This is a genomic window from Actinoplanes sp. NPDC049265 (assembly GCF_043197135.1).
Lineage (GTDB): Bacteria > Actinomycetota > Actinomycetes > Mycobacteriales > Micromonosporaceae > Actinoplanes.
Genome location: NZ_JBICSP010000030.1, coordinates 1 through 57,671, shown reverse-complemented (window position 1 = coordinate 57,671; position 57,671 = coordinate 1). Strand labels below are relative to the sequence as shown.

Here is a 57,671-nt window from a genome sequence, read left to right as displayed (position 1 = left end):
CGGTACCTCGCGGACTCCGGCCTGGTCCAGCTGACTGGCGTCCAGGCGCTGGTCCGCCTGGCCCTCGACGTGCGGCGCGCGGATCTGCGGGCGGGCGCCGACTCGGCCCTGTACGTGTCCGGCTACGAGGGCTCGCCGCTGGGCGGCTACGACCTCGAGCTGGCCAAGCACGCGGCCCTGCTCGACCAGCACGACATCATCTTCCGGCCCGCCGTGAACGAGGAACTCGCGGCGACCGCCGTCCAGGGCACCCAGCTGGCCTCCACGATGACCGACAAACGCGTCGAGGGCGTCACCGGCTTCTGGTACGGAAAATCGCCCGGCCTGGACCGGGCCTGTGACGCGCTGCGGCACGCCAACCTGTGCGGCACCCACCGCGCCGGTGGCGCTGTCGTGTTCGTGGGTGACGACCCGACCGCGAAGTCGTCCACCGTTCCCGGCGCCTCCGAGATGTTGCTGGCCGACCTGGGCGTTCCGACGCTGTACCCGGCGAATCCGCAGGAGGTGCTGGATTACGGCCTGCACGCGGTCGCGATGTCCCGGGCCAGCGGCCTGTGGACCGCGCTGAAGATCGTGACCGACGTGGCCGACGGTTCCGGCACCGTCCGGGTCGATCCCGACCGGCTCACCCGGGCGATGCCGAGCTTCGCGATCGGCGGCCGCGACTTCGAGCACACCGTCACCGCCAAGCTGGCCGGCCCCACCCTGAGCGCGCTGGAGGAGAGCCGGAACGGCCCCCGCCTCGAACTCGCCCGCCGCTACGCCCGGCTCAACGGGCTGAACACGGTCGCCGGAGCCACCGCCGGCGCCCGGGTCGGGATCGTGGCCGCCGGCAAGTCCTATGCGGATGTACGGCAGGCGCTGCTGATGCTCGGGCTCGAGGCCGACGACGACCTCGCGGCTCAGCGCATCCGGCTCCTCAAGCTGGGCGTCATCCACCCGCTGGACCCGGAGCTGATCGCCGCTTTCGCGGACGGGCTGGACGAGGTCATCGTCGTGGAGGAGAAGCGGCCGTTCCTGGAGACCGCGATCAAGGACCTGTTGTTCGGCCGCAACCCGGCACCCCAGGTGACCGGCAAGGTGTCGGCGGACGGCAGCCCGATGTTCCCGGCGCACGGCGACCTCGGCCCGGACCGGATCTTCGCGGCGCTGGCGACCCGGCTGCGGGCCCGCCTGGATCTGCCGATGGAGGGTCGCCCGGCGCCGGCTCGTCGGACCTTGCTGCCGCTGGCCGTCCGTACGCCGTACTTCTGCTCGGGCTGCCCGCACAACAGCTCGGTCCGCACCCCGGCCGGTTCGCTGGTCGGCGCCGGCATCGGCTGTCACGCCCTGGCCCTGCTGATGCCGCCGACCCTGGTCGGCGACGTCACCGGGCTGACCCAGATGGGCGGCGAGGGCGCACAGTGGCTCGGCATGTCGCCCTTCCTGAAACGCAAGCACCTGCTGCAGAACATCGGCGACGGCACCTTTCACCACTCCGGCAGCCTGGCCGTCCGGGCCGCCGTGGCCGGTGGCGTCGACATCACCTACAAGCTGCTGTACAACTCGGCCGTCGCCATGACCGGCGGCCAGCAGGCGGTCGGCCAGCTGACCGTGGCCGAACTCGCCCGCGCGATGACCGCGGAAGGCGTCAAGAAGATCATCGTCACGACCGAGGACCCCAGGTCGTACCGCCGCCGGGGCCTGCCCCGAGGGGTCGAGGTCTGGCACCGCGACCGGATCGTGGAGGCGCAGGAGCGGCTGGCCGGCATCGGCGGCGTGACGATGCTCATCCACGATCAGGAATGCGCGACCGAGTTGCGCCGCAAGCGCAAGCGCGGCCTCGCTCCCGACCCGGCCGAACGGGTGCTGATCAACGAGCGCGTCTGTGAGGGATGCGGCGACTGCGGTGAGAAGTCCAACTGCCTGTCCGTGCAACCCGTCGACACCGAGTTCGGCCGCAAGACGCGGATCGACCAGTCCTCGTGCAACAAGGACTACTCCTGCCTCAAGGGCGACTGCCCGTCGTTCGTCACCGTCCGCCCCGGCACGGTCCAGGCCGTCGCCCGGACCGCGGCCGAACTGGACGACACGTCCTTTCCGGCGCCTCCGGACGCGACCGGGCTGGACACCACCGGTCAGCACACCACCCGGATCCTCGGCATCGGCGGTTCCGGCGTCGTCACCGTCTCTCAGATTCTCGGTGTCGCCGCCGCCCGGGCCGGTCTGCACGTGCGGTCGCTCGACCAGACCGGCCTCGCTCAGAAAGGTGGGGCCGTCGTCTCGGACATCAAACTCAGCCGGACGCCGATGCGCGGCGCGAACAAGGCCGCCGCCGACGAGGTGGATCTCTACCTCGGAGCGGACCTGCTGGTCGCGGCCGACCCGGCCCATCTGACGGCGGCGGACCCCGGACGGACCGTCGCCGTCGTCTCGACCACCGCCGTGCCAACCGGCGGTATGGTCGTCGACGTCACCCGGCGGTTCCCCGACCGTACCGCCCTGATCGGTCTCATCCGCGAGCACACCAGCGCGGAACGCGCCCACTTCCTGGACGCCCGGGCCGCCTCGATCGCCCTGTTCGGCCAGGACCAGTTCGCCAACCTGATCCTGGTCGGAGCCGCCTACCAGGCCGGCGCCCTGCCGATACCGGCCGAGGCCATCGAACAGGCCATCGAACTCAACGGCGTCCAGGCCGGCCGGAACATCCAGGCCTTCCGGCGGGGACGGCAACTCGTGAGCGATCCACCGGCCTTCCACGCGGCCGCGGGATCGCCCGGCGAGATCGCGGGCGCGACGGCACCCGCGACGGCACCGATCACACCGGGGGTACGGGAGCTGCTGGACATCGTCGGCGCGGAACCCGGCTCCGAGCTGTCCCGGCTGGCCGGCATCCGCGTTCCCGACCTCGTCGCCTACCAGAACCTGCGCTACGCCAGAGGCTACGCCGAGTTCGTGGCCAAGGTGCGGCGGGTGGAAGCCGAGCGCGTGCCCGGATCCACAGCGGTCACCGAAGCCGTGGCGCGGCAGCTGTACAAGCTGATGGCCTACAAGGACGAGTACGAGGTCGCGAGGCTCTCGCTCGATCCGGCTCTGCGGGACGCGGTCACGGCCCGCTTCGGTACGACGGCCAAAGTCGTCTATCGCCTCCACCCGCCGATCCTGCGAACGCTCGGGATGCATCGCAAGATCAGCCTCGGTGCCTGGTTCCGGCCCGTGTTCGGGCTGCTCGTCGCCCTGCGACACACACGCGGCACGCCGTGGGACGTCTTCGGCCGGGCCAAGGTCCGCAAGATCGAACGAGGCCTGGTCGCCGAGTACCGCGACGTGATCGACGAATCGCTCGCGGCGCTGGGGCCCGGCACCGCCGACCTGGTCGCCGCGATCGCCGATCTGCCCGACCTCGTTCGAGGCTACGAGGAAGTGAAGCTGGGCAACGTGGCGAAGTACCACCGTGCCCTCGAACTGAGCCGGGTCGAGCTGGCCGGGTCGGCCCTAGATGCCTGACAGCACAAGGGATCCGGCCGCCACCCGCTTGTCCTCACCGCCTAGGATCCGATCATGACCGACGTGATCGTGTGCCACGGCGCCTGGCACCAGCCCGAGCATTTCCGCGCGCTGGCCGACCGGCTCAACCGCGACGGCCTGTCCGTCGCGATCCCCGACCTCGGTGGGCTGTCCCTGCCCGACAGCCACGACCTAGTCCAGTCCATGGTGGACTCTTCGGTTCGGCCGCCGTTGCTCGTCGCCCATTCCAACGGCGGCATCACCGCGGGGACCGTGCGTGGCGCGGCCTCGATGCTCTTCCTGGCCGGCTGGGTGCTCGACGTCGGCGAGTCACCGCAGGGCCTGATCGTCGACGTGCAGCGCCGGACCGGGCGGGCCGGTGCTCCGCTGGCCGTCACCGCCGACGCCGACGGCCGGGTCCGGCTCGACCCGGAGGCGGCCCGCGCCGGGCTTTACGCCGACTGCGACGAGGCTACCGCCACCCGGGCGATCGAGCTGCTACGCCCGGAGCCCCCGTCGATCTTCGCCGCCACTCCGGAGCAGGCCGCCTGGCGTGACACCCCGTCGCACTACCTGGCCGCCGGCCACGATCAAGCCATCGTTCCGGAACTCGTGGCGGCGTTCGCGGCACGCTGTTCCACGGCGGAGACGTGGCCGACCGGTCATTCGGCCTACCTGAGCCGCGCCGACGACGTGGCGGAGCTGATCGGCCGCCGGCGGGGCGTCTGACGGATCACGGCGTCTCGGGTGCTCAGTCTGAGCCGCGCCGACGACGTGGCGGAGCTGATCGGCCGCCGGCGGGGCGTCTGACGGATCACGGCGTCTCGGGTGCTCAGTCCTGACCGGCGGGCCGTGTGGGAACGGGGCCCCGGCCGGCGTACCCGATGAGGCCGCCGGCCAGCAGGACTCCCGCCACCAACCAGGAGACACCCGTCCCGCCGGGCTGGGTGGGCCAGGCCCACCAGGCGGCGACGCCGCCGGGATCGTGCGGCGCGCCGGCCAGGACCGCCAGGAGGTAGCCCATGGGCGGCGCCCAGGCGGCCTGGATCGGCAACACCGTGCCGGCCAGCAGCGCCAGCCCGAGAACGCCGAGACTGTTGCGTACCAACGCCGATCCGTTGGGCGCGCCCAGCGCGAGCACGCCGGCCGGCGCCAGAACGGCCGCGGACAGGACGGCGGCGATCGCCGCATGGGTGAGGCGCCAGCGCGGACGGAGCCGGGGGGTCGAACTTTCCAGGGCCGGGTCGGCGCCGGCCAGGGTCGGCAGCACCGACACCATCACGACCAGCGGGACCAGGGTCACGACCGGCACCCACCAATCGGTGAGGGGACCGTCGAGGCCGCCCCGGTGGACGGCCGCGCCGGCCGCGATCACGGTGGCCAGGACGGCCGCGGCCGGCCACACCCCGCGGGCGGTCAGGTAGCGGCGGAACCCGGTCATGAGCCGGCGAGCCGTTCGAAGGCCGTGGTGTCGCACAACCGGGCGGCGGCCAGGTAGTCCCGCAGCCAGCCGGCCGGGTCGCGTACCCCCGGCACGGACCGCCCGCTGACCAGCTCCCGAGCCGTGGTGTAGGCCCGGTCCCCGGCCGCCGACAGCTGGGGACACCAGGCCGACACCGCCCAGTCCTGGCTGGTCCGGGTCAGTTCGCCCGGGTCACGCAAGGCACCCGTGAACGGCTGCGTCCGCCCCTGGAGATTCGGGATGACGACCAGTTCGCCGGGCGCCACGGCCGGCCGTACGCCCGGCGGTGTGGTCGGGTCCTCCTCGATGAACGTGTAGCCGCGCACCGGCGCCAGCGCCGCACGGGTGACGGCGGTGACCTCGGGCAGCAGATTGGCGTGCACCCGGCGTACGCAGACCCTGGGGGTGTCCGTGCTGCACACGCGCTCGTTCGCACGGGGATCGCCCACGACCCACGCCGCGGTGTTGAACTTTCCCGTCCACCGCACGGGTAGCGCGAGCAGGGCGACGGCGGCCGCGATGGCCACCGTGGCGGGCAACGCCGCCCACCGGCGGCGGTCGGCCGCCCCGGCGGTCAGGGCGGTCACGGTGAGCGCCAGAAGCCAGCCGGCGCCGAGGGCGGCGACGCCCGGACGCAGCTGCCAGCCGTCGGCTCCGGGCAGGTTGCCGACCGGCGCCAGCTGCCCGGCCGCCGTGTGCAGGTAGGTGGGCAATCCGCCGACGAGGTAGCAGAGCAGGCCGATCGCCGGAGCAGTCCAGCGGTACGGGAACAGCCGGCCCGCCGCGACCCCGGCCGCGAGCCAGGCGAGGTAGCCGAGCGCCACCAGCAGCATCGACAAGGGCCACCGGCCACCGGAATAGGTGACGGCGCCGGCGACAGTGGCGAAGGTGGCCGCGACGACGATCAGCAGACCCGCGCCGACGGCCACCGACATTGCGCCGAAACTGGCGACGTCGCGCTGCCAGCGTGGCCGCGATACCGGTGCGACCAGCTCGTCGACTCGCAACCGGCGTTCCCGGCTGCCCGACCAGGCACCGGCCGCACCGGCCATCGGCCCGAGCAGCAACGCGACGGAATTCAACCAGGGCACCAGTCCGGGGCCGCTCACCGACCACTGCAGCCGGCTGCCCGGGCCGACCAGGCTCACCAGCACCAGCACGACGCCGGTGACCGCGATCCCGGCGGCCAGCAGCAGACCCGTGCCGCGCCGCAGTTCCAGCCCGACCGGCCCGGTCATCATCGCCACCGCCCGACCGGCGTGGTCGTGCCGTACAGGGCGGCGGTGTAGCCCCGTTCCAACGCGGAGGTTCCGTCGTCGCCGCCGGCGGCCCGGGCACCCAGACGTTCGAGGTCGTCCGGGACGCCCCGTCGCACAATGACGCCGTCACGCATGAGTATCACCTCGTCGCAGACCGAGGCGACGTCCTCGACGATGTGCGTACTGATCAGAACGGTGGTGTACGCGCCGAGCTCGCGCACCAGCCGCCGGAACGAGACGCGTTGCTCGGGATCGAGTCCGGCCGTCGGCTCGTCCAGCAGCAATACGTCGGGCTCGTTGACGAGTGCCTGAGCGAGCCCCGCGCGGCGCAGCATGCCGCCCGAGAGCGACTTCATCCGGGTGTCGGCGCGGTCGGTGAGGCCGACCCGCTCGATGGTCCGGGTCACCACCGCCGGGGTACGGCCGGCCGGCACCTCCTTGAGCCAGGCGAAATACTCGACGAACTCGCGCACGGTGAAACGCGGGTACGAGCCGAAGGTCTGGGGCAGATAGCCCAGGTGTCGCCGGATGTCCCGGCGTTGCCGGCCGTTTCCGGGATCGCGGCCGAGCAACCGGACACTGCCGCTGCCGGCCGGCAGCACGGTGGCGAGAACCCGCATCAGCGTGGTCTTCCCGGCACCGTTGGGTCCGAGCAGACCGTGGACGCCGGTGCCCAGGTCGAGACTCAGGTTGTCGAGCGCGGTCCGTATGCTTCGGCGACGTTCGAAGCGTACGGTCACCCCGGTCAGCGAAACCGTGGTCGTCATCGGGCACCTCCGAGCTGTTCGAATCGGTCGCGGAGCACGGCGATCGCGGCGACGGCGATCACCGTGACAACCGCCCACACCACCTGGGCCGTGCCGCTGAGCAGAGCGGGCGCCTCGGCGGCCAGGCGAAGTGCGGACACGACCGCGCCTCCGGTACGCACCAGCGCCGGCGCGAGCGCGGCCGCGCACCACAGCAACGCGACGGCGCGGGCCGCCCGTTGCACGCCGATGACCGCGCCGAGAGCCAGCGCCGACGCCGTCAACGCCACCGACGGCAGCAGCCAGGCATCGGACCAGCCCGCGTTCCCGCCGACCGCGGCGCGGACCAGGCTCAGCCCGGCGGCCACCGGGATCGCCACCGCGAGCAGTGCCAGCGAACGCCACAGGGTCAGCCGCAGTAGGGCGTCGGGCGCGGCCAGCACGGCCTCGCGGCACGGGTCGTCCTCGCTGACCGACACCAGGGCGACCCCGGCGACCGGGATGGCCGGGGCGAGCAGCCACACCAGGCCCCCCTGCGTGCCGCCACCCATGGTCAGCGCGTCGAGAAGAGCGACGACGGCGACCGTCACGGCCACCGCGGCCAGCGGCCCCGGGCGCAGCACCCACCGCAACCACCGCAGAGCGGCGCGCCGGTAGCCCGGCACCCGAGCCGGCAGTTCCTGGAGAAGACGCTCCCGTTGCTCGGTGAGCAGCGCGTCGTCGAACGGCCCGAGGTGCGCCGCGAGTTGCTGCCGGCACGAAGAACAGTCGATCAGATGCGCTTCCAGCGACCACGCCTCGGCGATGTCGGCCCGGCCTTGCGCGTAGGCGGCGAGCACCGGCGGTGCGGCGTGCCACGACGGCTCAGTTGTCATGTCAGTCCCTGCTTCAGCGCCGATCGGGCCCGGAACGCCCTTGCCTTGACGGTTCCTTCCGGAACACCGAGCAGCACGGACGCCTCCCGGGTGCTCAGCCCGTCCAGTACGGTGGCCCGCAACACCGCCCGCAACTCCGGTGACAGCCCGCGGATCGCCATCGCGAGCCGTTCGTCGAGCACACCGTCGAGCACCACGGACTCGGCCGACGGGGCGGTCTCGTCGGTGGTGGTGGCGGCGTTCCGGTCGGCCGCCGCGTCGCGTACGGCTCGCCGGCGATACGCGTCCACCAGCCGACGGGCCGTGATCGTCCACAGCCAGCCGGCCACCGCGCCGCGCCCGTCCCACTGCGCCGCCGCCTGCCACGCGGCGATGAAGCTCTCCTGCAACACGTCCCGGATCAGTTCCTCGTCGTTGCAACGGGCTCGCAGTCGCAGCAGCAACATCGGTGCGAGCCGCTCGTGCAGGATCCCCATCGCACCGCCGTCCCCACGGGCGACGCGACGCAGCAACGCTTCGTCGTCCGGCTCCGGCAAGGTCCTCACACCCTCACTGACGCGGCTGCGAAGCCGGTGGTTCGGGCCGCCCGGAACCCTTCTCCGATTGCGGCCGTGCGGTACACATCCGGCGGTACGAACGGTCTCTCCGGCCGGTCGAGGAGGCCGACCACGGCTACCTTTTCGCCGTACCGAATCGACCGGAGACGCGGCCCGGCCGCGGCGACCCGAGAAGGAGTGACGTGGCCTGCGACGAATCGGTGGTCCTGCGCGCGCGGGAGGCGGCGGCCGAACTGCGAAGGAACGCCGCCGCGACGGAAGAAGGCCTGCGGCCCGCGGCGCCGAGCCTGGCGGCGGTACGCGAAGCGGGCCTGTTGCGACTGACCGTGCCCCGGGACGCCGGCGGGTCCGGGGCCTCGGCGCTCACGACCCTGTGCGCGATAGTGGAACTCGGGCAGGGCTGCCCCTCGACCGCCTGGGTCGTCGCCCTGTCCACCGCCCAGAAGCTGATGCTGCCCGACCTGCTGTCCGGGGCGGCCACCGCGGAACTGTTCGCCGACCCGGACGCGATCGTCTGCGAGTCGGGGAACACCGGCGCCGTCCGAGGCGCGATGGTGCCCGGCGGCCTGCGGGTGAACGGTCACTGGCCGGTGGTGTCGGGCTGCGAGGACGCGTCGCTGGGGATCCTGCTGGTGCCGGTGCCGGAGAGCGCCGAAGGGGTCGTTGCCATCCTCGCCCGGATCAAGGATTTCACCGTCGAGCGCACCTGGCGGGTGGCCGGGATGGCCGGCAGCGGAAGTCACGCGCTTCTCGCCGATCAGGTGTTCGTACCCGCCGCCAACGTGGTGTCGTTCGCGCCGGTCGCCGGCAAACCCGAGCCCTCGCCGGCGGGCCTGCTGCACGAGATGCTCTACACCCTCGGCGCTTCGCTCGGAGCGACCCTGGCCGCCCGCGATCAGGTCGAGGCCCTGCTGAACAACGGCAAGGCACCCTTCGGTACGACGTACGAGCGCATTGTCGACTCACCGCTCGCCCGGCACTGGTTCACCGAGGCCACCCAGCTCGCCGACACCGCCCTGCAGCGCTGCCTGACCCTGGCCGCGACCCTGGACGCCGAGGGCCCGCGGGGCGCCTGGCCGGTGCGTGAGCGTTCCACGGCACGACTGAGCCTGATCACGGCGGCCCGCGAGTGCCGGCAGGCGATGGACCTCCTGCTGGACCTGCACGGCGCGAGCGCGTTCGCGCAGAGCAACCCGATCCAGCGACTCTGGCGCGACGTCTCGGTGGCCACCCGCCACGCCCAGTTCAGCCCCTACATCACCGCGGAGGACTACGGACGGGTCAGGTTCGACGCCGGAGCCCCCGCGATGCCGCTGCTCTGACCGCTCGCCCGGCCGAATCGATGGACCTTCAACAGCACTGTGTCCTCGACACGGCGCCTCTGTCCCCCAATCGCAGGGGTGGCTTCCGGTCTGAGGCGCACGCGATGATGCAGGACACCCAATCAGCGGAACCCGGGGGACAGGAAGTATGGATCGCGTCGACGAGGACCTATACACCTATCGTGCTTTACGAACGGATGTGCCCGCCCTCGGTGAGGTGATGCCGCCGGTGCTCGACCTCACCGCCGCGGCCGGGCAGTTGTGGGCAGCCACCGCTGACGACTACGACGAAGCCGCGCTGGCGGCTGTGCTCACGAGCCCGGATGTGTCGGCACTCTGGCGTTCCTGGCGTGTCGCCGCCGACACCGATGAGGCGAGTGGCGCCGCGTGGACTCGCGTCTACGTGCTGGAGGCGGCCGACCCGGAAGTGGCCGGCGCGACCTTGCGCGCGGCGCTGGCCGAGGCCGGGCCCGACAGCACCCTCATCCTCGGCATGGCGACCGGCGATCCGGTTTCCCCGGCTGCCCGAGCGGCGATCGGCTCCTCGGTGTTGGTGTGGGCGCTCGACGGCGGCGAGCCGATATCGGTGGCGCGGGTGTTCGACGGAGTCGACCCGGACACCGGGCCGTACTTCCAGGATCAACACCCGAAGCTGGACGGATACGAGCGAGACGCCGCGCTCAACTTTCTCGACAGCGGTCACATGCTGGTGACGACGCCGCAGCTGCAAATCGACGTCATGGACCCGCAACGCGGCGCTGTCGTGCCGATGAACTTCCGCACCGACGGTGTGTGGGTCTGGACCGACACCGTGGCCTACTACCTTCGCGAACACGGCCTCGCGCCCGACCAGGAACTACTCGCGCACGCCCGGGAGGCAAGCTTCGTGGCGGCCGAGGCGGACGCGGTCGGGCTGCACCGCGCGCTGGCGTGCCTGTTCCTGCCGAGCCACCTCGAACCGGTTGCGGCGGACGGCGTCGGGTAGCCGGCCACGACATACGACCGGCCTCGATCCGTTGGGGGACGCCGAGGCGGCCCAAGGGAGACCGTCCGTGTCTCCCCCTTCAGGGATCTCGCGAACGAGTCCGGTCGCGTGGAACTGTGCCGTTATGGCTGCGAGGAGCCAACGCGGTCGCACGGAATGTCGTTGATCGGGTGGTCTAGGTGCTCGGTCGGTAGCAGCAGCAGAAGGAGACGGCATGGCCGTGCTCGAGGACTGTCTTGAGTTTCTCAACGTGACCGGCCCGGGCCAGGTGCTGTTGCGGACCGGCTCGACCGCGGCGGCACTGGACACGCGCCTGACCGACCTGATCGGCAAAACGGTGACTTCCGGTGACGTCACGGTCTTCCTGGAGGTTGGCCAGAGCCCCGGCGCCGGGGTGAGCGAATATCTGCGCAACCTCGTCGACAAGGGCGTGGACGTGGTCGTCGCCCTGATCGACCCGGATACCGCAACGCTGATCACCGACCCGGGAAAGTTGCTGGATGCACAGAGACACCTGAAGGTGGATGTGCACGCGCCGCTCGACGCAGTCGGGTCGGGTGTGCTGCCGGAGGAGCGACTCCTCACGTTCGACACCAATGCTCTGCAGGCCCCGGCGGGCGCGTTACCGGAGGCGTACCGGCTCATGCCGCCGGGAAAGGCGGCGCAGCGGGCCGCCCTCAGCGATCTGGAAGTGTCCCCGGCGCCGGCCTCGGTCGAGCGGCTGCGGAACTGGCTGTCCGGCACTCGCCCGTCCCTCGACTCCTCGCAGGGTGACTTTTCCCTGGTGGCCGGCGCTCACTTCGCGCTCTTCGACACCATGCCCGGTGGCGAGTTCGGGGCACTTCTGGAGTCGCCGCGGCCCGTGTCGTTGCCCAGGCTCCAGGAACTTCTCCAGCACCCGCTCGCGCCGCTGGGCTCCGACGTGGTGTGGTCCGAGGTCGAGTCCGGACGTGCCAGCGCGGCATTGGTCAGCGGCTGGGCGGACGGCGACGCACGCCCGCGCGCCTTCCATCTCGTCCGCAATCCCGATGACGGACAGATGTACTGGTCGGATCCCCTGAACCATGGGGAGCTGTTACCCGCCAACCCGGACGGCGCCATCGACGAACACACCGCGATCCTCGAGCGGCAGAATTCCACGGCGCTGCTGGTCAACGAGCATGGCGCTCCATACCTGCCGGTCATCGAAGCGGCCGCCGACATCCCGTCGCTCGCGTCGGTACAGGCCCAGTCACCGGCGCAGTCGCTCCTGGTCGGTGCCTGGCCGCAGGTCGCTCGCAACACCATCCGCCAGCAGATCCTGGATGCCGTCAGCGACTACGGTGGACCGGTCATCGCCGTGGACGTGCGGCGTGGACGGCGGTCGCAGGGTTTTTCCATCTTGGACGGAACATTGAAGACCGCGCTGAACGAGTCGCTCAAGCGTTTCGTCGCGCCCCCGGTCGTGGTGGCGACCGAACACAACGACGACCTGATGTGGATGGTCAAGAACCAGTACGACGGCGTCGTCATCCTGCCCAGCACCGACCGGCTGGGCAGTCTCGCCGGTTGGGAGGTGCACGGCGAGGGCCAGCCGGAGAGCTACTCCATGCTTTCCACCGGCGCACTCGGCCGCGCCGGTGAACTGGCCTCCCGGGCGCTGACGGTGCCAGCACCACAGGTTGTCCGGGAATTCCTCGGGTCGTCCAGCTGGACCGACGCCGAGCGGTACTTTCAGGAGAACAAGGCTGAACTGCTGACGCCCGAGTCGCTGGCGGCCGTCCAAGCGCTGATCGATCAGGACCATGCGCGCGCCACGACGGCCGGCCCTGACGGCGTCATGCACAAAGACCACCCGTTCTTCGTACCGCACCGCGCTCTGAGGGCATTTGGCGCCGTACTGAACACGGCGTCCCGGGCGGTCAACGACCCCACCGCAGCGCCGATCGCTCCAACCGATCCCTCGCTTGTGGCCGAAGCGGTGCCGCACACGGCGCCGGCGGATGAATCGCTGCTGTTCGGATACCTGGCCAACCGGACCGTGCCGGGCTCGGCCGGTGCCGTTCAGGACGGCCTTCTCTGGTTGCGTCAGCTGATCCTGGCCATGCTTGATCAGGGCGTGACCGGGCTCCGGCCCGACACCGTTCTCGACGTGCTGGCCGGTAAGGGGGAACTGGAAGCGGAGCGCGCCGCCCGCAAGCCAGCCTCACCCGAGATCTATCGTGCGCACGCCTCGGTAGCCGAGGCGCTCTTGGGGACCATCGACCCGGTCCACTGGCCCCGCAGTGGCGCACCGCACGACCTGATCAAGGCCATCGACTGTCTGCCCGGCCTGGACCGGGTCGCCTGGCACTACCTAATCAAGCATGACGTGCCGCGGTTCGCTTCGGGGCCCGCCGAGAGTGACCTGAAGTTCCTCCTCGAGGAACTGGCCACCTGCCACTGAGAACCGGATTTCCGCACCACGACAACACCTGTAGGAGTACGCCTGATGGCTGGCAGCATTCCGGCGATCTGTCTCGAAGGCTGGACACCCGTCGCCTCGGGCCTGCACCTTGGCATCGACCCGACCGCCGAGGTGCCGACGTGGGTGCTCGACACGCCCCCCTTGCCCGGCCTTGTGCAGGTGCATCTCGGCGAGGGCGCGCTGGGTGCCCTCCGGGTCGGGGATGCTCTCGCCCGCGAGCACGCCACGACGATCGCCCGCATGGTGGAAGTGCTCGCCCCGAATCTGGCCGCGACCATTTCGCGCGCCGAGGTGAACGCGCGGACCGCCGCGCATCACATCCCGGTCCAGTTGCCCGGCCGTCGCGATCTGCTCGATCCGGCCGACCAGCGGGTGCTGCCGATCGACGACACCGGCCGGGTGGTCGATCCGGGGCTGGCGACGGGCGCGCGGGTGCTGCCGAACGACGACAAGCACCTCGCCGACGCCCCGGCCGCGGTGGACGAAACTGGCGTCGTCCTGGCTCACCCCCCGATGCCCGGGCAAGTACGCCATGCCGGTGACGCCACCTGGATCGGCCTGCCCGCCGCGGTCGTGAACGCTCGCCACAGCGCGGTGACCGAGGCCCGTCCCGCCGGCGCAACCAGCCGCCTGACCCACTTCACCGAACTGCTGATTCACCTCGATACGCTGCGACCCGGGGAGCAGGCCGTGGTGGAGATGATCGGCACGGCATCGGGCAAACCCCACACCTACCTGGTGGTCGCCGACCCCGACGGACTCTCCGTTCTGCGGCTCGCCGACGGAACAGCCACCGCCCAGCCGCTGCCCTACGCCTTCGACACGATGACCGTCACGATGCCGGGACCGCTCGGTCTCTCGGCGGCGAGCTTGACCGCGATGGCCGCTCAGTTGCCGCCGATCGACCTGGCCGACACGGCGGCCTGCGTCACAGGCATTCGCAATCTCGCCCGTGACCTGTACGGCAGTGTCCGCACCGGACAGGCCGTCGATGACCTGAATACGCTGCCCAGCACGCTGACCCGCTCCGCTGACCCGTTGCCCGACCCGTTCGCCGGGGTGGCCGACCGGCAGTGGGTAGCGTTCTCGTCCCTGTCGACCGTGACGGCCGCATTGCGCGGCGCACCGGTCGGCGTCCGCGGAGCAACGGTGTTCGCCCTGGTCGGACGACCCGGCGCGATCGGCCACGCGGTGGCGTTCCGCGACACCGCAGACGGCGTGCACTCCGTCGATTTCCGTGCAGGTGAGGTCGGTGCGGTCCGTCCCGCGGAACTCGTCGCCGATGATTTCGCGGACGCTCGCATGCTGCTGGTCGACGGTAACGGACAGGTGGCCGAGATCGCGGCCGAGCTGGAGTCGGACGCGACGGTGCGCGCGTTGCTTGATTCCGGCCTTGCCGGACCTGACGGCATCCGCTATGCCGGCCCGCAAGATCGCAAGGGCAAGGGGCCTGCGAGGCATGAGACGTCTGAGGGGAAATATTCCAAAAGGTCACGCGATTCAGAAAGCGGTCAACCTGAATCGACCAGCAAGCGTTCTACGCTTTCCGTCTCGGCGGTAATGCGGGAGATTCGAACAACTCTAACCGATCACGGACTCGACATGGGCAAGCTGACACATATGGGCCGTTCGACAGCTGAGGTAAACTATCGGTACGCCCATACCTATAAGTCGAGCAGCGACGATTATCTGATGCCTGTCGGTCAATCACTGCAGCATCTGTCGCTGGTTCTCTTTCATGCGGCGCGTGACTCGCGCGACGCATCGGCCGGGTCAGCAGAGCGCGATTTTGAAATGCAGTCGATGATTATCAACAGTCGTTTGGTAATCGCATCGAACGCCGACTCGATGACTCAACGCCTTTACAATAAGGTGGGAGCCGAAAGGCCAATATCTGACCTTCTTTCTGCGAATTACCACACGGGTTACAGAAATCAGGAAGACGTTGAGGCGCGGAGGCGCCTCAACGATGCGGTAAGCAAGTTGACTCAGTCGATGTCAGGCAATCTGCGTCCCGCGACGTCGGTCACCAACATTCTCGCCGCGCGCGGCCTGGTCGTGGTCGCCGACGCGTCAGATGCGGACAGGATGAACAAACTGTTGACGTCGCGGAGCTACGAAAACGCGGTCATCCTGCTCTATTACGGCAGTCGCGAGATTCACGCCGAACAAAAATTGATGATCGCAGTTCACAGCGCCGGACTGGTCTACGATTCGCTCAGAGGTGACTTCGCCATCCATGGACGAATGCGCCCCTGTCTCGCGTGCTACCTCGGCCTGGTTCACATGAACCGCACCCTCGGCGTGCACCATAACCACAACCCGGGAAACGCCTTCGACACCGCCTTTGAGTCCCTTCTGCGCCACCTCCCCTGGGTCGGCTCCGACCCGTCCGCCGACGGGACCGACTCGGCTGGAAGTGGACGCTGGCTGCTCCGCCGGCTGGGGGAGATGCTCGATGGCCACTCGACAAACGTCTCCGCGTGGTCGAACGACACGGCGCCTTATGACGCTGTCCAGGGGCCTGCGCCGCAGTACGGCCTGCAGAAGAAGGTCGGTCGGCAGGACAGGCGCAATTACACGACCCCGTCAACCAGCGGCGACGAAGAACGGATCCCGCAGACCTTCAAACCCACTGTGGCTGGCGGCCCCGGAACCGTACGGCAGGACCTGACAGGGGACGTGGACGTCGCGAGGCTGACGCAGGTGAGTCAGGAGTGGGTGGCTGTCGGTGATCGCACTCGGCAGCTGCCCGGCGAGTGGACTCGGCTCGTTGGGGTCATCTACCGACGCGTTCAGAGTTATCGGGCGATCGCCGAGCACACGGCCGGAATCTCCGAGGACACCGTCAGGAAGCATGTCCAGCAAGGCGCTCGGCTGCTCGACCAGGCCGAGGAGCGTGCTGTCGAGAAAATTGTCGTGAATCACCTGTGGGACCGGCTGAGGGAACTGGTGCCAGCTGGTAGATCTAGTGAAGCCGGTTCTCTGGAATCGGGAACCTGTCTAACTCTCATGAAGAATTGGGGCGTGACCGCGAATTCTGTCGCCGATTATTTAAGAATGCCGAAAAGTAGTTTCGAAAGAAAATACTGGAAAAAAATCATTCTAGGTCAGCGTTTCGTTCCAAACATGGTGAGGGAGGAGGTGGAGCGGGAGCGTGCAATGTTCGCCCAGATGCGTCAGGATCTCGTGGCGCCGCCGAACAGCTCAACTGCTCCATCGAGCACCATGTCCTTGCCCTATCGGCCCGTTTCGAGTGTCCCCGGGCCTGCGGCTCAACAGCAATTCGAGAGCCGTCTCACTGACTACTACGAGGTAGACGGCATCCAATGGCACCGTCAAAACGATGCGTACTACCACTGGACGACCGACAGCGATGGCCGAACTGTAGCGATGAGAGCCACCGGTCTCCAGGACGCCCGCATCCGACGGGTTCTGGACCAACAGCATGCGGGGCCCTCTTCGGCCGGCGCCTCCACCGGTTCGAACTCCTACTCCGGCTACTCGTACCCGCCGCCCTCGCAGAACGTTCCAAGCTTCGGCTACTCGTCTCAGCTGTCTTCTTCCGAATACGATCCAAGCTCCAACTATTCGCACTCGCCGCGCACCGAATACCGTCGAGGCCCCGAGCCCACGTATGCCGGAACTGACTACGCGACTGGGCCGGAGTCGACGCAGCCCACGACAGCTCCGGCGGCCGGGTATACCCGAGGCCGCGACTACTACGTCGGCGACGACTGGATCGTCCGAAACCCGGAATACAATGAGTGGGACCAGCACTACGTGCGTGACGGTGATCCGGAAACCGTCTTCAAGCCTATAGTGGGATCCCCGAACAAATACGAAATGTACCGGCACCGTCAATGGACAACCATCACCATTTCCAATGTAGATGGTCGGGTCGTCAGGCACGCCTCCGCCGGGTCCAGCGTCCTCGAGCCGCTGATCGGCGTGCCCAGCACCACGCCGCTGTCGTCCGGCGACGGGATTGTGTTCGGGGCGCCCGGCTCGTCGTTGGTCACTGATCTCGCGACGTTGCGACTGCCGAAGGGTAGCTTCAGCGTCCTTGGCGAGGGCTATCGCAATGACGTCGGCGACGCCGTTCGCGGTGGCATCCGGGAAAGCCTCACCCACTATGTCACCGCGGACACGATCAGCGAGCAGATCCCGCCCGGCACCGCCGCCGTGAACCTCGTCGCTTGCGAGATCGTCAGCACCGGCACCCTGCGGGAGCTCTTCCGGCGGCGACCCGAGTTGACGGTTGTCGGAGCGGACACCGAGGTCTTCGTCGTGCAGGGGGTCGAGGGGTCGAACGAGGCCGCGAAGGTCTTCGCGGCCGAGACCGTGTGGGTCGACGGCCGGCCTCATCTGATGCAGACACCCGCGAACCAGTTCCGGACCTACCGCCCCGGCATGTCGCCCGACATGGAGCCCGAGGCGCTCGGCCACCACCTTCCGGGCACCGGCGTGCCGACCAGGACGGAGATGGCCCAGGCGGTCGAGGCCTCACGGGCGTTTCACCAATCGCGGACCGACGTCGCGCGGCAGCTCGGCGCGCCGCCGTCACCGGTCGACCAGATCGTGCGGTCGCTCACGAGCCAGCGCCTCGACAGTCCGAGACCTGGCCTGACGCGGGCCCAGCCGCTCGCCGACGTCACCGTTTTCAACCGTGACCTGCGCGCGTTGCTGGAGCGGCAGATCGACCACGGCGAACACCTCCTGAGCTCCCTACAGAGCCTCAGCAAGCAGGGATACGTCCGGTCGGCCCTGGGTGACCGTCTGCACGTGGCGAAGCATCGCTACGAGTTGAGCCGCGCGATCGATCACCTGCGTGGCGCGCTCGCGGGCATCCCGGCACCGCGCACCGGTGCGCGGGCCGGCCTGATCGGGGACGGGCCGGCGGCGGAGGCTCCCGACGTGGCCATCGCGGAGGCGGTCGAGCACTATGCGCACGTCGCCGAGGAGACGGCGAAGCACATGCGTGGCCTGGTCACCGATGCCGCGGTGAAGTCCGCGGTACGGGGCGAGGAGAGCAAGACCAAGAAGGTCCTGGAGAAGACGATCGGCCTGTTCGAAGGCGCCCTCGGATGGACCGCCGGTGTCTTCCTGCCGACAGGTCTGTCAGCCGCGCCGGCGCTGGTCGGCTTCGCGGGCAAGAGTGCCGGCATGGCCGCCATGAAGGTCTTCGAGGACTACCAGGCGAAGGCCTTCCAGAAACAAAACAGCAGTACGCGGGCGATCTTGCTGGCCGACCTGAAACCCGACGCCATGGCGAGGTCCATTGTGGCCTCGTACCAGAAGGGCTTCGACCTTTTCGTAGCCGCAGCCGCTGTCGGGGGCGCGTACGTACCGGGCTGGCCGATGATCGCCTCGGGCCTCACCAAGATCTTCAAGGGCTTCTTCGATGAGCGCATCAAGCTGCTCGAGAAGCAGATCACCGAGATCAAGGCAAGCCAGCACGAGCGACCGATTCAGGAAAAGGACATCTTCCAGCGGCTGGGCGACCGGCTGTGGAACGACCTTCGTGCGGAGCTGAAGGCCAAGCTCACCGACCTCGGCGCCGCCCAGCAGATCGTGAACGCCGCGAAGGGTGAGCCCGAGCTGATCGGGCTGATCGGTATCGGCACGGACTTCGCGGTCAGGCTCGGCCTCGGCGCCGTCCTCACCCTCTTCCCGCCGAAGCCGACCACGAAGATCGACGGCAACGATCTCCGTAAGGTCATCTTGGACGTCATCAGCAATCGCAACCCGGCCGATACGCTCGCGCCGGCCACCACCACGCTCCCGGCGCCGGACGAGGACATTCCCGCTTCAGTCCCGCAGACTGATTCCCACGGGCGGCAGATCCTCGGCTACAACGCGTCGATGTCACGGCCGGACGCCCCGTTCGTCAAGGTGAACGTGCATGGCACCAACCTGTGGGGCACCCTTTCCGGAGCGATCTTCAAACCGCACGAGCCCGACCTGGGAGCGTTCGTGTCGATGGAGATCTGGAAGGACAGGGTGATCGGCCCCGATCATTACGTCGAAACGGCACGTGACCCCGAGACCGGCACCGTCGCCGAAGTTCAGCGCGTGGACGGCTCCTGGCACCAACCATGGCCGGACAAGTACCACTTCCTGTTCGTCCACCAGACGGACGGAACGTGGGAGTGGGCGCACGCGTTCTCACCCACCGGCCGCATGGAGACCGACGAATTCAACCTCAAGGCCGAGTTCGACCGCAACCCCGCATGGCTCAAGCACTTCAGCTTCGAGGCACCGGCCGCGATCGGTGTCAGTTTCCAGCCTCGCAAGTCCGAGCCGATTCTGGACTCGTGGACACTTCACCAATTCGTCGACAACGTCGCCTGGAAAGCCGCTGACCTGTCGCGTGTCCACGGGCCACACGTCCCACTGAAGATCCATGTCGAAGGTGGCGGCAACGGGCAGAACGCGCTGCAGGAGGGGATCGGCAAGCTCGGTGGCCTGCCCGAGCAGGCGGCAACCGTCGGCCTCGCGCGAGCCGACGCGGTCCGTACGCGTCTTGTCGACCTGCTGGACACCGCGCTCGACCGCCTGCGCTACCGGCACCCGAAGCAAGCCGGCCGACTGCCCACCGCGCAGGACATCGTGGCCGCGGCCTCGTCCCGCGGTTCACAGCTGACTGCCTCGAAGCTCCCCACCGGCTTGCTGCGACAATCCGCAGCTCTTGACGACGAGGCGCTGCATCGCCAGACCCGGGTATGGATCGAGGAACAGAATCTTGCCGCCCCGCCGTCCCCGGCGTCGGCGCAGAGCAGCCTCGGCTCGTCATTCCACGAGTCCGATCTGGACGTCAAACCCCAGTGGCTGGCCACCGCGCAGGACACCATGCCGCATCCGCAGAACGCCCCGGCGAACCTGATCGGCGACACCGGCTCGCTCACTGCCAAGGGCGCGCCACCGAGGGCACTGGTCAAACTCGCGGAGGAAAAGCCGGACCAGATCTTCTACTGGCTCAGTACCCAGTCCCGGCAGGCGCCTACCCCTAAGCAGATCACCGAGCTCAACGAAGTGCTCGAACAGTTCGGACAAGGAAAGTCCCAGGTATCGGTCTTCACCAAGGGTGTCGTCAGCGTCGAGTTGCTCGACGCCATCGCCCCCTACGGCGGGGCGCTGGCCAACTCGGCCCCGGCCGGGCTGGAGAACGCGTGGCACGTCCAGCCGGCCGATCGCACGGTGCCCCGTAGCCAGCGTCCCGGCCAGCCCACCGACAAGATCGACGGCGCCCTGGCGGACAGCATGGCCAAGCTGTACCGCGACCCGGGTATCACGCGCACCGACGAGCAGTTCGGCGCGTTCCTCTGGGGCGGCCTGAGCGTTCGCGAGCAGCACGAACGCCTCAAGTCGTCCCCCGCGACCTACCTCACCCAGGCCAACAAGCTCCTGGCCGACGAGATGGCCGAGCGGGTCAAGACCAGCCAGCGTGCTGGTATCGCCGGCCCGCTGCTGGCCTTCGGCGCCGACACCGACGTGGTACCGCGGTACCACGAATCGACGATGCTGGACCGCCCGAAAACCGTGATTTCCGGCGTCTTCGAATTGGCCGACTCGGGGGTCACCGGCGCTACTCCCATCACCGAGAAGTTCCAGACGCTGGTCGAAGCCGTCGGGCGGGGTGCGGGCGACGTCGGCCAGCGCAACCAGTTCGACTTCACCACCGCGCTGCTCAAGGCGATCGACCTGGCTCGCGCCGGCCAGTTCGCCGAGGTCGCAGCCTGGGTTGCCGAGAACAAGCCGCGCCTTGACGCGGAGATGAAGGGCGCCTGGGTCGACGCGCTCGGCGGCGTGATCAGGGATCTGCGATCCGTCAGCAAGGGGACTGAGGCACAGCAGCTCGAACCGGTTCTTGCCGCAGTGTACGCCTGTTGAGCACCGGGGAGAGGCTCGCCGGCCGCTGAGCGGACCGGCGAGCTTCTCGCAGCAGGTTCCGACGTCGAGGGCCTAGCTACTCGGTCATGGAGTCGAGCAGTTCCTGCAGGCCGTTCATCCGTTCCTGACCGAGGCGTTGCATCTGGGCGGCCACGTCCCGGAGCGCGTCCAGCACCGCATGCTCCACCTCGCCCTGGCCCTGGTCGAGGACTTCGGGATCGATCCGAACGGACTGGAAGGAACCTGCGGTGGTCACCGCGATGGCGACGGCGCCGCTCGCCGCAGTACCCACTATCTCGGTCTGCTCGGCGCGAGCCTGCATGACGTACGCGTAATCCTGCATTTCTCGTGCCTGGTCCATCATGGCGTCGAAATCCGATGAGCCCATGCCCTGCCACCTCTCGCGTGTTCGGACAAACTCGGCGCCGCGCGGTCGGCGGCCACCGGAAACGTGAAGGTCAGCAGTCCAGGATCAGGTGCGCGAGACCGAGCATGACGTCGGGCCCTCCCGCAGCGTCATGGGCGCGTTCGATGACCTGGTCGACCAGCAGCAGTTTGGACTCGACCGGCAGCGGGCTGAAGCTGTCGGAGGCGGTACGCGCCGCGATTGGCTCATCGAGGATGGCCTGACCCAGGACCAGCAACGCCTTCCGCACCAGGCCGTCCGCCGCCAGCTGGGGCAGGAGCCTCAGCACGGCATCGTCGGCCGACGGAATCAGGCGGATCAGCATGTCGTCCCGTCGGCGGGGATCCGCTTCCGCGGAGAAGGCGTGCCCCACGTCGACATGGCCGTGAGCTTCCAGCACCCGCGCCGCGTCGGCCGTCGCCAAGGGAACGGCGGCCGGCTCGGGTTCGGCGGCGACCATCGGGTGCGGCTCGCTCAACCATTCCACGTCGACCGGCCGCTCGTCGGTTTTGCGGAGCTTTTCGACGACACTGGACAGGTCCCGCGCGACCGGTTTGGGCAGGACGATCCCGGGCCGGCCGATGAGGAGACGAGGCGCCGCGCTGTCCGGGGTGCGCCGCGCCGACGGTCGTGCCGCGCCGGGCGGGAACACCCGGATCCCGGTCCACTCGTCCATCAGGATCCAGCCGTCGGACAGCGCGTAGACGTGCGGCCGGAGCTGTTTCAGCGGGAAGAACGGCAGTGGAGCAAGGCCCGGAGGGATGATGTGCCACTCGGTCGCCAGGTGGCTGGGGACGACCGAGCCGGCGGCGTTGACCGGCGTCGCCTCTTGCCACCCCCGGAGGTCGATGGGCGGTTCGTTCAAGGCGACCGTCACGCCGTGCTGCTTCGCCACTGCCCGCAGCACCCCCGGTCGCGCATCCGGGATGCTCACGATCGTGGCTACACGCTGCGATCGGGTGAGATTCCTGAGATAACCCGCAAGGTCCACGTCCCGCCCCAGGACGACGCGGACACGCCCCGGCATCGGCTGGCGAAGGCCCTCGGGATCCGGCCCGTCGTCGTATTGCTGCCCCCCGAGCAGGACCGCGCCGTCGACCTCGATCGCCCGTGTCGCTGGAGTGGCCTTGTCCAGCAGAGCGCGGCGAAGGTCCCCGGTTGACCAGCGCTCGACCTCCGGCGCCACCTGAACCTTCTCGGCGAGGCTGTGCAGCCTCGGCGGCCGATGCGCGCCGGCCGCCCAGGTGTCGGTCCCGCCGAACGCCCGGTCGTAGCTCATCAACCAGTCGAACGCGAAGGACACCGCCAGCTGCCGCGTCGCCGGCGCCGGCAGGTCGACCCGACCCCCGGTCGGGTCCTCGCGGAGGATGGCGCCGAACGCGGTGCCGGCCTTGGCCACCTCCGCGGCCAGGCGGGCCTCGTGCAGAAGCCGGGCCGAGACCGTCGACGGCAGCTTCTCCGCCACCGTACGCAACTCGGCGACAGCCTCATCGATCGCGGTGGGCGTGCGCCGACCGGCGTCCGCGTGCGCCTCGGCGGTGCGCGCGGCGGCCGTGAGTACGGCGTCGACGTCTTCGGTGATCTGGCGGGCCAGGTCGTCCGGGATCGCACGGTCCGAGCGGGCCAGCGCGGCCCGTACCGCGTCGTGGGTCTGGTGGAGGATCGCGCCGAAGCCGGGCAGGGCGGACTCGGGCGCCTCCTGAGGCGGTCCGAGTTCCACCTCCGGCGCCGGGGCCCGGCCGGAATCCTTGGCCGTCGCGAGGCGTGCCGCGTAGTCCCGCCGCAGCTCGCCGACCCGGGTCGCCCATCGATCCCGCTGGTACTGCTCGGTGTAACCGGCGACGTTGTTGCCCAGCCACGCGAACTGCCCGGTGGTCGTTCCGGCCGTCTCGCCGGCGTCGGGGAGGGCACGGCCGAGACCGCTCACGCCAGGTACCGGGTGGGCCGCGAAGAGCTCTCCGGTGGTCCGGATGCGTGTCGAGTGGGCCAGATCGACCGTGCCGGCGGCGATCGCCTTCCGCACCTCGTGGTCGAGCCGGTCGGCGGCCTGAGCGACGAGGCGTTGCAGTTCCACCGCATCGACGGCGGCCGGGAGTCGCGGCCCGTCCCTATAGGTGAGGTAGCCGTCCAGTTCGTCGTCCAGCGTCGCGGCCAGGCGGTCGGCCAGGGCCGGTCGCTGTGTCCGGGTGGAGTCGGTGAACTGGGTGGTCCAGTCGGCCATCCGGGACTTGGCCATGTGCACGGTCATCCAGGCGTCCACGGACCCGATGAGCTCCGTCAAGGGCTGCTCGTCGGGACGGCTGAACGGTTCGTCCACCGGGTAGCGGCGGTCGAATTCCGCCATCACCGTGGCCACGTACGCCTGACCGGCCTGGGTCATCGCGGCTGACCGCGTACCGAAACGGTTCTGCGCCTGATCGACCGCCTCGGTCGCCAGCATCTCGAGGCGGTCCGCCGCCGCCAGCCGCCGGCCGAAGGTGTCGTGGTACGAGCGCCACTGTTCCTCGGCGACCAGCGCGTCGATCTGGTCGAGACCGTTGGTGAACTGGCTCCAGTCACCGCCGTCGGCACTCCACCGCTGGGCGTACCGGAGGTCCACCTCTCGGATCAGCCGGTCCAGCACCTTCGCACCGGCCGGGGCGAGGAGGGACTGGTACTGCTCCGACGTCCGGACCGGGTCGCCCGGCGCCACCCGCAGGCCGCGCACCCGCTCGATCGCCGCGTCCACCTCGGTGCTCAGCTGCGACTTGAACACCTCGAGCCGCGTCGCCAGGCCGCCGGTCCCGTCGGTTTCGATCGGGTGCTCGTCCAACGACGCGACCACCTTGGGACCGATCGACGCCACATCGGCGGCGACGGGCAGGTCCGCTGCGGCCCGGGCCAGGCTGTGGCCGACCTTCTCGGCGAGGTCGTTCAGTTCGGCGGGACCCACGGCCGAGTGGTACGTGACCGAGCCATTCTCGATCCGGGGTACGGCCAGCCGGTGCTCGTGGTTCACCATGCCGATCTGGTAGGGCCTGAACTCCTTCTCGATGACATCGAACAGGGTCTGCCCAGTCGGGGGAAGGCCGGCCGCGTTCGTCAGCGTGACGTCGAGTTCCTCGTACATCCGCGTCTTCAGCCGTTGGACCGCGAGCCAGGAGTCGACGTTGCCGTACAACACGTCGAGGTGCCATTCCAGGTACGCGCGCGGCGCCCCCCGCTGCTCGTGCCGGCCGATCCAGTCGTCGACCGTACTTCGGAACGCGGCGCCCGCCTCGCCCAGCGCGGCCGGGTCGAGGCCGAGGCGTGCGGCGGCTTCGTCGATGACGGTCTGGGCGCGCTGCTGCTCCTGGGCCCGCAGATCGTCCAGCCTGGGCCGGACCGGCGATGCCAGCGGTTGTCCGTCGCCGCTGAGACCGCTCCGCGCGATACCGGGTATCGGGTCGTCGTCCAGCGACGTCCGGACGCCGGCCAGCACCGGTTCGACGACGTCGCGGACGTCCGGCCGGCCCCCGCCGAGGCGATTGCCGATCGAGTCGAGAAGGGCGTCGAGCTGGGCACCTCCGGCGGACGGCGACGGCTTCACGCCCTCCTGGAAGGTCAGGTGCGGCGAGAGCACCTGCCGGGCGGCTTCGCGGAACTCGTCCCGGATCGACGGCGGGAGGGCGTCGCCGGCCGTCTGTAGGCGTTCACCGAGGGCGTGGGCGGCGTACCAGTCGTTCGGTGACTCCACCATCCGGTCGTACCGCTCGCGCCACGTCGTGACCGCTTGGACGTCCAGGCCGGCGTTGTTCGGGTGCAGCCGTGCGAACGTCGCCGACACCGCCGCGGTGAGCGCTTCGCCGGCCGCCCCCGCCGCCCGCTGGGACCGGGCGTCGGCGGGCCACCGGTCCGCCATCGTCTGGACGAGGTCACCGAGCTCGTGCTCCAGCCTCGCCTCTTCCGACCAGCGCCGGACCAGCCCGTCGATCCTGACGTCGGCCGCCGCCAGGGTCTGCGACAGGTGCGTCTCCCAGGTACGCCGGTCGAAATCCCAGTCGCCGGCGTTCCGCCGGGAGAGATCGGTGACCAGATCCCGCTGAATCATGTTCGCGGCCATCTGGGCCATCTGGTCGACGGGTCCCCGCCGGGCGAGCGCCTCGGCCAGCTCCTCAGAGACGCGTTGTTCCATAGCGATCTTCTCGCCGAGGAAGCCGGCGTCCGCCCGGACCGGTACCGGATCCCTCTTCAGCAGGTCCTCGACGAGGCCCGCGCGGGCCTTGTCGAGCGACGCGTCGAGCCGAATGCCGGTCCGTTGGGCGACCACCCTCATCGCCGCGTTGGAGACGTCGTTGAGCACGTGTTCTTGCTCGACCAGGCCGAGGGACCGCGGCAACGGCCGGGGGCGGTCGGCCGAGAGCTGGCGTCGGAAGCCCGCGTCGAACTCCTCCGTCACGGCGTTCTTGAGCTTCCGGGCGCCGGCCGAGCCGCTCGTCTCGCCGAGGTGCGTGGCCACGGCGCGGTCGACCGCCGGGCCGGCCCGGTCCGCGAGCATCGCGATGGTCAGCCGTGATTCCAGCGAGTCGGCCAGGTCGCGGTAACGCTGCGCGTACTGCTGGGCCTGGGCGTAGCCGAGCCTCTCGCCGGCCGCCTCGGCCTGCCGGAACTCTTGCATCATCAGCTGCTTGACCTGGGTCACGGCCGGGCCGGCCAGCTCCCGCTGTTCCGGGCCGATCCCCATTCTCCGGAGCGCGGCCGCGGTGTCGGCGCCGAATCGGGCGTCGAGCGTGGTCCACAGTTCACGGCCGCGCTTGGCCGCCAGGTCGGTGCCGAACGTGTCGCCGTTGGCCTTCTCGTGGGCCAGCCAGCTGCTCCGCTCGCCCATCCGGTGGTGCCAGATCCGATCGTGGTCGGCCATCCGATCGGCACGGTACGTGGCGGCCAGCTGGTCGAAATGATCCGGGCGCACCGGGCCGGCCACCCGTCCGTCGGCCGCTTCCAGAGCGTGGAAGTCGGTGGCCGCCTTCCGCAACTCGATGATGTCGTCCAGTTCCTGGTCGAACCGCGCCGGTAGGTCGGTGCGGAACCGGTCGATCGTCTCGGCCCAGGCCGCGTCCCGCGCCGCCGGCGTGCCGGTGGGCCCGTCGGCGGAATGGTGGATCCGGTCGTGGGCACGGCGCAGGTCCAGGCCCAGCTGATCCCTGAGCCGTTCCAGGTCGGATTCCCGCAGCATCGAACCGTTGAGCTCGTCGTGCAACTCCAGCCGGAGGAACGCGTCGTCGATCTCGTCGTCGATCTGCGCGGCCCGGCCGGAACGGTCGAGCCGGCGGCCGAGATCGTCGTTCATGATCGTGTCGAGTCGCGCGCGGAGTTCCTCGGGTGTCATCAGGTGCGGCGGTGTGCTCGTCGCATGGACGCCCAGGTCGAGGCCGTCCCCGGCCAGATCATCGGGCGTGGCCCGGTGCGCCGTCGCGTCGACCTCAGCCACCAGGTCGTCGAGCATGGCGGCCCGCTCCGCCGGGGTCACGTTGTCGGTCAGCCCCTCGGCCAGGCGTTTCTGCGTACGTTCGGCGAGGACCCGGTCGAACTTCTCGACGACCAGACTGGCCAGTTCCAGCCGGTCGGCGAGGCCGGTCGGCCGAAGTTCGGGGTCGGCCCGGCGGAGAGCCTGGTACGCGGTGTCCACGGTGCGGTAGACCGAGTCGACGTTGGCGGCCGTCAGCGTCGCGTCGATGCGCTGGGCGAAGGTGTCGGTGGCCTCGGCGCGGCTTCGTCGTACATCGGCCGCCGAAGGTGTTTCGCGGGACAGCGGCAGCGATTTCTCGATGCCGTGGGCGCCGTCCGGGCCGAACAGGCTTTGGTGCTCCTTCCGCAGGCGGGCGGTCAGGATGTTCCGCACCGCGTCGCGGCTGGCCTCGTCCAGTTCCGACGATTCCCCCCGGCCGATGCCGCGGACGCTCGAGCTCGCCTGGGCCAGCAGATCGTCCGCCCAGGCGTGGTGATCGGCCAGGGTCGTCAGCCTGTCGTGGCCGAGCACGTCATCGAGGTGACCGCGGACTGTCGCTTCGAGGTCGGCGATCCGCCCGCCCGCGACCAGCTCGTCGACGCTCTTGACGACCATCGACTCGAACCGCTCCACGAAATCGGTGGCGATCGGCCGTGCGTGTTCCCCGAACAGATCTCGTCGTTCCCCGGCCGGCCCGCGGGTGATCAGGTCCTCGACGGTTGGCCGGGCGTCCCCCCAGAGGGAGTGCGCCTTCAGCCGCTGCTGAAGCAGATCCTTCATTCCGCCGTACGCGGAGCCGAAGGCGCCGACGTCGGCGTAGTCGTGCCAGCCCGCCCCCTCGCCACCGCCCAGATGCCGCTCGATGAGCCGGTCGACGTCGGCGAGGTACCGCGCCCGCGTGGCGTCCAGACCGGTCCGCTCGTTCGGCGACCCGAGGCCCGAGACCCGGTCGAAGTCCGCCCGCGCAGCCTCGCGCAACGAGACGGCCGTACGGTCGAAGTCGGCCGCGCTGTGGAATCTCGCCGCGTTCGTGGCCTTGGCCCGATCCCAGGCGGCCGCCGGCGAAAGGGCCGTGTCGCCGGCCGGTCGCGCCGCCGGAGCCAGCGTGTCCCACCCCTCGGCCCGGGCACCCAACCAGGTCACCCGCGTCGGGCCGGTCTCCAGATCCACCCGCTTGAGTTCGGCCAGAACCGCCGCGGGAACCTCGCCGTCCGGCCCACCGACGACCAGCGTGCTCTGCTCGTCGCGCAGGCCGCCGGCCCGGACCCGCATGGCGAAGTCGGACGGGACCACGGACGGACGGGCCCACCGGCCCCAGCCGAGGTCCTCCAGCACCCAGCTCTCGGGCAGGCGGTAGACGGTGCTCCGGCCGATCTCCTCGACACCCGCGGGAGCCGGTGTGCGTGTCCCGCCGCCCGGGCCGTAGTGCCATTCGACGGCACGGAACTGGAAATCGCGTACCCCGGAAGCATTGACCGGCACCACATGGCCCTGCGCGTCCAGCGCGTCCGGCCGCTTTCCCAGCGCCACCGTGGCGCCCGTCCGATCGGCCAGGGCGAGCCGTTCCGCTGCCCCCAGCAGCGGCGTGTGGAAGACCGCGTTGCGCTTGGCCACCGAGTCGAGGCCGCGGATCAACGCGTCGGCGTCCACACCCGGCCCGACGAAGACGCTGCCGTGGCCCGGCATCGCGTGCATTTTGCCGGCGGCCGCTGCGACGAGCGCGGAGTCGAGCGGGATCTGTTTGACATCGGCGTGCACGAACGTGCCGCCGGCGAGTTTGGTGGTCGCCAGGCCCATCGCGCCGGCCCGGTCACGGATGTGTTCGTGCAGCTCGGGCCGCGGGACCAGAGGGAGATCCAGCACCCGGGCCTCGCCGGCGATCCGGCTGATGACCGAGTCCGGTGTGCGGCGTCCCGGGGCGCCGTTCCCGGCGGCGTAGACCTCGTCGAAGGCCCGGAGCCGGTCCCGGGTGTAACTCGTCGCGAGATGCCCGGCCAGGTCGTCGGAGACGCGGGCCAGTGCCTCCGGATCCAGCTCGCGGAAAGCGCGCGTGGCGGCTGCGCCTTCCGCGGTGAGCCGCTGAAGATGGTCGGTACCGCCCGGTGGACCGTCGAGGGCGTACGGCGCGACCGGATCCTTGGGCTTCGGAGACGGTACGCCCGACGCGCCCGGCCGTGCCCGCGACGCGATATCCACGAAGAAGTCGTCCATGTTCAGCTGCATGGTGTTGCGCATCCGGATCCGGATGCGATCCCAGGCCGAGGTGCTCGCCAGCCGCGCCAGGTTGGCCCGCACCAGATCCGCCACGGTCACCTGCAACTCGTGCTCGATGTTCCTGCGGGCGACGGCGATGTCGGCCGCGGACACGCCACGCATCGCCGCCGCGTCCGCCGCACGGGAGATGTGCGGTTCGAGAAGTTGCATCTCGTAGTGCGCGACGTTGTTCGCGCGTACCTGCGCCCGAAGTTCGTCGTAGCGGGCGTTCCACTGGGTCTTCAGCCGTTTGAACTCGTCGGGCACGAGGCCGCGGCCGGCCGTGATCTTCGGTTCCCAGAACTCCTTGAACGCCCGCTCGGTGACGGTGTGGAAGTCCGCGAGCAGCGTCGCGGTCTCGGCCTTGGTCATGCCCCGCAGGCCGACGCCGACCCGTTCGGTGACGAGCTCCGAATTCATCGCCAGGTTGGTGCCGTTGCGTACCTCGGTGAGGAAGTCGGCCTGGATGTTCGGGCGTAGCCGTTCGACGTCCCCGGCGAGCCGGATACCGGTCCGGTACTTGGCCTCCAGCGGCTGCAGCTTGGCGCCGAAACGGGCGTCGAGGTCGGCGCCGGACGCATGGACGGGAACCGCGGGGGAGTCCGGCCGGGCGACCGGAGCCGCCGAGCCGCTCGACGCCCGCGCGCCCGGGTTCGCCGCGTCACCTGAGTCGACACCCGGCCGCGAGGAAATCGGATCGACCGGTTTCTCGTGCGGGTTCCCGCCCACCGCGCTGGAGACGGTTTCCCAGATGCCCCGCCGGTTCGCCGCCGCCTGGAAGTCCGAGAGGCCGGTCTGCAGCTTGACGAACTCCTTCTCCCGGCTCGCCGCCCAGTCCCGGGCCCGTACCTCGGCCTCACGGGCCTGGCCGGCCGCCTCCTTGGCCTGAGCCGCGTCCGCCTTTTCGGCGCGCGTCATCTTGTGCAGCTTCCCGGCATTGTCGCCGGCAACGCCCGCGTGGGCCCGGGCCGCCTGCTCGGCGGTCTCCGAAGTCTTGAACAGCTGGCGACCGGATTCCAGGCTGCGAGCCAGATCGGTGGGATTGACCTTCTGCAGCTTCCGGCCGTCGTGCGGCGCCTTGACCTCGTGGCCGGACGCTGCCGCGCTCGCGCCGCCGGCCGGATGGGCGGTGGGTACGCCGGCCGCCTCGCCGCGGAACGCCTGAATCTCCGCCCGGAAGTCCCGGATGGCCTGTCTCTGTGCGGCGTGGTCCACGGTGTTCAGGCCATGGACAATGTTGCCGATCCTCGACTCGGGTATGCCCGCCTCCCGCGCGATCCGGCCGGCGATGTCACTGAGCGCAGCCGGGATGTCGTCGCCCTTCACTGCGGCGTACTCCGCGCGAATGTCGGTGCGCAGCTTGTCGATATTGTGGCCGGCCGCGTCGGCCGCCGAGCCGGCCAGGGGACGGTCCACCACCCCGGCCTCGGCGGCGAAGAAGTCGCCGAACCGGCGCAGCAGCTGGGTGCCGGACGACTCGGCGACCTTCGCGACCGGGCCACCTCCCGGCCAGCCTTCCTTCATGGCGGCCCGCTGCAACTGATGCGCCAGATCGGTGGCGCCGGCCGCGGCCTCCTTGCGTGTCGGCGCGTACGGGTGACCGGCCTGCGCCGCGAGGTCCTCATGGCGCTGCTGGTGACCGGCGGCCACATCGTCCAGGTGGGTTCGGCCCTCGCCGCCTCTGGGTGTGGCCGGATGTGGGGCGGCGCCGTCCGGTGCGGTGCCGTGCGGCGCGGGCTCGGTGACGTGGGGAGTGGGGGCGGGGCTGCGCGGGGGTGGAGCCGACACCTCGGGCAGCCGCGGCGAGCCTCCCAAAGCAGTGGTGCCGGCGGCGGCATGGACGGATTCCCCGACGTCGCCGCGCGCGGACGGGTTGAACGGATCGCTGTGCAGAGTCCTCGCGCCGGTCGCGCTGCCCGGCGCCACCTCGCGCGGCGGGGGCGCGACGGTGTGCGCGTCCGGCCCGGTCACCACCCGATCCGCCGCCCGGGTGGCCGGATGCTCCGGCGGCGGTCGCAGATCGGCGACCGACGGCGGCCGGGCCCCACCGGCGATCGCGCTGTCCGGATGCGAGGTGAGGGGCGTCGGTGAGTCGCGAAGAGGCGAGCCTGTCCCGTGTGACGGGAGCACCGAGGAGTGCGGTGCGTCCGGTGCCGTGGGCATCCTGGGCATCGGCGGGGTGGGCGGATGATGGCTGACGCCGGCCGGGACGGTGCCGAGCGCCTCCGGCGTCCGGACGATCCTGGCTTCCGGCAGCGTGCCGCCACTCTTCATGAAGGACGGCAGATCAGGCTGCGACCCGGGGCCGGGGTGCGGGGCGGGGGACAGGGGTCGCGCGGGGCCGCCGGTGTTGAGGCGACCGGCGTCGAGGTTCGGCTCCGGGCGCGGTGCCCCGCCCGAGACTGGCGGCGTCGTGTGCGCCTCGGAGCCGCGCGCCGCGATCGGCGGCTCGGATCCGATGTGTGGTGCCGGCGTCACCGGGGTCGAACGCGCACCGGTCCCGACTGCGTGCTCGGACGAAGGCAGCGGATCGTTGGGCGAACGGACGGCTGGGCGGCCTGATAGAGCGGCCGGCCCGACATCGGTGACCGCTGCCGGCGGGCCCGGGTTGTCCAGTCTCGCCAGCGGGACACCACCGGTGGCCGCCGGACTGTGCAGAGTTCCCTGACCGCCCGAGCCCACTCGCGGATCCACGCCTTCGCCCACGTTCTGCCGGGAGATCGGCGGGGTCCGGGTGCTGGCCGCCGGCACCTCGGCACCCGTGCGGGCCCCGGTGTTGGTCAGGGGAACCGGCACGTCCCGGATCGGAGCGGCCGCGTTCAAGGAACCCGCGACGCTGTTCCGGACCTCGGGCCGGCCGACCGAGAGATCCCTGCCCGTCGGCCGGCCGGCCGACGTACCCGGAAGCGTGGCCGGATGGGTGCCGTTCGCCGCACCGGTCGGCGTCGGCGCCTTCGGTGCGGGGACGTTGTGGATCGCCGGGTTGGCGTCCGGGGCCTTCTTGAACAGGTTCGGGCGCATGGAGAAGAGGCCACCGAGAAGGGCGCCCAGCCCGACGTTCAAACCCTCGGCCGACTTGTTGAGTTCGAACGGCGACTTGCTGACACCCGTGGCGATGCCCTGCGCGGCCATGTCGATGGCGAACGCCTCGACGCCGTACACCACGGCCCCGACGGTGAAGTCGAGCGCGAGCTGGGCCGCCCGGGTGGCCACGACGCCGAGTCTGACCGCAACGCTGACGATCGTCTTGACGACGTTCAGCACCAGCGCGGGCAGCAAGGTGAAGTCCAGCGGCAGCAAGAGGACGGAGAAGAGGCCGACCAGCAGGTGAAAGAGAGCCTCCTTCTTTTCCTTGGCGATCTGCTTCTCGGTCTCGGTCGCCATGTACCGGAGCTGCTGGGCCCAGGAGCGCGCGCTGTCGGCCACCGAGGTGATGCGGAAGGCGACCGCGTTGATGGCCTTGTCGGCCGACGAGGACGCCGCACCGGTCCACCTCATACCGTGGTGGGCCGCGAACAGCCGTGAGCGCATCTGGTCGAGGCGAGCCGCCTGTTCATCCCACGCTTTCGCCTCCTCGCGCAGTTTCGCGGGGTCGGCGTGCGGATCTATGACGTTGTCGTTTTTTGCCAAGGGGACACCGTCCGCGTACGGGCCTCGCTACTTCGCGCTGGGCTTCGGGAGGGGCTGGCCGTTCGTGTCGGGGTCGCCCGGCGTCGTCACGTAATGCCAGTTCCCCTTCTCGTCCTTCCAAGTGGCGGCCCGAATATCGATCTTCCCGTTCGTCTGGTTGACCTCACCCGGTTTGCCGCCGTTGACCAGCGGGGTGGTCGCGATGGTGTGGTCGTTGTCGTTCTTGGGCACCGGGTCGCCCTCGTACAACAGAACCGTGTTGCCGTGCTGGTCCATGTACTGACCGATGACCTCACGGTTGTCGTATCGCACACCCGGGCCGTTGTTGTAGTCGATGGAGATCGGGCCCCCTTTGATGTCCTGCGGGGGGTGCGCTCCGGGGGACGGAGGAGCCGTGAGGTCGTTGAGAAATTCGTCGAAGACCTTGATCGAGTACGACTCGGCCGCGTCGTAGTACGAGACCGCCATCAGCGCCGCGCTGCGGACCTGGTGGAGGATGCCCGGATCGCCGTCCTTCTTGCCGAACAGGTGGTCCTGAACGGTCATGAGCTGATCCTTCAGCTTCTCGCCGCTCTCCGCGGCGGAGCCGATCCAGCCCAGCCGCAGATTGGCCCAGGTGCGGTTGATCTCGTTCCAGGCATCCACGATGCTGCTCTGGGCGACAGGCAGATACCGGTGGGCGTAGTCGTACATGAAGCCCGGCTGAATGTTGATGTCCATGCCGGCCTCGGTGCCGTTGTAGCTCACCGGGGAAGCCTTCGGGAAGTCGGCCATGGCTACTTCCTGTTCGATCGTGCGCGAAATCCGTCCAGTGACGACGCTAGAGCCGGCGGCTCGTTCCCGGCAGTTCCCTCTTCGCGGCGCTCGTCGTCCCAACGGGGACGTTGCGGCGGGCACGAACAAAAAGCACAGTCGGGTGATGTCCAAGAAATCGCAGCCGGACGACTACCTGGTCAACGCGGGCGACCCCGGCACCGGTTTGGTCGATCTCAACGTGAATTGGGAGAAGCCCCGGGACATCACCGGCAACGGCCGGCAGCTGACCACTTGGGTGGCGCCGCACGAGGATTCCCCCGGGCACTACAGCTACACGGATCAGCTCGGCCGGGTCACCATTGTCGACGCCGACGGTGACCCGTTCCCCGCGGCCCGCAACCCCAGCGACAACTCGGTGCCGCCGGACCCGCCGCCGCCGTCCGTGGGCAACTTCAAGGTCAACACCGGCACCATGTACGAATGTGAGAGCGCCGTCCTCGCCGAGGTCAAGCATCAGATCACCGAGTTCGAGGCCTTCAAGGACGCGCGTCTGGCCCGGGAACCATGGATCTTCTTCAAGGAGTCCGCCGACGCCAAGACCAAGAACGTCCCCATCAGCAAGAACCTGACCATCGTCTACTCGCAGAAGGACCCGCATCCGGATCAGACCGCAGAGGTCATGCAGAGCCAGAATGCCCTGCTCCAGACCGTCGGCGGTGTCATCCAGCTGGTCAGCCAATACATCTCCAAGGTCAACGACGCCGCTCAGACGTACGCCTCGGCCGACCGCAAATCCTGGATCGACTGACAGCGGTTCGATAACGACCCGCGTCAGGCCTCGCGCGTCCTCACCGCGCGCGAGGCCTGGCAATTGCCCAGCACCCCTGCGCCCCGGTCGCCTACTTCCTTTCGAGTATCAGGCGCAGACGCTATGCGACACAGCGTCCGGCAAGTGCGTGACCGCGCCGGGAAGGCGATCTTGGGCTCCGTGCGCCCTGCTGGCCAGAAAACTCCAGGATCGTGAACAGGGTGACCGGCGGGTCCGTCCTGAGGGCATGCAGATCGGCGTGTACAGCATCGGGGATCGCACACCGGATCCCCTGACCGGACGACGGCCCACCGCGCGGGAGCGTCTGAAGGCGATGGTGAGCACGGCCGTACACGCCGAGGCGGTGGGATTCGACGTCTTCGCCACGGGCGAACACCACAACGAGCCGTACGCGGTCTCCTCGCCGGTCACGCTGCTCGCGCACATCGCCGCCCGCACCGACCGGCTGCTGCTCAGCACCGCGACCACCCTGATCACCACCAATGACCCGGTGCGGATCGCCGAGGACTACGCCACGCTGCAGCACCTGGCCGACGGGCGGGTCGACCTGATGCTGGGCCGCGGCAACACCGGCCCGGTCTACGGCTGGTTCGGACAGGACATCCGCGACGGACTCCCGCTGGCGGCGGAACACTACGCCCTCCTGCACCAGCTGTGGCGTACGGAGAACATCGCCTGGAGCGGCACCTACCGAGGACCGTTGCGGGACTTCACCGCGGTGCCGCGACCACTGGACGGGGTTCCGCCGTTCATCTGGCACGCCTCGGTGACCAGCGCCGAGACGGCCGACCAGGCCGCCCGCTACGGCGACGGCTACTTCGCCAACCACATCTTCTGGCCGCCGCAGCACACCAAACAGATGGTCGAGCTGTACCGCGAGCGGTACGCCCACCACGGCCACGGCACCCCGGAGCAGGCCGTGGTCGGCATCGGCGGCCACGTCTTCGTCCGGCCGAAGTCACAGGACGCGGTCCGGGAGTTCCGGCCATACTTCGACGCGGCCCCCACCTACGGTCGCGGGCCCTCGCTGGAGGAGTACTGCGACTTGACGCCGCTGACGGTCGGCAGCCCGCAGCAGATCATCGACCGCGTCCTCGGCTTCCGTGACTATGTCGGTGACTATCAGCGGCAACTGTTCCTGATCGACCACGCCGGCCTGCCGCCGGGCACGGTGATCGAGCAGCTCGACCTCCTCGGTGCAGAGGTTCTGCCGGTGCTGCGCCGCGAATTCGCCGCGCTCAGGACCACCGGATCGCCCGAGGCTCCGGTCCATCCGGCGCTGACGACGGCACAACTCACCTGACCATCGCCCGTTCGACACATTTGAGGATTCCGTGCTCGTCTACACCGCGTCCACCGAGATCGACGCCACCACCGAGCAGGTGTGGGACGTACTCACCGACTTCTCCAGCTATCCGGCCTGGAGCGCGTTCATCACCGGCGTCGGCGACACTGTCGTCGTCGGCGAGCCGATTCAGATCACCCTCGTGACCCGAGGGGGCCGGAGTTCGACCTTCACCCCTCGGCTGATCGCCCTGGAGCGCGGCCGGCGGTTCGCCTGGTCGGGGCATCTGCTGCACCCCGCGATCTTCACCGGAGTCCACGAACTCGTTCTCGAGCCGGTCTCCGCCGATCGGACGCGTCTCATCCACCGCGAGACGCTCACCGGGCCCCTCCCATACCTGATGTACCCACTGTTGAAGATGAACTCGTCGTCCTACCGTGACTACAACGCCGCACTGAAGCAGCGAGTGGAGTCCTCGGACGAGCCGGCGAAGTCGTGAACCTCCGCTGTCAGACGATTTGCCGCGACGCCGGGGCGGATTCCGCGGCCGGCTCGGCCTCCTCGGTGACGTAGGTCTGCCAGCCGCCCCGGCCCTGCCGCTTCGCGGCGTACATCGCCAGGTCCGCTCGGTGGATGATCTCGTTCATGGCCAGTCGTCCGGAATCGGCGGAGTCGGTCATCGCGATGCCGATGCTGCACGAGATCGCCGTGTGCGCCGCGCCGACCGGCACCCGCTGCGCGGCGGCGATCCACAGGATCCGTTCCGCGACGCTGACGGCGTCCTCGACGGCGTCGACGTCCAGCAGTACCGCGAACTCGTCGCCGCCGAGCCGGGCGGCCATTTCGCCGGCGCGGATGTTGGCCCGCAGCAGAGCCCCGAAAGCGACCAGGACGGCGTCGCCGGCCTGATGACCGTACGTGTCGTTGGTCTGCTTGAAGTCGTTCAAATCGATCACCAGCAGGGCGACGCGACGGTTCGGCTCATCCGCCACCCGGTTGAGTTCCTCGTAGAAGCCCGCCCGATTGGGCAGGCCGGTCAGGTCGTCGTGCGCGGCCCGCCGCCGGGCCTGCAACTCCCGTTGAATGCGAGCGTTGGTGTGACGCACGATGCGGACGATGACGGTGACGGTGAGCAGCAGGGACAGCACCACCCGGCCCTGACCGGCGAGCGCGGTCCGCGGCGGCCACAGGGTCGTGTTGACCACCGGTAGCAGCATCAGGGCAGTCAGCCAGACTGTCCGGGCGGGGCCGAGCCGCCGCAACGCCACCGGCTGCGGCCGGGAGACCTGCCGGACGGTCGGGTGCAGCGACGCGACGGCCATGCCGAGGAAGCCGGCGAGCACCAGGGCGCTCAGCAGTTTCTCCACGAACGTGGAGGCCGACGTGCCGATCAGGGCGAAGAGCAGGTCACAGCCGAAGACCGCGGTCAGGGCCAGACCGAGGATCCAGAAGGCCGGGGTACGCCCACGGCCGGCCTGAATGAGTTGGGCGGAGGCGACAATCGCCACCACGTCGAGGGCCGACCCGACGACGTCGGTCAGCTGGGCGAAGCCGATGTCACCCGGTCGCCCCAGGGCCGGCTCGATGAACAGGGTCCACGCCATCAGCGCGGCGGCCAGCACCACCAGCAACGCGTCGACCCGGCCCGGATCGTCCCGGTCCAAGCGTCGTTGCCGCAGCAGCAGGGTGAGTGCCACCGCGAGGAGTACGTAGCCGCCGATCTCCGCGGCGTTGGCGATCGTTTCCAGCGGGCCGGCCGCGTCCCGGTCCGGGCGCGGAAGGATGACGGAGGCGCAGAAACACAGCTGTGACGCGACCAGGGCCAGCCACGGCCGCCGCTGCCCCGGCGGCTGATTCCACCGGATTCCCGTCGCCGTCGCCACGATCGAGGCGACGATGACCAGGAGAAAGACCACCGAGGCGCCATCACCGGCGACGGTGAACAGGGCGATCGCGACCAGACCGATGCCCATCACCAGCCAGCCCGGTCTGCTCGACCGCGTCGTGCCGGGAACCATGCCCATCTTCGCCCACTCCCCGCCTCTCTGCCACCAAGATCGGCGTCAGGCGACGGGATCTGAGACCTACGGCCGCGCGCTCAGGTCGTGCCGGGTCAGCCGGCGCCGGAGCGCAGATCGATCTGACACCGCCTGTTCATGCCCGGCGTGACGTTTGCCGACCACGAATTTAGTTGTGTCCGGGCACGAAATCTCAGACCCGGTTTGGTGCCGATACACCGGATTTCCGCGGCCACCGGAAAGAGATCATGGACTCCGTCCCGGTAGCGCCCGGCCGGGCGTCGGACGTCGCGATCCTCGACCGCTCGTGCCCCCTCGCCCGGCACGGCACCAACCGCGAGGACACCGGTCGCCGGCGCCCAGAGCCGCCCTCCCGGAGGTACCGCGTGGACAGCTTGCCGAAGGGCGGCGACTCGACATGACCCGCTGCATGATCCAGCCAACGACGACCGAAGGACGGAGCGCTCCACTGAACGACGAATTCTTCGACAGCGCTCTCGCCCTCGACGCGGCCGATCCACTGGCCGGTTATCGGGACCTGTTCATCGCCCCGTTCGACTTCACCGCTCTGTCCTGTCTGGACAGTGACGGGCCCGGCCGGCCGCTGGGTGCGACCGCACGCCTGATGGACGAGTTCATCCGCACCCAGTGGGACACCCGGCTCACCCGAGGCTGGAGCGACGGCTGGCGGGAGCGGACCACCATGCTGGCGGATCGGCTGGGAACGGTGGCCCTCGGCGCGGCCGCCGGCCAGGTGATGGTGACCGGCTCCACGGCGGCGACCCTCGCCGCGATGGCCCGCGCGGCCCTCGACGGACGGCCCGGCCGCCGCACGCTAGTCCTGGACCCCGACAGCTTCCCGGACGAACACGACGTCCTGGAAGAGATCGCCGATGAGCGCGATCTCTCGCTGGTCCGGATCGACACCCATCCCGTCCCGGGCACCGCGGCGGGGCAGCTCACCGCGGCGGTGAACGACGACACGGCCCTCATCCTGGTCAGCCACGTGGCGTACCACTGCGGCCGGTTGGCCGACATGCGGGAGATCACCCGGATCGCGCACGCCGCCGGCGCGCTGACGCTGTGGGACCTCAGTCAATCCGCCGGCGTGGTGCCGTTGAGCCTGGACGACTGGGGCGCCGACCTGGCCGTCGGCCGCACCACCGACCATCTGAACGGCGGCCCGGACGCGCCGGCCTTCGCCTACGTCCGCCACGACCTGAGGTCCCAGGTGCGGCAGCCGATCTGGAAGGCCTCCGAGGTGGAGCCGGTGCAGGCCACCCGCGCGCTGCTCAGCGGCACCTCGCCCGTCCTCGCGACCGTCGCGCTGCGGGCCAACCTGGACGTCCTGGAGTCGGCGGGCATCGCATCGTTGCGCGCGAAGTCCGAGCAGCTGACGGCCTTCGCGCTCGAGCTGACCGACCACTGGCTCACGCCGCTCGGTGTCGAGGTGCTGAGCCCGCGCGACCCGGGACAACGGGGCGGCCACATGACGCTGCGACGGCCGGATCTCGACGAGATCCTCGCCTCGTTCCGGGCCCCGGTGGTGGTCCCCGGCCATCGCCACCCCGACCAGATCCGGATCGGCCCGGCGCCGCTGAGCACGAGCTTCGTCGAGGTGTACCGGGGCCTCGCCGTGGTGCGCGCCCTCCTCGAAAAGCAGCCGTGACGATGGTTCCGGCCTCGGGCAGCGGTGAGCGACGACACGCACTGGAGGAAATGGACCGGGCCTACGCCGGGCACCCGGACACATACGACGACCCGGACACCGAGGCGGTCCGCCACCTGCATCACGTACACCGGCCGGTCCTGCTCAGCTACCTGACCCGGCTCACCAAGGGCGACGGCCAGTGGGCCGAGGACATCGTCCAGGAGACTTTCATCCGGGCCTGGAAGAACCCGCAGGCCCGTGATGCCAACGGCCGGTGGAGCCAGGCATGGCTCTTCACCGTGGGCCGCCGGATCACCATCGACCACATCCGGGCCGCGCAGGCGCGCCCGCGTGAGTACTTCGACGACCAGATCGATGCACACGCCGGCCGAGACGACGGCATCGAGCAGATGCTCGACGGTCAGGTGGTACGCACCGCCCTGAACGATCTGCCGGAGCGCCTCCGCCGGGTCCTGATCGAGCTCTACCTCCAGGATCGTTCGGTCGCCGAGACAGCCGAGATCCTCGACGTGCCCACCGGCACCGTCCGGTCGCGTTGCTTCTATGCGCTGCGGGCACTCCGCGAGTCGCTGGCCGAAAAGGGATTCCTCCCCGATCGCACGCCGCAGGACTGAGCCGGTCACCGTACGGCCGGCAACACCACCGCGAGTACGAAGTACCTCCGTCCGTGGAACATCCGGCCATCCTCGCCGGTCTCGGCGTGACACCCCGCCCGGGGGCTGCGACGGTGTCCACCGTGGGCCAAAATTCGTCAAGCACCTCCGGAAGGCGCCGGCCGATGCCGTCCTCCCGGCCCGCGCCGGTCGCCGGGAACGCCGCGGAGACCGAGGCGCTGCGCCGGTTGCAAAAGGTGCACGGACCGGTGCTGCACAACTTCCTGACCCGGCTCACCCGAGGTGACTCGGACTGGGCGGACGACATCCGGCAGGAGACTCTGGCGCGGGCCTGGCACAGCCCCGAGGCGCGTGACGCCGACGGGCGGTGGAACCGGGTCTGGCTCTTCACGATCGCCGGACAGATCCTTCTCGACCAGGTCCGGGAGGCCGGGACCGGCCCGGACGAAGGCTCCGGCCGGGCCCTCGGCCCGCGGGCACCGGCCGAGGACGACATCACCGAACTGATGGACGCGAGCTCGGTCCGTGCCGCGCTCGACCAGCTGCCCGAACGACTGCGGCTCAACCTGATCGAGGTCTACTTCCAGCAGCGGTCCGTGTCGGAGACGGCCGATCGGCTGGCCGTGGCGCCGAGCACCGTGCGAACTCGCACGTTCCACGGACTCACGTCGCTGCGGGACACCCTGATCGGGTGCGGGTTCACCTTTCCGGCCCGGACGACCGGGGACTGATCGGCCCGGCCCGGACGCTCGGCGCCTTCCATGAACGCCCCCGCTTCCGTATCCGTCCTGGGTACGAGGAGCTCACGGGGGTTATCCGTCGTGGGACACGGGGAACGCGACGAACCGAGGGTGATCTGAGTGGCTGACAACGGCGGTACCGAGCCGCATGTGGCGGAGTTACTCGGGCTCTACTATCTCGACCAGTTGAGCGCGGCCGAGGGCGCCCTCATCGAGGGACACCTGCCGGGCTGCGCGCAATGCCGGGAGTCGGCGGCCCAGGCCATCGAGACGATCGCCTCGCTCGCTCTGCTCTCCACGCGGGACCGGGCCGAATTGATCGACAATTTCGGGGCCTTGGACCGATCGGGACCGCCACCCGGCCCGTACGAGCGATTCTTCCCGGCCGAGCCGCCCCCGGCCGCTCCCGAACCGGCCGCCAGCACCGAGAACAACCCGGGGCCGGACCGCACAGGCAAGACCCGGCCGGAGCCCGCCGTTCCTCCCTCGGTCGCGACGGCCCAGCCGGCCACCATCACTCCGGTTGCCCCGCCTCGGCGCCTCGGCATACGCCTACGAGCACACCGCGACCGGTCCGGCGCCGGCAATCGGCACCGCGCCGCCCTGGTCCGGCTCAGCGGACTCCTGATCCTGGTCCTGGCGTTCGGTGGGTTCGCCACCGCCGCACTGCTGCACCTGCGGAAGAACAGCGCACCGGTCGCCATCCCGGTGACGACCGTCGCGGTCAACGCCGCCGACCGCTCGACCGGCGCGTCCCTGTCGGTCTTCCTCGCCCAGGGCGAGAACGGGGTCAGCGTCCGGGCCACCGTCGGCGGACTGAAGACAGGCGCCGGCTACCGGCTGGAGGCGGTGACCTCCGACGGGCGAACGCTGCCGGTGACGAGCTGGGTCAGCGACGGCAAGGTGCGGGACATCACCGCCGAGGTCCCGGTGCCGCTCTCCACACTGGTCTTCTTCACCGTCAGCCGGCCCGGGAACCACCCCGTCGTGTCGGCCTACCTGGGGTCGGCCACCACGCGCTGAGTGCTGCCGATTTCTCGTACGGCCCTCGTGAACGCTCGGCCGTCCGGTTCCGTCCTGTGGAGCGACACGCGAGTCGGCGTTTGCTCGCCGCCGCACAAGCTGGTCGGAGGAGACGGCGGAAATGAAGAGATCGATCTGGGCCGGCCGCCGGAAGGCCGTGATAACCGCGCTGGGGCTGGCCGCGCTCCTCACCCTGGCCGCGTCGACACGGCCGGACTCGGCGTCGGCCGTGCAGGCGCTGCCGGGAGCCGAGGTCTCCGCCGCGGACCTGGCGCTCCTCGTCGAGGCCGCGAAGTCCTGCCCCGCGCTCACCCCGGCCAAGCTGGCCGGCCAGGTCATGGCCGCGTCGCACTTCAGCACCGACCCGGTCAACGCGGTCAGCGCGGTCGGCGGCAGCGGAATGGCCGGTCTGACCCCGCAGGTCTGGCGCAAGTGGGCGCCCTGGGAGAACGCCCGTCAGACGGACAAGAAGGCGAGCGTGATCGCGCTGGCGCACAGCATGTGCGACCTCGACGGACAACTGCGCGCGACCAAGGTTCCCGGTGACCGGTGGCGGCTGGCGCTCGCGGCCTACCGCATGGGAATGGGCCAGGTCATCAAGGACGCGAACGTGCCGGCCGGCGCCCGCGAGTACGTCGACACCGTCGAACGCTACGCGTTGTGGTACGGCCTGCGACCGGAGTTCGGTGGCACCGGCGGCACCGCGGCGGCGGCCCCACCGACCGACCCGCCGGTCACCCAGGCACCGCTGACACCGGTGCCCGACCAGTATGTCGCCGCGGTGGTCGCCGCCGGGAAGTCCTGCCCGGAAATGCCCGCGCCGCGCATCGCCGCGCAGATCATGGCCACCTCCGGTTTCGATCCGCAGAAGCTCGGCGGGGCCGGTCAGCAGGGCATCGCCCAGTTCCTGCCTCAGGTGTGGGTGGCCTACGTGCCGCCGTCCGGCGCCAGCCCGTGGAACGCCGAGACCGCGGTGCGCGCCCTGGGCACGACGATGTGCGCGATGATCAAAGAACGGTCGAAGGCCGGCCTGAAGGACGCGTACCCCTTGGCCCTCGCCGCGTTCCAGCGCGGCGACTCCTCGATCGGCACCAAGGCCGACCTCACCGGTTCGGAGAGTCTGACGGCGCTGTCCGGGCTGGTCGACCGATACCAGACCGAATACGCCAAGGACGCCCGGCTCATCGGGAAGCCGACCACAACGAGGCGGGAGGCCATAGCGTCGTCGAAGGCGCCGAACCGGCCCGATGAGACACCCAAGGCCACCGAGACGGCCAAGGCGGGCACGCACTCGAAGCCGGCCCGCACCAACCAGCCACCGGTCAAGGCCACCGACAGCGACTCGGGACGGGTCTACGGCCCGTACTTCATCCACAATCACGGGACCGGGCAATGCGTCGACGTTCCCGGTACCGGCCCGGGGAAGGTCGACGGCGAGATGGACCAGAACCTCTGCGTCACGCACGCCGAGGACAACCAGGAATTCGCGTTGGTGCCGCGTTCCGCCGACTCGGCCGGCAACCGGTTGTACTGGATCCGCAACATCGACGACTCGCTCTGCCTCGATCCGAGCGGCGCCGGCGCGCCCCCGAATCTGTCCAAGCTCTTCGAGTCGAACTGCCTCGACGGCGACAACCAGGACTGGCGGCTGCAGAAGAGCCTGACCGCGGGAAAGATCCAGCACTATCGGATCATCAACGCGTCCTCGGGGCTGTGCCTCGACCTGCCGGGTTCGGCCAGCGCCCCGAACAACACCCAGCTGCAACTGTCCATCTGTCAGGGCAACGACGACAACGACTGGTCGCTGCTGGAGAAGTCGGAGTTCTAGTCACCGGTGGCGCGACCCCCGCCCGGGCCGCGCCACCGGACCAAAACCGGCGGACCGTGAACGGGCGCTCCGCCACCTCCGTCCTGTGGTCGAGAACTGCCCCTGGCAATGACAAAGGTGAGGGCGAATGTCCTGGATCACCCGGTCGGCACTGCGTGCGGGCCTGGCCCTGAGCGCGGTGGCGGCGATGGTCGGCCCGACCGCGACCGCGACGGCGGCCGGCGCCGCCGACGACCACTACTTCAAGTACTACGCGGTGACGTCGTCGTACAACGGCAGACCGGAGACGCTCGCCGAGATCGCCACCCGGTTCCTGGACGCGCCGGATCGTTCGTCGGAGATCTTCGAACTCAACAACGGCCGGCGCCAGGCCGACGGCGGCATCCTGACCGACCCGGCACGGCTCCGGGCCGGCTGGGTTCTGATCCTGCCGTGGGACGCGGTCGGCGCCGACGTGCGGTACGGCGAACTGCCGGGCAAGAAGCCCCGGCCCGGCTCGACGTCGCCGGGATCCGCCACCGGGTCACCATCCACGCCCTCACCGGCACGGGCCAAGAAGGCGGCGAAGGTGCCCGGCCAGGCCCCGAAACCGCTGAAGGCCGGATCGGACGGACGGTGCGCCACCGCCGCCGCATCGAGCGCCCGATCCAACTGGGCCACGTTGCGGCTGGCGGCCGACCAGGTCTGGCCCCACAGCCGGGGAAAGGGCCAGCTGGTGGCCATCATCGACTCCGGTGTGGACGGCAGCCTGCCCTCGCTCACCGGGCACATCGCCGAAGGCATGGACATCATCAGCGGCAGTGGCCGGGGCGATGTCGACTGCCTGGGCACCGGCACCGCGATGGCCGGTCTGGTCGCCGCACAGCCCGCCCGGAACAGTTCCATGAGCGGCGTCGCTCCGGACTCCATCGTGATGCCGATCCGCGTCGTCGGCACCGGCCCGAAGGCGGAAGCCGCGGATGGTGCCGCCGCCATCTCGGCCGCTGTCTCGGCCGGCGCGACAGTGATCGCCCTCGGCAGCTATGTCGACGTCAACGATTCCGGGGTGAGCGATGCGATCAACAAGGCCCTGACCCATGACGTAGTGGTCGTCTCCGGGTCCGAGACCGCCTCCGGCAAGGACCGGGCCGCGGCCGCGTTCGACCCGGGTTCGCTGCGGGTCGGTGGCATCGGGGTCGACGGCCGTATCGCCTCCAAGTACCGGTCCGGAGGGGTCGACGTGGTGGCCCCCGGCATCAACGTCGCCAGCGTCGGCATCACTGGCGCCGGTGACGTCTCCGCCAGCGGTACCCAGTACGCCGTCGCCCTGGTGGCGGGGGCGGCCGCTCTGGTCCGGACGGCCTATCCCGACCTCAGCGCCGGCGAGGTGGCGCACCGCATCGAGGCGACCGCGGACCCGATGGGCGACGGGCAGCCGGACGGGCAGTTCGGCTCGGGAATGATCAACCTGCCCAAGTCGGTGACCACCGTGCTGCCGGAGGAGGCGGACGCACCGCCGGCACGGAAGCAGACGATGGCGTCCCCGACCCGGCGGGGCGACACCTCGACCCTGCTGGTGATCACCGTCCTGGTCTCGGCGGCCGCGGCCGTGGCGCTCGCCATCCGGATCCGCCGGCTGCTCCGCGACCGCGGCGACGACCAGGACGCGGACGAGTCGTACGACCCGGACGAGCCGCCCAACGACGCACCGGCGGTACGGCGCGGGCCACTGCCCCCGGCGACGCTGCCCCCGGCACCTCAGCCCCGCCTCGCCGGCCCCGGGTCTGACCCGGGGGACGACGAGAAGGAGACCGAGGTGCTGCCGGGCCAGGAACCAGCGGCACCGGCCCGGACCACACTGATGCCGCCACGGGCCGGCGTCCCCGGTCCGGCGGACGACAAGGCGTCGGCCGGGGCGAGGTCCACCGGCGCTCCTTCGTCGCATGACTGAGCCCACCGCCGCACGCCACCGGGCGCAGCCGGCCACTCCACGCGTGGTGATGCCGCCGGCCGACGCGCGTACCGCCTCCGCCGCCCTGTCCCAGCGCCGCGAGTTCGTTCGGGCGTTCGTCGAGCACGCGGCCGAGGTGCCGGCGAGTGAGCGCCACACCGTGCGCTGGCCCACCCTGATAACTGTCACGGCCCTGGTGTCGGTGGGCGCCATCGTGGTCGGCGTCTTCTGGACCCTGATCCGTCCGCTGAAGCCGGGTGAGACGCGCGCGGGGGTGCCGTCCGGTGTCGTCGTGCCGACCGGACCGGTCAAGACCTGGACCGGAACCGCCGGATGGGACTGTGCCGCGGCTGCCGACCGGGGCTTCGACGTGCAGGGCCGCACCGCCCAGTGGCGCACCCTTCCGTCCGGGGCGTGGCGTCAGGACGGTTGCCACGGCACCTTCGCCACACTGCCGCTCCCCAGCTCGAAGAACGATCGGGCCTCGTTCACGGCGGTCTGGTGGTTCACGCCGGCCCAAGGCATGCGGACGTGCGAATTCAGCGTGTACGTGCCGGCCGCACGCCCGGACGTCGAGGCGGCGGAGCGGGCGAACTACTCGGTGCAGTCCGGTGGTGGCGGCGGCACCCCGTACGCGGACTTCACGGTGACGCACAGCGGACACGCCGGCCGGTGGGTGGCCGGTGGCTCCTTCCCGGTCCAGCAGGGCCAGATCGCGGTGAAGCTCGTCATCAAGGGCAACGAGGGCGGCCGCGGCTCGGTCGTGGTCCTCGGCCAGACGAGGGTGAACTGCGGTGACTGACCGCGGCGCCCGTACCGCCGCCCTCGGCGACGCCAGGGAATCGCCCGCGGCCGCCGGTCGGCTGGAGCGGGTGTCCACCCGGGCGTGGAGTCGGCACAAGACCATCGGTTCCGCGGTACGGGCGGCCAAGGCCGGCACCGTCATCTCGGTCGCGGCCGGCGTCTACCGCGAGCAACTCGTGGTCGACCGATCCGTCACCATCGTCGCCGAGGACACGTCCGGCACCGTGGAACTCGTCTGCCCGCAGGGCCCGGCGTTGTCCGTGCGCTCCGGCCACGCCGTCGTCCGAGGCCTGACCATCCGGGGGCCCAGGCCCGGCGCCGCCGCGGTCAGCGTCGGCGCCGGAGCCCTCACCCTCGAGGACGCGTTGATCACCGGCGGTTCCATCGAGGTCGGCGGTGGCTCGTCGGCCACCCTGCACCGGTGCGCCGTCGAGGACACCTCGGCGGCGGCGCTGGCCGCGGTCGACGGCGCCCGGGTGCAGGCCTACGACCTGCGGATCGAACGGGTCGACGGGGTCGGGGTCTTCGCCGACGGCGCCGCCCGGGTGGAGTTGACCCGCGCCACGATGAACGCCCTGCGGAGCGTCGGTGTGTCGGTCGCCGGCACCGCCACCGCGATCCTGGACAGTTGCGACGTCGGCCACGTCGGGTCGGCCGGGCTCGAGGTCACCGCGGGCGGCCAGGCCCGGGTGACGGAGAGCAGCTTCCACGACGTGGGCGGCGACGGCGTCCGCGTCACCGGCAGCGCCGCCTTCGGGTCCGGCTGGTGGCCGCCCTTGCGGCCGGGCCAGGCCCCCGCCGGCGGCGCTAGTGACCCGGGCGGCGCCGGCGGGGTGACGCTCGATCGGTGCCGGATCGACCGAACCGAGGAAGCGGGCCTGCTTCTCCACGGTCCGGCGCAGATGTCGGTCACCGGCACCACGGTGGACCGGGCCGGCACGGCCGGCGCGCTGGCCGGCGGGACCAGCCGCCTCGCCCTGGCCGACTCCCGGATCACCAACAGCACGCAGACCGCCGTCGCGATTCGCGACGACGCCGAACTGCGCTGCACCGGCGTCACCATCACCGATTCGGCGGCCAACGGGGTGTACGCGGCCGGCGGCCAGACCGTGCTGCGCGACTGTGAGATACGCCGGTCGGCCCTCACCGCGATGCACCTGCTCGGCACCGCCACCGTCACCGTGGTCGGCGGTGTGGTCGACGGAACACCGGAGGTCGGCATCCGCGCGGTCGGCCGGTCCCTGCTGCACATGCACGGAAGCGCCATCGAGGCGGCCGGGGTGCGGGGGGTCGACATCGGCGAGACCGCGGACGCGGTGCTCCGCCGGGTGACGATCACCGGCGGCAAGGTGGGGGTCCGGGTCGAGACCCCGCATCGGCCGCTGCTGGAGGACTGCCAGATCCAGGACGTCGCCCAGACCGGGGTGGAGATCGCGGCGGGCGGGGCGCCGACGGTCGTCCGGGTACGTGTCTCCGGATCGGGTGCGGCCGGGGTGTTCATCGACGAGGACGCCACGCCGATGCTGGAGGACTGCGAGATCACCGGCGTGGGTGGCAGCGGCCTGGCGGTGTGGGGCGGCGCCCGGCCGCTGATCCGCGGGCTCACGGTGACACGCTGCCAGAAGAACGGGCTCTACTTCGGGCCGGGAGCGGGCGGCAAGGTCGTCGACGCCGAAGTCGCGGAGACCGCCTATCCGGCCGTGTTCGTCGGCGCCGAGGCGGAGCCGGCGTTCGTGCGCTGCCACGTACGCGACACCGACGAGGACGTCACCGAGGCCGACGGCGCGCGTCCGACGTACGACGGATGCTGGAGCACCGACGTCGCGTCGGCCAAGCTTCCGGCGGCCGCGGACGATGTGGTGACAGTGCCCGGCCGCACCACGCCCAAGCCGGGGAAACCGGGCGAGGACACCGCGGCCGGCTCCCTCGACACACTGCTGGCCCAACTCGAAGCCCTGGTCGGTCTCACCCGCGTCAAGAAGGACGTCGGCACCATGGTCAAGCTGGTGCAGATGGTCAAGCGGCGCCGGGAGGCAGGCCTCTCACCGCCACCGCTGTCGCGACACCTGGTCTTCGCCGGCAACCCGGGAACCGGCAAGACCACTGTGGCCCGGCTCTACGGCCAGCTGCTGGCCGCCCTCGGCATGCTCGCCAACGGTCACCTGGTCGAGGTCGACCGGGGCACGCTGGTCGGTGAGTACGTCGGTCACACCGCCCCGAAGACCCAGGCGGCGTTCCGCCGGGCGATCGGTGGCGTGCTGTTCATCGACGAGGCGTACGCCCTGGTGCCCGAGGGCCAGGGTTCGGACTTCGGTCAGGAGGCCATCTCCACCCTGGTCAAACTGATGGAGGACCATCGCGACGAGGTGGTCGTCATCGTGGCCGGCTACCCCGAGCAGATGGAACATTTCATCGCGGCCAACCCGGGCCTGTCCTCGCGGTTCTCCCGCACCCTGACCTTCGACGACTACTCGGCCGCGGAACTCGTCGGGATCGTCGAGGTGCAGGCGGCCGAGCACCAGTACCGGGTTTCCGACGACGCCCGCGCCACCCTGATGCGGTACTTCGGCACGGTGAGCCGCGGCGACGGCTTCGGCAACGGCCGATTCGCCCGCAAGGTCTTCCAGCAGATGACCGAGCAACACGCCGGCCGGGTCACCGAACTCGACGATCCGAGCGACGACCAGCTCAGCACGCTGGAAGACGCCGACTTCACCAGCATCGATTTCGACATCCGTGGCTGAGGAGCAACGATGACCCGGCTGGCCTTCCACCGTCCGGCGCGATTCTTCCCGCCCCAACTGCCGAACGAGCCGGTGGTGCTGCCGACCCCGCCGGAGGCGCCCAAGGACAACCCGTCCAACAACGCCTGGACGCTGGTCATGCCGTTGCTCAGCAGCGTCGGCATGGCCGCGTACATGGTCACCTTCGGTCGTCCGGCGCTGATCATCATCGGCGTGTTGTTCTTCGCCACGTCCACCGGCGCCGTCATCGCCATGCGGATGAGCCAGAAGAGCACGGCCGGGAAGACGACCCGCCAGCAGCGGGCCCGGTACCGCGCCCACCTGAAGATCTCCCGGGACAGCGCGCGGATGGTGGCGACCAGCCAGCGTACGGTCGCCGCCCTGGCCAACCCCGAACCGGCCCGCCTGTGGTCGATCGCCACCACCCGCAAGCGGGTCTGGGAGAGACGCCAGGACGACCCGGACTTCCTGCGCGTACGGCTGGGATGCGGCGCGGTCCAGCTGGCCACCCCGATCCAGCTCGACGACCGGCTGGATCCGCTCACCGACTACGACTGGGAGTCGCTGGAGGCGGCCAACCAGCTGATCGAGCGCATGGGCCGGGTCGACCGGCAGCCGATGGTGATCGACGCCGGTCGCGGCGGCGTCATCAGCCTGGTCGGCGGGAAAGCCCGGATCGAGCCGCTGACGCGGGCCCTGCTGTGTCAGATCGCCGTCCTGCATGCTCCGGACGACGTCACCATCGCCGTGCAGAGCGCGGAGGTGGAGGACTGGCACTGGGCCAAGTGGCTCCCACACACCTTCGAGCCGAAGGTACGCGGCGAAGCCGGCACCGTCTCGCTCATCGCGCCGGACCCGGAGCTGCTCGGCCCCTTCCTGGCCCGCGAACTGGTCAGCCGGGCCGAACACCAGTCCCGCAGCCGGGCTCACACCACCGATCCGGCCGCGGCCCGGCTGAGACGTCTCGTCGTCGTGTTCACCGGCTTCGAACCGGTCTCCGAGTGGGGACGTTCCGACCTGATGCGCGCTCTGATCAACGCCGCCGGCCCGGGCTCCGGCATCACGCTGATCTTCGCGGGCGGGCAGGACGCGGACGAGCCGAGCCGGGTCGACCTGCGGATCCGGGTGGACCACCGGGGTGAACTGATCCACGAGGGGGACCCGTCGCTGGTCACCGCCCCCGCACTGGGTTGCACGCCGGACGCGGTGACACCCGAGTTCGCCGAGCTGATCGCGCGGGCGCTCACCCCGCTGCGGCTCAGCGACGAGCGCGAGCAGCTGCTGGCCCGGGTGACCTCGCTGACCGAGATGATCCTCGGGCCCGACCCGGCCAACGCCGACGTCACCGGCCGCTGGGTGACACCGGGCGATCCCCGCCTGCTGCGCACACCGATCGGCACCAACGGCGACGGTGAGGTCGTGGTGCTGGACGTCAAGGAATCGGCCCAGGGCGGATCCGGGCCGCACGGCCTGATCGTCGGGGCCACCGGGTCGGGCAAGAGCGAGCTGCTGCGTACGCTCGTCACCGGGCTGGCCCTGACCCACTCGCCGGAACTGCTCAGCTTCGTCCTCATCGACTTCAAGGGCGGCGCGGCGTTCGCACCGCTGAGCGGGCTTCCGCACGTGGCCGGGCTGATCACCAACCTCGTCGACGACACCGCCATGATCGACCGGGTGCTCGCCGCGCTGATGGGTGAGCAACAGCGCCGGCAGAAGGCGTTGCGGGACGCCGGCAACGTCGACACCATCCGGGAATACCAGGTCCGGCGAGCGGCCGGGGCCACCAACGAGCGGGGCGAACCACTCGAGCCCCTGCCGTACCTGATGATCATCGTCGACGAGTTCGGCGAGCTGCTGTCCGGCCGGCCCGACTTCGCCGAACTCTTCACCCAGATCGGTCGCGTCGGCCGAAGCCTCGGCATGCACCTGCTGATGGCCACGCAGCGGCTCGAGGAGGGCAAACTCCGGGGTCTGGACTCCCACCTGTCCTACCGGATCTGCCTACGCACGTTCAGCGCGTCGGAGAGCCGGTCGGTCATCGGCACCACCGACGCCTACAAGCTGCCGCCGATTCCCGGCTCGGCGTATCTGAAGGTGGACGAGTCGATCTATCAGCGACTGAGAGTCGCGCATGTGTCGGCCCGTCACATCAGCCCCGCGGAGCGCGACGCCGCGGCCGGCCGGATCGACTCCAGCGTTGTCGCGTTCGACGTACGCACCGCCTCGGAGCAGGTCGAACGGGAGCCGGACGAGGCCGAGGCGCGCTCCGGCAGCGGGCCGACAGAACTGCAGATCGTCGTCGACCGGCTCAGCTCGGTCACCGCCCCCGCCCATCAGGTGTGGCTGCCGCCGCTTCCCCCGGCGCTGGCCCTCGACCACCTGCTCGGTGTGCCCGCCGACCAGGACGGACGCGGCTTCTCGGCCCGGCACTGGCCGCACAGCGGCCGGCTCGCCGTCCCCCTCGGGCTGCTCGACCTGCCGCTCCGGCAGGAACAGGAGACCCTGGTCATGGACTTCGCCGGCGCACACGGTCACCTGGCCGCGGTGGGCGCGCCCCGGACCGGCCGGAGCACGCTGCTGCGCACCATCATGCTCGCCGCGATGCTCACCCACACCCCCGAGGAGATCCAGTTCTACTGCGTCGACTTCGGCGGCGGCACCCTGCACCCGTTCGCGAAGGCCCCGCACGTCGGCTCCGTCGCCGGCCGGAATGAATCCGAACTGGTCAGCCGCACCCTGGCGGAAATCCGCACCTTGATCACTGAGCGTGAGGAACTGCTGCGCGAACTCGGTCTCGACTCCATGGCCGACCTCCGGGACCGCCGCCGGGACGGCACCCTGCCGGACGGCATCCGATCGGCCGACGTCTTCCTGATGATCGACAACTGGGGAGCGCTGCGCACCGAGTACGAGAACGCCGATCCGGTGCTGGCCGAGATCGCCGCCCGCGGCCTCGGCGCGGGCGTGCACCTGGTGCTGACCAGCGGCCGGTGGAACGACATCCGGCCGGCCCTGCGCGACAGCATCGGCACCCGGATCGAGCTGCGGCTCAACGATCCGAGCGAATCCGAGATCAACCGCCGGATCGCCGCCGCAGTGCCGTCCAATGTGGCTGGTCGGGGCCTGAGCGCCCCCGGCGTCTTCTTCCAGTTCGTACTCCCACGGATCGACGGCCAGGACACCGCCGACGGCCTACGCGAGGCACAGCATCACGTGCTGGGGAAGATCACGGACGGCTGGACCGGTCGTGGCGCCCCGGCGATCCGGTTGCTGCCGCACACGATCCAGGTCCGCGAGCTCGCCGCCGACCAGGAAAGCACCGCCGTACCGATCGGCATCGCCGAATCCAACCTGGAAACCGTCTCGCTCGACCTCACCGGCGACAACCCGCACTTCCTCGTCTACGGCGACTCCGGATCGGGAAAGTCCACGCTGCTCCGCACCTACCTCGGCGGGCTCGTCGAGCGCACCTCGCCGTACGACATGCGGGTGATCCTCTTCGACTACCGGCACGCACTGCTCGACGTCGTGCCGGAAGAACACCTCGGCGCGTACGCCGGGGACGCCACCACCGCCCAGGTGTACGTCCAGCAGGTCTGCGAGAAACTCCAGGAACGGCTCCCCCCGCCCGGTGTCAGCCAGGCCCAGCTCCGCAGCCGCGACTGGTGGGAGGGCACCGAGCTCTACCTCGTCATCGACGACTACGACCTGGTCGGCGGCAGCGGGTCGTCGGTGCTGAACCCACTCGCCGCCTTCGTCCCGCAGGCGCGCGAGATCGGACTGCACATCATCCTGGCACGCCGCGTGGCCGGCGCCGCCCGGACCCTGAGCGACCCGCTCGCCACCCGAATCCGCGACATGGGTACGAGCGGAATCGTCCTCTCCGGCGATCACCGCGAAGGCGTCGTCCTCGGCGACGAACGCGCCGCGCAACGCCCGCCCGGCCGCGGAGTCCTGGTCGAACGCGGATCGCCCGGCCGCCTCATCCAGGTCGCCCAGCCCGACACCGCCGAGCCGGCCGCCTCGGCCTGACGAACCACCCACGCGAAAGGCGAACCTGATGGCCAACGAACAGAGCCGCATCACCGTCATCGGCGCCCACCGGCGCGTCGACGTCGCGGTCCCCTCCATCTCCCCGATCGGCGAGTACGCCCCCCGGCTGGCCGAGATCTGCGAGGAGTCCGGGCCGGACGCGATGCCGCCCGTCTGGTCCCTCGGGGTGGCCGGTGAGCCGGCCTTCCCGGCCGACGCCAGCCTGGCCGACCTCGGCGTCGTCGACGGGCAGGTGCTCTACCTGCGCGACATCGCCGTCGAACCCGGAGACGCACCCGTCGTCAAGGACATCGACGAGGTGGTGGCCGACGAATCCCTGCGCCGGCGGCGCGACCGGATGCACGCCGGCCCCGTCGTGCTGGCCTTCGGGCTGGCCTGGCTGATCGCCGCCGCGGTCGTCATCGGCTCGCGCTCCGCCGGGAGCGCCGCCTCGACCGCCGGTCTGGTGCTGGTCAGCCTGGCCATCCTGGCCACCGGATACGGGCTGCGGCACCGAAGCTCAGCGGTGCCGGCGGCCCTGGTGCACATCGTCGTCATCAGCTCCATCCCCTGCATGGCGGTGGCCGGCGTCCTGGTCGCCCAGGGATTCGGCGGTCCGGGTCTGCGGTGGGCGGGCGGGGTGGCCGGCGCGAACGTGGGCGGCCTGATGGCGCTGGCGGCAATGCCCGGAGTGGTCCTGATGGCGATCGAACTCCAGCTCGCCGTCGCGGCGGTCCTCGTACTCGTGATCATGGGTCTCGGCGCCGACCAGGTCGCGGCGTCCGCGCTCGTCGCAGCCGTCGCGATGGGTCTGATCGCCGTGAGCAGGCAGGTATCGGCCAGCCTCATGGCCTGGAGCAACCGCGTGCCGACCGGCCGGCGGGCCGCCGCCCTCGCCACCGGGGACCTGGTGATCCGCTCCGGCCGGCTGCTCGCCGTGGTGATCGCCGGGCCAACCGTGGCGCTGGCCGTCACCCTGCCCACCCTCGCCCTGTCGCCGCGCGCCTTCGCCGTCGCCACCGCCACCGTCATCACCATCGCGCTGCTGGCCCGGGCCCGGCTGGCCGCCTTCACCAGCGAACTGCTGACACAGGGCGGCGCCGGCCTGATCGGAACCTTCGCCCTGCTGGTCCACCTGGCCGAACTGGTGGACATCACCGGGGCGGCGGCCGAGGCCCTGCTGCTCGGCGCCAGCATCACGATCATCGGGCTCGGGGTGGCCATGAGCGTCCTGCTGCAAACGCCCGAGGAGCCGGAACCCGACGGAGTTCCCCGGCCCAAGAAGCCGCGCAAACGCAGCAAGGCGGAGGCGATCGGCGTCATCACGGCCGTCGCGACAGTTCCGCTCACGATGGGCGTGTTCGGAGTCTTCGGCCACCTGGTCTGGGTGGGGCGCACCCTGTTCTGACCGGTCACGCCCCCCACCGCAGACGCCGTTCAGGCCGCCGACCGGGTCCGCCGGGCCTTCCCCGACAGGTGACCCAACTCGATCGCCATCCGGGTCAGTTCGGCCTTGTTGCTGACCTTCAGCTTGGCGCGGATCCGTTTCGCGTACGTGTTGACCGTCGTCTGCGACAGCCCCATCCTGGTGGCGATCTGCCGATGGGTGAAACCCGAGGCGATCCAGCGCAACGTCTCGATCTCCCGCGGCGCCAGGCCGTTCTGATCCTCATCGCCACGGTCGGCCAGCTCCACCTGGAACTGGTCCACCGTCCGGGGACACAGATAGAGCCCGCCCCGCACGATCACCCGCATCGCCTCGAGAACTTCACGCTGCTCGGCGAACCGGCTGATGCAGCCGCGGGCCCCCGCCCGGATGGTCGTCAGCAGCGTCGGCGACCCTTCCCAGGCCGAACTGACCAGCGGCCGCCCCACCGTCGCCACCTTCGCGACGGTGTCGATCGCGGAATCGTTGATGTACGACAGGTTCAGCACGACCACGTCGTACGACGCACTCGGCGCCGGCAGTTCGTCGACAGAACCGACGGCGGCCACGACCCGCATTCCCGCGTCCTCGGCCGCCAGCTTCTCCACACCCGCACGGGAGATGGGCTGGTCCGCGACGATGGCGACTGTGAACACCGGCATCCTCCATATCTCTGCTCCCGCTGACGCGAAAGGACGGCGGCCTTAAGACGGGACAGGGACTCGCACTGTTCACGGGCGGCGGAGATTCCCCACGGATCGCATGGGACAGACCCCATCGGAGCATCCGGAGTCCCGAAGAGGGCCTTGCCGACACTCCCAGCGCCGCTCCTAGCCTCGAAGCGCAGCAGTCCCCAACACGAGACAGCCGGCGGGGAAGCGCACCGCGACGAGCCTGGAGACCGATGTGCCCACCGAGACTCTCCCCGACGGGTCGAAGGTCGAATACGACAGCGCCGGTAAGGTCACGCGACAGGTGACTCCGGACGGCACCGTGTTCGACCGCTTCGACGGCGACGGCCGACCGGCCCACGCGACAGTGCCCGCGTCGAACGGAAACGCGGCGACCGACGTCGACATCACCTATCAGGGTGGCCAGAGCACGTGGCATTACCCCGACATGACGGTCACCCGCGACGCGGACGGCAATACGGTGCGCGAAAATCTGAGCGACGGTACGGTCTTCGACCGTTTCACCGCCGACGGCCGGCCCACCCACGGCACGATGCCCGGCCAGAACGGCGCACCCCCGCAAGGCGTCACCATAACCTACGACAGCGGCGCGTCCACCTGGCGATACGACGACGGGACAGTCGTCAGCCGCAACGGGTCCGGCGACGTGGTGCGAGAACAAGCCGCGGACGGCGCGGTCTTCGACCAGTTCACCCCTGACGGTAAACCGACGCATGGCACGATGCCGGGTCAGAATGGTGCGCCGCCGCAGGGTGTCACGGTCACCTATGACAATGGCGCGTCGACGTGGCGGTATGACGACGGAACGGTTGTCAGCCGCAATGGGTCCGGCGACGTGGTGCGAGAACAAGCCGCGGACGGCGCGGTTTTCGATCAGTTCACCCCTGACGGTAAACCGACGCATGGCACGATGCCGGGTCAGAATGGTGCGTCGCCGCAGGGTGTCACGGTCACCTATGACAATGGCGCGTCGACGTGGCGGTATGACGACGGAACGGTTGTCAGCCGCAATGGGTCCGGCGACGTGGTGCGAGAACAAACCGCGGACGGCGCGGTTTTCGACCAGTTCACCGCTGACGGTAAACCGACGCATGGCACGATGCCGGGTCAGAATGGTGCGCCGCCGCAGGGTGTCACGGTCACCTATGACAATGGCGCGTCGACGTGGCGGTATGACGACGGAACGGTTGTCAGCCGCAATGGGTCCGGCGACGTGGTGCGAGAACAAGCCGCGGACGGCGCGGTCTTCGACCAGTTCACCCCTGACGGTAAACCGACCCACGGCACCATGCCCGGTCAGAACGGTGCGCCGCCGCAGGGTGTCACGGTCACCTACGACAATGGCGCGTCCACCTGGCGGTATGACGACGGGACGGTCGTCAGCCGTAACGCTCACGGGGATGTCACCCACGAGAAGACCGCTGATGGCGCCGAGTTCGATCAGTTCACCGCCGATGGTAAACCGACCCACGGCACCATGCCCGGTCAGAACGGTGCGCCCCCGCAAGGCGTCACCATCACCTACGACGGCGGCGCGTCGACATGGCGATACGACGACGGGACGGTCGTCAACCGTAACCCCAACGGCGACGTGGTGCGAGAACAAACCGCGGACGGCGCGGCCTTCGACCAGTTCACCCCTGACGGTAAACCGACCCACGGCACCATGCCCGGTCAGAACGGCGCGCCCCCGCAAGGTGTCACGGTCACCTACGACAACGGTGCGTCCACCTGGCGATACGACGACGGGACGGTCGTCGACCGCAACGAAGCGGGCGTCGTTGTGCGAGAACAAACCGCGGACGGCGCGGTCTTCGACCAGTTCACCGCCGACGGTAAACCGACCCACGGCACGATGCCGGGTCAGAACGGCGCGTCCCCGCAGGGTGTCACGGTCACCTACGACAATGGTGCGTCGACGTGGCGGTATGACGATGGGACGGTCGTCGACCGCAACGAAGCGGGCGTCGTTGTGCGAGAACAAACTGCGGACGGCGCGGTTTTCGATCAGTTCACCCCTGACGGTAAACCGACGCATGGCACGATGCCGGGTCAGAATGGTGCGTCGCCGCAGGGTGTCACGGTCACCTACGACAATGGTGCGTCGACGTGGCGGTATGACGATGGGACGGTCGTCGACCGTAACGCTCACGGGGATGTCACCCACGAGAAGACGGCTGATGGCGCCGAGTTTGATCAGTTCACCGCCGATGGTAAACCGACGCATGGCACGATGCCGGGTCAGAACGGTGCGCCGCCGCAGGGTGTCACCATCACCTACGACAATGGCGCTTCCACCTGGCGGTATGACGATGGGACGGTTGTCAGTCGCAACGGGTCCGGCGACGTGGTGCGAGAACAAACCGCGGACGGCGCGGTTTTCGACCAGTTCACCCCTGACGGTAAACCGACGCATGGCACGATGCCGGGTCAGAATGGTGCGTCGCCGCAGGGTGTCACGGTCACCTACGACAATGGTGCGTCGACGTGG

The 57,671-nt window shown here is 70.0% G+C and carries 30 protein-coding genes (1 of these 30 running past the window's edge); 20 read left to right on the top strand and 10 right to left on the bottom strand.

What is annotated here, in order from left to right:
• Both ACGFIO_RS41075 and ACGFIO_RS41070 read left to right on the top strand, forming a co-directional pair.
• On the top strand, positions 1 to 3,486 hold the 3' portion of the coding sequence (locus ACGFIO_RS41075; protein ID WP_392835875.1) for an indolepyruvate ferredoxin oxidoreductase family protein. The gene continues 54 nt to the left of window position 1, outside the view; only the last 3,486 of its 3,540 coding nucleotides appear in the window; its start codon lies beyond the left edge, outside the window; the stop codon is at positions 3,484 to 3,486.
• Positions 3,487 to 3,540: 54 nt separating this feature from the next.
• On the top strand, positions 3,541 to 4,215 hold the full coding sequence (locus ACGFIO_RS41070; protein ID WP_392835872.1) for an alpha/beta hydrolase: 675 nt from the start codon (positions 3,541 to 3,543) through the stop codon (positions 4,213 to 4,215).
• Between the two features lie 103 nt (positions 4,216 to 4,318).
• Here the strand turns inward: ACGFIO_RS41070 and ACGFIO_RS41065 are convergent, their stop codons facing one another.
• From ACGFIO_RS41065 to ACGFIO_RS41045, 5 genes are read right to left on the bottom strand one after another with little or no spacing between them, the layout of a single operon-like run.
• Positions 4,319 to 4,927, bottom strand: coding sequence for a hypothetical protein (locus ACGFIO_RS41065; protein ID WP_392835870.1), 609 nt, complete (start codon positions 4,925 to 4,927; stop codon positions 4,319 to 4,321).
• Positions 4,924 to 6,186 carry a hypothetical protein gene (locus tag ACGFIO_RS41060; RefSeq protein WP_392835868.1) on the bottom strand — a complete coding sequence of 421 codons (1,263 nt, stop codon included), beginning with the start codon at positions 6,184 to 6,186 and terminating at the stop codon, positions 4,924 to 4,926. Before ACGFIO_RS41060 ends, ACGFIO_RS41065 begins: the two co-directional genes overlap by 4 nt.
• The gene (locus ACGFIO_RS41055; RefSeq protein ID WP_392835865.1) at positions 6,186 to 6,974 is read right to left on the bottom strand and encodes an ABC transporter ATP-binding protein; all 789 of its coding nucleotides are present in this window, start codon (positions 6,972 to 6,974) and stop codon (positions 6,186 to 6,188) included. The genes ACGFIO_RS41060 and ACGFIO_RS41055 overlap by 1 nt, the downstream gene beginning before the upstream one ends.
• Positions 6,971 to 7,828, bottom strand: coding sequence for a hypothetical protein (locus ACGFIO_RS41050; protein ID WP_392835864.1), 858 nt, complete (start codon positions 7,826 to 7,828; stop codon positions 6,971 to 6,973). Before ACGFIO_RS41050 ends, ACGFIO_RS41055 begins: the two co-directional genes overlap by 4 nt.
• Positions 7,825 to 8,373 (bottom strand): RNA polymerase sigma factor, encoded by a 549-nt coding sequence (locus tag ACGFIO_RS41045; RefSeq protein ID WP_392835861.1) that lies wholly within the window; start codon positions 8,371 to 8,373, stop codon positions 7,825 to 7,827. Before ACGFIO_RS41045 ends, ACGFIO_RS41050 begins: the two co-directional genes overlap by 4 nt.
• A 194-nt stretch (positions 8,374 to 8,567) precedes the next feature.
• Here ACGFIO_RS41045 and ACGFIO_RS41040 point away from each other — a divergent pair, with 194 nt between their 5' ends.
• The 4 genes from ACGFIO_RS41040 (at position 8,568) to ACGFIO_RS41025 (ending at position 21,031) form a co-directional block, all read left to right on the top strand.
• Complete coding sequence (locus ACGFIO_RS41040) at positions 8,568 to 9,707, top strand: acyl-CoA dehydrogenase family protein (protein ID WP_392835859.1); 1,140 nt, start codon at positions 8,568 to 8,570, stop codon at positions 9,705 to 9,707.
• Positions 9,708 to 9,855: 148 nt separating this feature from the next.
• Positions 9,856 to 10,692, top strand: coding sequence for a hypothetical protein (locus ACGFIO_RS41035; protein WP_392835857.1), 837 nt, complete (start codon positions 9,856 to 9,858; stop codon positions 10,690 to 10,692).
• A 214-nt stretch (positions 10,693 to 10,906) separates the two neighbouring features.
• Positions 10,907 to 13,117 (top strand): hypothetical protein, encoded by a 2,211-nt coding sequence (locus tag ACGFIO_RS41030; protein WP_392835854.1) that lies wholly within the window; start codon positions 10,907 to 10,909, stop codon positions 13,115 to 13,117.
• A gap of 45 nt (positions 13,118 to 13,162) precedes the next feature.
• Entirely contained in the window at positions 13,163 to 21,031 is a 7,869-nt protein-coding gene (locus ACGFIO_RS41025; protein WP_392835853.1) for a hypothetical protein, read from the top strand.
• Between the two features lie 76 nt (positions 21,032 to 21,107).
• On the opposite strand, the gene ACGFIO_RS41020 is transcribed toward ACGFIO_RS41025, so the two are convergent.
• From ACGFIO_RS41020 to ACGFIO_RS41010, 3 genes are all read right to left on the bottom strand, one after another.
• Positions 21,108 to 21,419, bottom strand: coding sequence for a YbaB/EbfC family nucleoid-associated protein (locus ACGFIO_RS41020; RefSeq protein ID WP_392835847.1), 312 nt, complete (start codon positions 21,417 to 21,419; stop codon positions 21,108 to 21,110).
• Positions 21,420 to 21,489: 70 nt separating this feature from the next.
• Positions 21,490 to 32,787 (bottom strand): hypothetical protein, encoded by an 11,298-nt coding sequence (locus tag ACGFIO_RS41015; RefSeq protein ID WP_392835846.1) that lies wholly within the window; start codon positions 32,785 to 32,787, stop codon positions 21,490 to 21,492.
• A 27-nt stretch (positions 32,788 to 32,814) separates the two neighbouring features.
• Positions 32,815 to 33,561: a hypothetical protein gene (locus tag ACGFIO_RS41010; RefSeq protein ID WP_392835844.1), complete on the bottom strand. Its 747-nt coding sequence runs from the start codon at positions 33,559 to 33,561 to the stop codon at positions 32,815 to 32,817.
• Between the two features lie 145 nt (positions 33,562 to 33,706).
• Between ACGFIO_RS41010 and ACGFIO_RS41005 the strand changes: the two genes are divergently transcribed.
• The 3 genes from ACGFIO_RS41005 to ACGFIO_RS40995 all read left to right on the top strand — a co-directional run bounded on the left by ACGFIO_RS41005 (position 33,707) and on the right by ACGFIO_RS40995 (position 36,156).
• Positions 33,707 to 34,351, top strand: a complete 645-nt coding sequence (locus tag ACGFIO_RS41005; protein ID WP_392835842.1) for a hypothetical protein — start codon at positions 33,707 to 33,709, stop codon at positions 34,349 to 34,351.
• 247 nt (positions 34,352 to 34,598) lie between these two features.
• A complete protein-coding gene (locus ACGFIO_RS41000; protein ID WP_392835840.1) occupies positions 34,599 to 35,675 on the top strand; it encodes a CE1758 family FMN-dependent luciferase-like monooxygenase in 1,077 nt (358 codons plus the stop codon).
• A gap of 31 nt (positions 35,676 to 35,706) precedes the next feature.
• Positions 35,707 to 36,156: an SRPBCC family protein gene (locus ACGFIO_RS40995; RefSeq protein ID WP_392835838.1), complete on the top strand. Its 450-nt coding sequence runs from the start codon at positions 35,707 to 35,709 to the stop codon at positions 36,154 to 36,156.
• A gap of 10 nt (positions 36,157 to 36,166) precedes the next feature.
• Here ACGFIO_RS40995 and ACGFIO_RS40990 read toward each other — a convergent pair whose 3' ends face one another.
• A complete protein-coding gene (locus ACGFIO_RS40990) occupies positions 36,167 to 37,681 on the bottom strand; it encodes a diguanylate cyclase domain-containing protein (protein ID WP_392835836.1) in 1,515 nt (504 codons plus the stop codon).
• A 424-nt stretch (positions 37,682 to 38,105) separates the two neighbouring features.
• Here ACGFIO_RS40990 and ACGFIO_RS40985 point away from each other — a divergent pair, with 424 nt between their 5' ends.
• From ACGFIO_RS40985 to ACGFIO_RS40940, 10 genes are all read left to right on the top strand, one after another.
• Positions 38,106 to 39,344, top strand: coding sequence for an aminotransferase class V-fold PLP-dependent enzyme (locus ACGFIO_RS40985; RefSeq protein WP_392835833.1), 1,239 nt, complete (start codon positions 38,106 to 38,108; stop codon positions 39,342 to 39,344).
• A 2-nt stretch (positions 39,345 to 39,346) separates the two neighbouring features.
• On the top strand, positions 39,347 to 39,961 hold the full coding sequence (locus ACGFIO_RS40980; protein ID WP_392835921.1) for a sigma-70 family RNA polymerase sigma factor: 615 nt from the start codon (positions 39,347 to 39,349) through the stop codon (positions 39,959 to 39,961).
• Between the two features lie 164 nt (positions 39,962 to 40,125).
• On the top strand, positions 40,126 to 40,692 hold the full coding sequence (locus ACGFIO_RS40975) for a sigma-70 family RNA polymerase sigma factor (protein ID WP_392835831.1): 567 nt from the start codon (positions 40,126 to 40,128) through the stop codon (positions 40,690 to 40,692).
• Positions 40,693 to 40,851: 159 nt separating this feature from the next.
• Complete coding sequence (locus tag ACGFIO_RS40970) at positions 40,852 to 41,724, top strand: zf-HC2 domain-containing protein (RefSeq protein ID WP_392835829.1); 873 nt, start codon at positions 40,852 to 40,854, stop codon at positions 41,722 to 41,724.
• Between the two features lie 121 nt (positions 41,725 to 41,845).
• On the top strand, positions 41,846 to 43,552 hold the full coding sequence (locus tag ACGFIO_RS40965; protein ID WP_392835827.1) for an RICIN domain-containing protein: 1,707 nt from the start codon (positions 41,846 to 41,848) through the stop codon (positions 43,550 to 43,552).
• Positions 43,553 to 43,679: 127 nt separating this feature from the next.
• Positions 43,680 to 45,482, top strand: a complete 1,803-nt coding sequence (locus tag ACGFIO_RS40960; RefSeq protein ID WP_392835824.1) for a S8 family serine peptidase — start codon at positions 43,680 to 43,682, stop codon at positions 45,480 to 45,482.
• Positions 45,475 to 46,284: a hypothetical protein gene (locus ACGFIO_RS40955; RefSeq protein WP_392835821.1), complete on the top strand. Its 810-nt coding sequence runs from the start codon at positions 45,475 to 45,477 to the stop codon at positions 46,282 to 46,284. Before ACGFIO_RS40960 ends, ACGFIO_RS40955 begins: the two co-directional genes overlap by 8 nt.
• Positions 46,277 to 49,030 carry a right-handed parallel beta-helix repeat-containing protein gene (locus ACGFIO_RS40950; protein WP_392835819.1) on the top strand — a complete coding sequence of 918 codons (2,754 nt, stop codon included), beginning with the start codon at positions 46,277 to 46,279 and terminating at the stop codon, positions 49,028 to 49,030. The genes ACGFIO_RS40955 and ACGFIO_RS40950 overlap by 8 nt, the downstream gene beginning before the upstream one ends.
• Positions 49,031 to 49,039: 9 nt before the next feature.
• Positions 49,040 to 53,062, top strand: a complete 4,023-nt coding sequence (gene eccCb / locus ACGFIO_RS40945) for a type VII secretion protein EccCb (protein ID WP_392835817.1) — start codon at positions 49,040 to 49,042, stop codon at positions 53,060 to 53,062.
• Between the two features lie 28 nt (positions 53,063 to 53,090).
• The gene (locus ACGFIO_RS40940; RefSeq protein ID WP_392835814.1) at positions 53,091 to 54,470 is read left to right on the top strand and encodes an EsaB/YukD family protein; all 1,380 of its coding nucleotides are present in this window, start codon (positions 53,091 to 53,093) and stop codon (positions 54,468 to 54,470) included.
• 29 nt (positions 54,471 to 54,499) lie between these two features.
• On the opposite strand, the gene ACGFIO_RS40935 is transcribed toward ACGFIO_RS40940, so the two are convergent.
• Positions 54,500 to 55,144, bottom strand: a complete 645-nt coding sequence (locus ACGFIO_RS40935; protein ID WP_392835812.1) for a LuxR C-terminal-related transcriptional regulator — start codon at positions 55,142 to 55,144, stop codon at positions 54,500 to 54,502.
• A gap of 250 nt (positions 55,145 to 55,394) precedes the next feature.
• Between ACGFIO_RS40935 and ACGFIO_RS40930 the strand changes: the two genes are divergently transcribed.
• The coding region (locus ACGFIO_RS40930; protein WP_392835810.1) for a hypothetical protein at positions 55,395 to 57,671 on the top strand (2,277 nt) is incomplete at its 3' end.

What these genes read in the sequence shown, in the direction of transcription:
- ACGFIO_RS40955 (WP_392835821.1), top strand. Translation starts at nt 45,475, where the DNA reads ATGACTGAGCCCACCGCCGCACGCCACCGGGCGCAGCCGGCCACTCCA.
- ACGFIO_RS41055 (WP_392835865.1), bottom strand. Translation starts at nt 6,974, where the DNA reads ATGACGACCACGGTTTCGCTGACCGGGGTGACCGTACGCTTCGAACGT.
- ACGFIO_RS41020 (WP_392835847.1), bottom strand. Translation starts at nt 21,419, where the DNA reads ATGGGCTCATCGGATTTCGACGCCATGATGGACCAGGCACGAGAAATG.
- ACGFIO_RS40985 (WP_392835833.1), top strand. Translation starts at nt 38,106, where the DNA reads ATGATCCAGCCAACGACGACCGAAGGACGGAGCGCTCCACTGAACGAC.
- ACGFIO_RS40960 (WP_392835824.1), top strand. Translation starts at nt 43,680, where the DNA reads ATGTCCTGGATCACCCGGTCGGCACTGCGTGCGGGCCTGGCCCTGAGC.
- ACGFIO_RS41070 (WP_392835872.1), top strand. Translation starts at nt 3,541, where the DNA reads ATGACCGACGTGATCGTGTGCCACGGCGCCTGGCACCAGCCCGAGCAT.
- ACGFIO_RS40940 (WP_392835814.1), top strand. Translation starts at nt 53,091, where the DNA reads ATGGCCAACGAACAGAGCCGCATCACCGTCATCGGCGCCCACCGGCGC.
- ACGFIO_RS41065 (WP_392835870.1), bottom strand. Translation starts at nt 4,927, where the DNA reads ATGACCGGGTTCCGCCGCTACCTGACCGCCCGCGGGGTGTGGCCGGCC.
- ACGFIO_RS40990 (WP_392835836.1), bottom strand. Translation starts at nt 37,681, where the DNA reads ATGGGCATGGTTCCCGGCACGACGCGGTCGAGCAGACCGGGCTGGCTG.
- ACGFIO_RS41005 (WP_392835842.1), top strand. Translation starts at nt 33,707, where the DNA reads ATGTCCAAGAAATCGCAGCCGGACGACTACCTGGTCAACGCGGGCGAC.
- ACGFIO_RS40975 (WP_392835831.1), top strand. Translation starts at nt 40,126, where the DNA reads ATGCCGTCCTCCCGGCCCGCGCCGGTCGCCGGGAACGCCGCGGAGACC.
- ACGFIO_RS41010 (WP_392835844.1), bottom strand. Translation starts at nt 33,561, where the DNA reads ATGGCCGACTTCCCGAAGGCTTCCCCGGTGAGCTACAACGGCACCGAG.
- ACGFIO_RS40965 (WP_392835827.1), top strand. Translation starts at nt 41,846, where the DNA reads ATGAAGAGATCGATCTGGGCCGGCCGCCGGAAGGCCGTGATAACCGCG.
- ACGFIO_RS41060 (WP_392835868.1), bottom strand. Translation starts at nt 6,186, where the DNA reads ATGACCGGGCCGGTCGGGCTGGAACTGCGGCGCGGCACGGGTCTGCTG.
- eccCb (WP_392835817.1), top strand. Translation starts at nt 49,040, where the DNA reads ATGACCCGGCTGGCCTTCCACCGTCCGGCGCGATTCTTCCCGCCCCAA.
- ACGFIO_RS41035 (WP_392835857.1), top strand. Translation starts at nt 9,856, where the DNA reads ATGGATCGCGTCGACGAGGACCTATACACCTATCGTGCTTTACGAACG.
- ACGFIO_RS41050 (WP_392835864.1), bottom strand. Translation starts at nt 7,828, where the DNA reads ATGACAACTGAGCCGTCGTGGCACGCCGCACCGCCGGTGCTCGCCGCC.
- ACGFIO_RS41030 (WP_392835854.1), top strand. Translation starts at nt 10,907, where the DNA reads ATGGCCGTGCTCGAGGACTGTCTTGAGTTTCTCAACGTGACCGGCCCG.
- ACGFIO_RS41000 (WP_392835840.1), top strand. Translation starts at nt 34,599, where the DNA reads ATGCAGATCGGCGTGTACAGCATCGGGGATCGCACACCGGATCCCCTG.
- ACGFIO_RS40980 (WP_392835921.1), top strand. Translation starts at nt 39,347, where the DNA reads ATGGTTCCGGCCTCGGGCAGCGGTGAGCGACGACACGCACTGGAGGAA.
- ACGFIO_RS41025 (WP_392835853.1), top strand. Translation starts at nt 13,163, where the DNA reads ATGGCTGGCAGCATTCCGGCGATCTGTCTCGAAGGCTGGACACCCGTC.